The following is a 57,671-nucleotide window of genomic DNA, read 5'->3' as shown; positions in this document are numbered from 1 at the left end:
GCGCACAGGAACCCGAACTGCGCTGCGCCGCTGCCCTCCTCTCTCCGTCCACCGGCATCATCGACAGCCACGGACTGATGCTGGCGCTGCTCGGCGACGCAGAGCGCGCCGGCGCCGTGTTGGCGCTGCGCAGCCCGTTGTGCAGCGGATCGGTCGAGCAGTCCGGCCTGCTGCTCGCCAGCGGCGGCGCTGACCCTCTACGCTTGCGCGCGGCGATGATGATCAACGCTACCGGACTGTGGGCGCCGCAGGTCGCTGCCTCGCTGGCCGGATTCCCGACCGCGTTGATCCCGCAGAACTTCCACGCCAAAGGCAACTACTACGCACTCGCGGGACGTTCGCCGTTCGCACGGCTGATCTATCCGCTGCCCGAGGTCGGCGGCCTCGGCGTCCACCTGACGCTGGACCTCGGCGGCCAGGCGCGCTTCGGCCCGGATGTCGAGTGGTTGCCCGACCCAACGCCAGGGCGGCCGATCGGCGATCTCGACTATCGTGTCGACCCGGCGCGCGCCGACGCTTTCTACGCCGAGATTCGCCGCTACTGGCCGGGCTTGCCGGATGACGCGCTGGCGCCGGCCTACGCCGGTATCCGGCCAAAGATCAGCGGCCGCAGCGATCCGGCCGCCGATTTCGTCATCCAGGGGCCAAGGCAACACGGCATCGCCGGCCTGATCAACCTGTTCGGCATCGAATCGCCGGGGCTGACTTCGTGCCTGGCCATCGCCGATCACGTGGTCGCTGAACTCGAGCTCGGCTAACGCATGCGCGCGGTCCTCGACACCAACGTCGTCATCGACTTGCTGCACTTCGCCGACCCGCCGGCACAAGCGCTGCACAGGGCGATCCACTGCGGTGCTGTGCAGTGCTTTGCCGATCAGCCCTGCCTTGCCGAACTCGAGCGCGTTGCCGGCTACCCGCGCTTCGCTCTCGACACCAGTGCACAACAGTCGCTGCTCGCCGACTACCGCGGCTTCGTCACCTTGTGCGAGGCCGCCGGCGCAGAGAATTTCGCCTTGCCGCGCTGCCGCGACGCCGACGACCAGAAATTCCTGATTCTTGCGCGACGCTGCCGCGCCGACCTGCTGATCACGCGTGACCGATTGCTGCTGACCGTCACCCGACAGCGCAGCCTGCCGCTGCCCTTCGCGATCGTCACTGCGGCAGAGGCCGCGCCGCTGATCGCGGTCGCCAGAGATTGCCACCAGCGCCCGACTGCCCGCGCAGGCGAAAGACCCTTGGGCGGCGGCAGCGAAATGGATTAAGCTGACGATGGAGGTACCAGGTGAGCACCAAGGACAAATCCCCCGCCGAGCAGGCGCTGCGCTCGCAGGCTGAAGCCATCGTCCGGGAAACCGGTTTGGCGGGTCAGCGCGAGGCCATGTCGCTGGAAGCCATGCAGAAGGCGCTGCATGAACTGCGCGTGCACCAGATCGAGCTGCAGATGCAGAACGAGGAACTGCGCCGGATTGATGCCGCCAGGGAGCGCTATTGCGAACTTTACGACATGGCGCCGGTAGGCTATTGCACGCTCTCCGAGAAAGAAGTCATCCTGGAGGCCAACCTCACTGCCGCCACACTGCTGGGTGTGGTCCGAGAAGCTCTGCTCATGCAGCCCTTGTCCCGCTTCGTCTTCGGGGACGACCAGGTCATCTACTACTTTCACCGCAAGCGGCTCATCGAGGTCGCCGAAGCACAGGCCTGCGAATTGCGGATGGTGAAACGGGATGGCGCGATCTTTTGGGCGCGTATGGAAGCCACCATCGCGAGCAACGAAAGTGGCCATCCAGTCTTTCGTGTCATGCTCAGCGACATCAGCGATCGTAAGCAGGCCGAGGGCCGTCTGCAACTGGCCGCCTGCGTTTTCTCGCACGCCCGCGAAGGGATCATGATCACCACCGCCGACGGCACGATTGTCGACGTCAATCGTGCCTTCACCCGAATCACTGGCTACAGCCGCGACGAAGCCTTGGGCCGCAACTCGCGATTTCTCGCTTCCGACCGTCAGGATCAGGCCTTCTACGCGGCCATGCGGCACGATCTGATCGACGATGGTTACTGGTCCGGCGAAGTCTGGAACCGGCGCAAGGACGGCGAAGTGTACGTCGAGATGCAGACCATCAGCGCGGTGCCCGATGTGCAAGGCAATATCCGGCAGGTGGTGACCTTGTTCTCCGATATCACCGCGATCAAGCGGGCGGAAGAGTCTCTGGCCGCGAGCGAAGAATTGCGCCGACTCTTCATCGAGTACGCTCCCGCTGGTCTGGCGATGTTCGACCGCGACATGCGGTATTTGTACACCAGTAACCACTGGTTTGCCGACCACGGTCTCGACAAGCGTGATCTGCATGGCTTATCCCACTACGACGTTTTCCCGGAGATTCCGGAACAATGGAAGGAGTTTCATCGCCGAGGGCTGGCGGGCGAGGTATTGCGATCGGAAGGCGACCGTTTCGAAAGGCTTGACGGTTCCGTGAAGTGGGTGCGTTGGGAGATACGACCCTGGTACAACGCTCAGCGATCCATCGGCGGGATCATCATCTTCACCGAAGACATCACCGCGAACAAGAAAGCAGAGGAGGTTCTACGTGAACAGGAAGAGTCGTTCCGCCTGATCGCCGAGAACCTCAATGGCTTCGTCGCGATTCTCGACGCCGACGGGCGACGCCTGTACAACAGTCCGTCCTACGCGCGCCTGCTCGGTGAGCGGGAAATTGTCGGCAGCTCGTCTTTCGACGACATCCATCCGGCCGACCGTGAACGCGTCATCCGGGCCTTCCGCGAGGCCGTCGCGACGGGAATCGGCCAGCATCTCGAATATCGGTTTCTGATGGCCAACGGTAGCACCTGTCTGCTGGAATCGCGCAGCGGCATCGTCATGGACGACGAAGGCCGCACCAAACGCGTCGTCGTCGTCTCGCATGACATCACCGAGCGCCGGCGAGCCGACGAGAAAGTACAGCATCTGGCTTTCCATGACACCCTGACGCAACTGCCGAACCGCCTGACACTCCACGAGCGCCTGAACCACAGCATGGCGGCCAGCAAACGCAGTGGCTGCTATGGCGCGCTGATGTTCCTCGATCTGGATCACTTCAAGCCGCTGAATGATAGGCATGGGCATGAAGCGGGAGACTTGCTGTTGATTGATGTCGCAGCGCGACTGAAACGCTGTGTGCGTGAGACGGATACCGTCGCGCGCTTTGGTGGCGATGAGTTTGTGGTGCTGCTCAGCGAGTTGCACACCGATAAGGACGAGTCGACTTTACAGGTCAGGCGCATTGCCGAAAAAATCCGTCTCAGCTTGTCAGAACCTTATTCGATGATCGTCAAGCGCGATGGAATGGCAGACCACACCATCGACCATCATTGCACGGTCAGCATCGGTGTGAGCTTGTTTATCAGTGATGAAGTCAGCCCCGACAAGCTCTTGAAGTGGGCTGACGCGGCGATGTACCAGGCCAAAGAGGACGGGCGCAATCGGATTCGGTTTTGCCTCGAACTCGGCTGAGACATGCGCGCAGGCAAAATACCCTTGGGCGGCGGCGCCGGAATGGGGGACAATGAGCCACCTGCAGCAGCGCGGCAAGCCGCCAGCCCTTCGCTGGCAGCCGACCACCGGACACCATGAAACGCTTCCCTACCCTCTTCTCGACCTTTTTCTCGACGCTGATCGTGTGCATGACCGTGCTGTTGTTCGGCTGTTCCGAGCCGCCGGCCTTCACGTCGACCGACATTTCCGGTGCCGACTGGGGCAAGGACTTCTCGCTGACCGACGCCCAGGGTCAGCCGCGTCACCTGGCCGATTTCAAGGGCAAGGCAGTCGTCGTTTTCTTCGGTTATACCCAGTGTCCGGATGTCTGCCCGACGACGCTGGCGACGATGCGCGAAGTCCTCACCCGTCTCGGCGATGACGCCAGCCGCGTGCAGGTGATTTTTGTCACCCTCGATCCGGCGCGCGACACTTCGCAAGTGCTGGCTGCCTATGTCACGGCTTTTCACCCCAGCTTCATCGGACTGCGCGGCGACGACGCCACGACGGCGGCAGTGGCCAGGGAATTCAAGGTTTTCTACGCTAGGCAGGCCGGCACGACTGCGGGCAGCTACAGCATCGACCACACGACCGGCAGCTACGCCTTTGACCCGCAGGGGCGCTTGCGGCTGCTCATCCGCCACGGCGAAACGCCGGACCGTATCGCCGCTGATCTGAAGCTGTTGCTAGCCGGCAAATGATCCTGCCCACAGACGATCGTGGCAGCAAATGACCCTTCTGGACACCTGACATGAAACGCTTTCTCCTGCTGCTCGCCCTGCTTTCGCTGCCGGCCGCCGCCGCGCCGGCAAGCGACCAGATCAATCTCGATATCGGCACGCCGCCGGTAGTGGTGGTCAAACACAGCCTGGCGCAGCGCGCCTCGCGACTCGTCCGCTTTTACGAAGTAGGCATCATCGGTCTGGGCTACGATGGCATGGTCAAGCTGCGCGATGGCAGCCGGCTGACGCTGCCGCAGCGACAGATCGCCGAAAAGCTGATTGACAACGAGAACCCTGACCGCAACTCGCTGATCTACGCCCTCGCCGAAGGCCAGGGCGGCAAGGCCCTCGAGCCCGCCGCTCGGGAGGCACAGGTCAAGCGCTGGAAGGAGCAGTTCCATTCCGGCTGGTGGATCGAGGATGCCAAGGGCAACTGGAGCCAGAAACCCTGAGCGCTGCGCCAGGCGCGGCCGATCGTACGTCGTGCCTGCGACACCTTGCCGCAGCAGGAAGCGCAGGCACGCGCTTATAATCGCTTTCCCTGAACGAACAAGGAGTACGCCTTGAAAGGAATACGAACCCCGCTGGCCCTGGCAGCCATCGTCGCCGGCGTGTGGACGACGGCAGCGCTGGCCGCCGATGTCGAGGTCAAGGACGCCTGGGTGCGCGGCACGGTGGCCGGCCAGCAGGCCACCGGTGCCTTCATGGAGATCAGCAGCAAGTCGGGAGCGACGATCGTCGGCGCGGCCAGCTCGGCTGCCGCACTCACCGAAATGCACGAAATGAGGATGGCTGGCGACGTCATGCAAATGCGCCCCATTCCGCGCCTTGAAATCCCTGCCGGCAAACCTGTGCGGCTCGGACCCGGCGGCTACCACTTGATGCTCATCGACCTGAAACAGCCGCTGAAGAAAGGTGACTCGGTCCCCTTGACGCTGCAGGTCGAAGGCGCGGACAAGAAGATCGAAGCGATCACGGTCAAGGCCGACGTCCGCGACCTGACCGCGACCGCCTCTCCCGGCGGCGAACACAAGCACTGAGCGGCGCGAACGCGAATCCGCCAGCAGTTCACCAGTGCCGTTGGGGTGAGGTACGAACCCCAACACTCTCCCAACACTCTCGCCTCAATGCGGCGGGGACGGGTGTGGACAAATCGTCGCAAGGTTTCGCGCAAGGCGTCGATAGCCTCGACGAGGACGCTCGACTGGCGGTCGGCGAGCTAGACCGCGGGGAAGTACAGTGCGCCGGTGAGCTTGACCCGACGAAAAGCGCATCGCGAAATGATAGCGGATTGGTTGGCTGTTGGGGTTCCTGCGTCACCCCAACGTCCTGATCATATGATATCCAAGAGGCGAAGCCCTGGCTGACGCGTGCCGAAAGTAACAGGCAATGCAATCACTTGAGGTTGAGTTGCACATAGCTAACGTCTCCGAGTCTGAACTCCTCCCTCCACGTGGCCTGATACTGTGACCCTTGACGTTCTGCCCCGAGAGTGCCAGCAATAAAATCGACCCACTCCAAGCTGGTACAGTTGCCTTTATGCACTCGGCCGTACTGGACATTTTCCAGGGAGTTGGCCATTCGCTTGATGCTTCGTGCAGGCGCCTCGCTTGGCTCCAACATGGCGAAGGCTTTGAGGACCTCCTCGTCTATCTGGTTAACGTCCTTAAAAGCGTTGTTGATCATTTGTGCGCCTAAATACACCTGCTCCAGTTTCGCCTCGTTAATTACGTCGACTTTATTCCTTTCCCCAATTCGGTTTTCATTAAGTGACCGATAGTCGATCTTCGTGTACAAGGTCATTCGCTTTTCGAAGTCTGCCCGTTTTTCCGTTTGTACCCTATTCTCATTCTCACCCTTATTATCTCTGGTTCCGGCAAACATCCAGATGCATGGCTTCAGTTTCGTGTGTTGTCCATTCCTCGTGTATGTTCCCGCTTCCAACGGCGACAGGAACGCGCCGTAGACGGGGCTGCCGCCGAGTGTTGCATTGATTTCGTCAACGAAGACGAACACTGGTCCACTTTTCTCCGCCTGGGCGCTGGCCACCATATCGAACAGGTCAAGGAGTTCAGTGCGCTCGACCATTTGAGTAATATCACACTTCACAAGCGTACAGTTCGGAATGTTATCCGACAGTTTTTCTGCCAAGTAGCTCTTGCCGACGCCAGGGTCGGCCTCAAGGAGTATGCTCACGGATTGCAAAGCGTCATCCTGCTGAACGAATGAATTGATCTTTTGCCAAATGCGCCGGATAGCAGCACGCTTTTCCTTGATGCAGACGATATAGCCAGGTAAATCAGTCGATGCCCGCCACACGTCAAGATGTTTTGTGGCCTTGGTCGTCGTTCCGGCCAGGACGCTTGACTTGGGAGCGCGGGTCTCCGGCCCGCTTGCGGGCGGGAGACCCGCGCTCCCAGGGGTGGCCGGAACGATGACCAAGGCCTGTTTTGTCTTTGCTTCTTTATCTTGGTCATCAATGATACCAAAGTGATCAACTAACTTCGCACTCACCCAGTCCCGGTGTGTGACGGCCCAGGTGTCGAGTCTTCTAACATTTGTGGTGATTTTTGCCTTGCCTGAGCCGGTCGAGGTTGTCCCTAAACTCTTGGGCAACCTAACGCCGCTATGTTCGTGGGCGTTATTGGCCGCGCGTTCAACCATCTTCTGGCATGCTTCCTCGTCGCTCTCCCATTCCTCCTTAGCGGTCAACACCTCATGGGCAAGTGCCGCAAAGAAGGCACTCGTCCAGTTGATCTTCTCCAGATCGATGTTCTTTATCTTGTCCGACGGCTTGGCGCTAAAGCACCACTCACCGAGCACGACCACAACCTCCAAGCTGTCGGATGTCAGCACCAGATGGGTTACCTGCCGCTTGTTGCGCCTTTCCTTGGACCTTAGCGCATCGATGAGTTCGTAGGCATGTTCGACCAAGCGATCGTTGTCCGTCAGCAGGCGGTTGTTGGGATAGGAGCGAGAGGATATCTCCGGCCCGACGGCCAGCAGTTCGATCCGATCGAGGTTTCTCAACCACGCTGGCCATTCCATATTGTCTTCGCGATTGGCTTTATTGGCAGTCTCGCGAATCCGCTTATCCTTGGTGCGCACAAACCACCTGGCCGTTTCATTTTGGTCTTTAAGTTTGTCTTGGATGCATTTAACAAGATTGTCGTCAATGACGCCTTTTAAATGGTCATCAATGATCACCGCAAGGTTCTTCGGTTTAAGGTCCAAGAACTTCTCTACCTCTTTTTTGTACTTATCGGAATAAAGGGTAGTATTCTCGTTTAGAGCTGGCGCCGGCTCCCAATCAATCCGGTGCAGTTGCTTGAAGGTAACGGATTCGTACGCTCTGATGCAGCGAACAGTGCCATGCTTCGAACCAGCTGGTTCCAGATTGAAGAGTTTAGCATCGACGGGTCGCTGACATTTTTGGGGTGTCAGAGAAAAGGACGCCGCCGCAATCGTCGCGTCGCCGGTATGGCAGCCGGCGTGGAGAAAGTGCGGCAAGACAAGTGTATCATTATCATGCCAGCGGCCCAAGCCAAAAATGCGATATTCCTTCGTCAATAAGTTTTGCATGGCATTTTCGTTCTCTTCTGGGTATCCAAATATTTTTATATGATCATTTTCCAAGCGTTCAGATTCACCTATTCTACCTATTAATTTATTAAGATGCTCCATGGTGTGGAGACTACAACAGTCCTCACCTGGTCGTTTTTCATTATGGGCAGCGATTTGATCCATGAAGTCAGCAATCGGCTTCCGCAGCGTCTTTCGCTTGCTCTCGGCAAGGCCTGGTAGACGCTCTTGAAGTTTTGTTATCTCAGCGGTTGCGTTCGTTAAACCATCAACCTGGTATTCTCGAAGCTCATAGAGAACCCGCGAGATGAATCCGCCACCACAAAGATCTTTTACGACATCATTCTCTTCACTGACTATACGATAATGAAGAGGCTTCGCGTGCGAACTGACTCCGGAATGGTGCCGGGCCACGAACCAGTATTCATCAACGAACCAGTCACCAACAACCAGAATATCTCCGCGGTTGTTACAAGTCATTGGCTGATGGGACACGATATTTCTCCTTACTTTGGGTTTTGGAATTACGGACGAAAACAGCGACCGCCAGGTAGTGCAAAGGCAACGATATCAGTATAGCTGGCACTTCGGCCGGGGGTGCAGTCTTTGTGAATCGGCTGCAAGGAGTCTGCGGAAAGAGCCATCTGGCGGCCGGAAGTGCGCTTCGGATACCGTCTCTGATGATCTGCGCGACCCGATGCGTGGGGCGGCCGTGGCCGCAGTCGACGCCGCGACAGCAACGCGCAGCGCTTTGGGGTAACGAAGGAACAACCCCAACGTAATCCCTTCCTCGACCCGTTGAGGTTGGGGTTCGTTCCTCACCCCAACGGCACCTACGGGTTCCCGGCAAGCGGCACACCGATCGACGGGTCAGCGTCGGAGCAGCGTCACCACGGCGGCCAGCAACAGTGCGGCGCAGACGACATGGCTGATCGCCAACCACAGGCTGAAACCACTGGTCACGGTCAGGCTCCCCACGGCGATTGCGCTGGCCAGCAGGACCAGCAGAGTAATCGCCGCTGGGCGCCGCGTCTCGTCAGTCAGCGCCTGCAGCCCGGCACTGCCCAACAGAAGAAGCGTGGCGAGCGCGGCGTAGCGATGCAGCGCATGCAGCGCTATGCCGCCAGGGTCGTCAGCGAGCGGCGTGCCGGAGAGTGTCGCGAAGGGCCGCAGGCCAGCCCAGCCCGCCGCTGGCGGCCACCCAGGAAACCAATCGCCGCCGTAGTCCGGGAACCAGGCGCCCGCCAGCGCCGCATGGCCGGCACCAATCAGCGCGCCGAGCACGACGGTCAGCAACAAGGCAGCGGCTCCCAGATGCAGCAGCACCGTCGGCGCCGTCACACGGTCGAGCAGGGTGCGCGGCCGACTGGCGAGCACGACTTGCCACGAGAGAGCCACCACGCTAAGGCCGCCGATGATGTTCAGGAAACCGACCAGCACCCGCCTCGGATCCGCACTCCAGATGCCGAGCATCGACAGGACGAGCATCAGCAGCAGAAGGAGCGTCGCCGGACGTGCCGCCGACTGAACCGCGGGCCGGCGCCGGCAATCCCAGACCAGAGCGCAGGCCAGCAGCAGTGAGAGCGACGCTGTCGCGCGGTGCAGCAGGCGCGCGACGCTGAGAGGCAGTGCCTGCGGTTCGCCGGCCAGCGACCTGGCGTAGCAGCCCGGCCAATCGGCACAACCGAGTCCGGCAGCGTCAAGGCGCAGGTAGGCGCTCAGCGCAACGACCAGCAGCGAGAGCACGGTCAGCAGCACTGCCGTCGCCCGAATTCTCCGCCAGCGCAGGCCCTGGCTGGCGATCAAGTGGCATGACCCGGCGTACGCTCGACCCGGAGTTCGTGATTCAACCACAACAGCACGCCGAGAACGACCATCGCGCCACCCTGATGCGCGGCGCCCAGCCCAACCGGAACTGCGAGCAGCAGCGTGGCAATGCCGAGCAGGATCTGGACGAAGAGCACCAACAGGAGCAGCGTGGCGGCCCGACGCGCCGGTACGGAAATCGCTGCCGACCGCGTCTGCCACCACAGCCAGGGAACCAGAAAAGCCAGCAGCCAGGCGCCCAGGCGGTGATCAAACTGGACCAGCGCCATGTTGTTGAAGAAATTGAGGTACCATGGATCAATGACAAAACTCTCCGGGGGCAGGAGGTGACCGTTCATCAAGGGAAAACTGTTGTAGGCCTTGCCGGCCCGGATGCCGGCGACCAAGCCGCCGCTGACGACCATGTAGGCGACCAGGATCGACAGCCAGAAACCCGTGCGCTGCACTCCCCGCAGCGGGTCGTCGCTCCTTGCCCGAGAGCGCTCGGCGAGCAGCCCCAGCGCCAGCCAGAACATCGAGACGAAGATCAGGAAAGCCAGCGACAGATGCGCGGTCAGGCGATAGTGACTGACGCGCGGATCATCGACCAGCCCGCTCTTGACCATGTACCAGCCCATCGCCCCCTGCAGACCGCCGAGGACGAAGATCGCCAGCAACCTGGGCAGCAAGGGCCGATCGATCTTGCCGCGCAGCCAGAAATAGACGAAGGGCAGCAGGAAAACGGCGCCGATCAGCCGCCCGAGGACGCGGTGCCAGTACTCCCAGAAGAAAATGCCCTTGAACTCATCGAGCGTCATCCGCTGGTTCACCTGCCGGTACTCGGGCGTTTCCTTGTACTTGGCGAAGGTTTCATCCCACTCACGCTGATCGAGCGGCGGAATGATGCCGACGATCGGTCGCCACTCGACGATCGACAGGCCGGAATGGGTCAGGCGGGTGACGCCACCGACGACCAGGATGGCCAGGACCATGGCGCTGCAGACGAGCAGCCAGACAGCGATTTGTCGACGAGCGATTTTATCCATATGGGGAACCGAGGAGAACGGAAGCGGCAGACGCGGATTATAGGCTCTTTGCCACGCCTGTCGGGCGCCGAATCGCCGGCGACCATGGGTCGCGGGGCCAACGCTGCAATGCCCGTTCCTGCTGGTTTTTCCGCCGATCACGGTGTTTCCGCGTTCTTGACGTGCATCAAATCAAGAACCCGCCAACTGCAGGTATTCTTCGCCCAATTGTGCCCCGACGGGCCAAGGAATTACGGAATTCGACGTTTTCTGCAACTTTGCAACCTGGCAACTTAGCCACTTACCATGCGCCACGAGCGCCAATCAGTGATGGGGGATACACAAATGGCCGACCAAAACGATGACGACATTCCGTTCATGCAGAAGCTGCTGGACAACCACTTCCTGCTCCTCTTTCTCGGCGTGGCGTCACCGGGGCTGCTCTACATCCTGTGGGGAATCATCGACATCATGAACACGCCGGTCGCCCGCTAACCCACGAAGTCACTTCAGGGAGAATCAAATATGAGTGCAATTCTGCCGCCGTCGGATCGGCTCTGGTGGAAGCAACCGATCGACAAGGTCGAGTGGGCGTGGATCGCGATCGCCTTCGTCTGGGGGATGATCATGTTCGCGATGATGATCTACTGGCACGTCTACGGGAAACAGAACCTGTCGAATGAGGCTTACAAAACGACCCCCGAGCTGTTCGGCGCCAAAGCCGAAAAGTTCATTGCCGAGAACACCATCCGTACCGAGACCGATCAGAACATCCCGGTGGTCAAGGTGCCGGCCGGCGGCGATGGCTACCTGATCGCCCGCCTGTGGGCCTGGTATCCGATTCTGGAACTGGAAAAGGGTCAGACCTACAAGATCCACCTCTCGTCGATGGATTACGCGCACGGCTTCTCGCTGCAGCCGGTGAACATCAACATCGAAGTGCTCCCCGGCTATGAGCATGTGGTCAAGATGACGCCGACCAAGGAAGGCACTTATGCCATCGTCTGCAACGAGTACTGCGGCATCGGCCACTCCTCGATGCTTGGCCGTATCTACGTGAAATAAGGGGGAATCAATAGATGGCAACGACCTACCGTACCTGTCCCGTCTCCGGACTGCAATTCGAGGACCAGGCCGAAAAGCTGATGCGCTGGAACGCTGTCGCCGGCGTCCTCTGGCTGCTCGTCGGCGGCATCACCGCGCTGCTGGTCATCCTCACGCGCTGGCCGGCGATCAAGCTGCTGCCGGCCGACCAGTTCTACCTGATTCTCACCGCCCACGGCGTCGACATGCTGATCCTGTGGATCCTGTTCTTCGAGATGGCCGTCCTCTACTTCGCCTCATCGACGCTGCTCCGCTGCCGATTGGCGACGCCAAAGATCGCCTGGCTTGGTTTCTGGCTGATGGTCGTCGGCGGCATCACGACCAATATCGCCATCTTCCAGGGCGAATCGAGCGTGATGTTCACTTCCTACGTGCCGATGCAGGCAGCGCCGCACTTCTACCTGGGGATCATCCTGGTCGCCGTCGGTGCGCTGCTCGGTACGGCCGTTTTCTTTGGCACGCTGGTCGTTGCCAAGAAGGACAAGACCTATCAGGGCTCGCTGCCGCTGGTCACTTTCGGCGCTTTGACGGCGGCGATCATCGCCACCTTCACCATCCTCGCCGGCGCAGGCATCCTGATCCCGACCTTTCTCTGGTCGATCGGCCTGATCAAGGAAATCGACGCGCAGTTGTACCGCATGGTGTGGTGGGGCCTGGGGCACTCGTCGCAGCAGATCAACGTGGCGGCACACGTCTCCATCTGGTATCTGACCGCGGCCGTGATTTTCGGCGCCAAGCCGCTGTCCGAGAAAGTGTCGCGCGGAGCTTTCCTGCTCTACATCCTGTTCCTGCAACTTGCCAGTGCGCACCACCTGCTCTCCGACCCCGGAATGAGTTCCGAGTGGAAGGTACTCAACACTTCCTACTTCATGTATTTTGCGGTCATGGCCTCGATGATCCACGGCTTTACGGTTCCCGGCGCGATCGAAGCGGCGCAGCGGCGCAAGGGCTACACCAACGGCCTCTTCGAATGGCTGCGCAAGGCGCCCTGGGGCAACCCGGTGTTCTCCGGAATGTTCATCTCGCTGGTCAGCTTCGGCTTCCTCGGCGGCATCTCGGGTGTCGTGCTCGGTACCGAGCAGATCAACATGCTGATGCACAACACCTTCTATGTCCCCGGCCACTTCCACACCACGGTGGTGACCGGAACGACTCTGGCCTTCATGTCGATCACCTACCTGCTGGTCCCGGTCCTCTTCCGGCGCGAAATGATCCTGCCGAAACTGTGCCAGATCCAGCCCTACCTGTTCGGCATCAGCATGTCGGTTCTCGGCCTGGTGATGATGGGTGCCGGCACGCTGGGCGTCTCCCGCCGGCACTGGGACATGGCCTTCTCCGGCGCACCGTTCCAGTATGAATGGCCGGGTGCCGCCTACCTGATGATGGGCCTGACCGGGATCTTTGGCGTCATTGCCGTGATTGGCGGCGGATTATGGATCCTGCTCGTCGTCGGTTCGCTGCTGTTCGGCAAGAAGCTTGACGGCGGCAAGGTCTCCAACCAGCCGACGCCGATCCCGGCCAACACCCAGGCCGCGTCGGCGGTCGCGCACGGCAGCGACCACGTCGGCGTTCCCGGCACCGTCGTCCTGGCGCTGTTGCTCTTCGTCTGCTTCGTTCTATACTACTTCGTCAACTGGAAGTACCTGTCCGAGGTCTGGCTGCTGAGCTGATCGGGCAATCTCCCCCACGCTATCGGCGTGGGGGCCTGCCTCAATCGGGCCTGGAGTACAGGCTCGATTCAAGCAGGTCTGAGGTCTGAGATCTGACTCAGCGACCCGATCCGTCCGTCCCATCGTCTTTCAACTGATCGCCAAGCTATCGACGCCAATGCAATCCACACTCCCATCGAACAGCACCCCCGGTTTCCCCTTCCGTGCCATTCTGGGCGTCTTCAAGCTGCGCATTGGCGTCGTCATCACCTTTACCGCGCTGGCCGGACTGGCGGTCAGCCCGGGGCCTGGCCTGAGCCTGCTGCAACTGCTGGTGCTGACCCTGTCGGTACTGGTCTCTTCGGCCAGCGCCGGCGCCTTCAACCAGTATTACGAGCACGACACCGACCACCTGATGGCGCGCACCAGCAAGCGCCCTTTCGTCACCGGCGAACTGCGGCACGGACCCATCTGGCTGCTGGTCATCTGCGCACTGATGGCGCTGTCAGTCGGCAGTGCGTGGCTGGCACTCAACGCGTGGTCGGCGCTGTTCGTCTTTCTCGGCGCTTTCTTCTATGCCATCGTCTACACCGTATGGCTGAAGCGGCGGACCTGGCTGAACATCGTTTTCGGCGGCCTGGCCGGCAGTTGGGCGGTGCTGGCCGGAGCCACCGCCGCCGACCCGCAACCTGGCGGCGTACCGCTGGCGCTGGCGCTGGTGCTCTTTCTGTGGACGCCACCGCACTTCTGGAGTCTGGCGATCGCTTTCCGCGCCGACTACGAAGCGGCCGGCGTGCCGATGCTGCCGGTCGTCGTCGGTGATCAGCGGGCAGCGGACACGATTTTTTTCAGCACCCTGGCACTGGTCGCCGCGTCGCTCCTGCCGCTGGCCTTCGGGCTTGGTGCGATCTACTTCGCCGGCGCTGCCCTCGGCGGCTTCCTCTTCATCCAGAAAGCCTGGCGACTGACGCGTGACCCCAACCGCAAATCGGCGATGGTCTGTTTTCATGCCTCGCTGATCCAGTTGACTCTGGTGCTGCTGGCCGCCATCGTGGACCGACAATTCGCGTTCTGATCTGCCACCGGCCAACGGCAGTGATCGGTCGATCTTTCCGCGCACTCTTCGCATCGCTAGCCTTTCTGGCGGTCAATCCGGTTCTGGCCGACGAGGTCCCTACTGACAAACCCAGGCTCACGGCCCGCCCGCAGGGAATCAACAGCGGCCTGGCACTCACTGCCCTCGACGAAAAAGCGGCTTTCACGTTGTCCCAAAGCGCGATCGGCAAGCCGGTGGGCGACTTCGTCCTGCTCGACCGCGAGGGACGGCCGGTCGACCTGGCGCGTTACCGCGGCAAGCCATTGCTGGTCAGCTTCATCTACACCGCCTGTTTTCAGGTCTGCCCGACGACCACGCGCAACTTGCAGAAAGCCGTCCAGAATACCGTCGGCATGATTGGCGCGGAGCGTTTCAACGTCATCAGCATCGGCTTCAACCAGCCTTTCGACTCGCCGGCAGCGCTCAGGGACTTCGCCAAACAGTACGGCATTCACCTGCCCAACTGGGAATTTCTGAGCCCGGCCCCGGCGATCGTCGGTGACCTGACGCGAAATTTCGGTTTCAGCTTTGTCGCCACCCCGGCTGGCTTCGACCACCTCAACCAGGTGACGATGGTCGACGCCGAAGGACGCATCGTGCGCCAGGTTTATGGCGAAAAGTTCACCGCCGAAGACCTCGCCGAGCCGCTCAAGGGGCTGATCACCGGCTCGGCGATCCCGGCCGAGGTCGGTACTCTCAAAGAGATCATGGAACGGGTCAGGATCATCTGCTCGATCTACGACCCCGTCACCGGCCGCTACCGGACCAACTACTCGCTGTATTTCCAGATTGCCGGCTTTCTCACCTTCGTCGGCTTCATGATCTACCTGTCGATCAATTTCTGGAAGAATCGCCGCCGGAGTGAGTCGAAGGCGCCTTGAGCGGCAGCGGTGCCGCACTCCGCAGGGCAGACCCGACCGACGATACCTGGTCATTCCCGCGCATCATGCCGCCCTGGGGGTCGACAGTCGGCTTCCCGGGCGACCTCCGCCCACCCAATCAGGCACTTGAAAGCGCTGCCGCGCCGCATCGCGCATCTCGACATGGATGCGTTCTACGCTTCCGTCGATCTCCTGCGCTACCCGGAACTGCGCGGGCAGCCGCTGGTGATCGGTGGCAGCAACGCGCAGCAGCCGGTCGTCCTGGTCGACGGCAGTCGGTGCTTCTCTCGCCTGCGCGACTACGTCGGCCGCGGCGTCATTACCACCGCCACCTATGAAGCGCGCGCCCTCGGCGTGGCTTCGGCGATGGGCATCATGAAGGTAGCCAGGCTGGCGCCGGAAGCGATTCTGCTGCCGGTAGACTTTGCCGCCTATCGCCATTACTCGCGGCTTTTCAAGGCCGCCGTCGCGCGTATCGTGCCAGCGATCGAAGACCGCGGAATCGACGAGATTTACCTCGATCTGAGCGCACTTGCGGAAGATTCCCGCTCGCTGGCCCAGCGCATCAAGGAAGCAGTACGCCAGGCCACCGGCCTGTCGTGTTCGATTGCCGTCGCCGCCAACAAGCTGCTGGCAAAAATCGGCTCCGACCTCGACAAGCCCGACGGCCTGACGCTGCTCGCGGCCGATGATCTGGCGCAGCGCATCTGGCCCTTGCCGGTACGCAAGATCAATGGCATCGGCCCGAAGGCGAGCGCACGCCTCGCCGAACTCGGAATCCATGCGATCAGGCAACTGGCGCATGCCGACACGGCACTTCTGCAACGCCACTTCGGTCGCGGCTATGGTGTTTGGCTGAGCGAAGCGGCACACGGCATCGACGACCGACCGCTGCTTACCTCTGCAGAACCGAAGTCGATCAGCCGCGAAACAACCTTCGAGCGCGACCTGCATGTGCGCGACGACCGTGAGACGCTGAGTGGCGTCCTCATCGCCTTGTGCCGACACGTCGCTGAAGACCTGCGGCGCAAGAGCTACCGAGGGCGAACGATCGGCGTGAAGCTGCGCTTTGCCGATTTTCAGACAGTCACGCGCGACCTGACGCTCGCCGCGGCCACTGCCGACGCCCACGACATTCTGCGCGCTGCCCGCGAATGCCTGCGCCGGGTGCCGCTCGAACGTAAGCTTCGGCTGCTCGGCGTGCGCGTCAGCACTCTGGCGACGCGTGCTGACGAGGACGATCCAAGCGAACCGCGGCAGGGCGAGCTGGATCTGACCAAGCGTTGAACTCGCGCAGCCAAGGCTGGCATGACGCTCTAGCTTCAGTGGTGCCTCGCTCCTGTGGCGACCGCGACAATCTCGCAACGGCCATGCTCAGACCCTATGCTATATTGCCGAGAGCAGACACATTCGCTCAGCGCTCGCCGTCCCCGGCGCGGTATTGGCCGGCCTACCGTGGCGGTGACACAATCGGGAGAATTCTTGTTTGACCTGAATTCACGCCGGGTTATTGTTCTATGGATTCTTGAGTCACTCTTTCCGACGGTTTGTTCCTATATGTACCACCCGGGAGTGACCTCAGGGAGATTTTCGGTTGGTGGCCCGATCAGGCGTTTACCTTGCTCATGAAACAATTGTTGTCAATTCAAGCAATCAGAGGCATTGCGGTCCTCGGCGTCGTAGCGTTTCACTCTTTGTCAGTCGAGAGAAAATACTCTGGTGGAGATCTCATTCTTCCCGACTTTTTCAGTTTTGGGCAATCAGGTGTCGATCTTTTTTTCGTGATCAGCGGCTTCGTTATGGTGACGGTAACGAAAGGCCGCTTCGGCCGTAGTGGCGAGATGATGCGCTTCCTTTGGGGGCGGTTTAGCCGCATCTATCCGACTTACTGGCTCTACTTTTTCTTGACGGCGGCTATATTTTTCATCAAGCCGAGTTGGGTCAATTCCTCGCAAGGGCAGCATGTCCAGCTGGTCTCCTCATTTTTCCTCCTGCCCGGCAACCAATTGCCGCTGGTCATGGTTGCCTGGTCGCTCATTCACGAACTATGGTTCTACCTCGTGTTTGCCGTTCTGCTCCTACTCCATGAGTGCTTGCTATTGCCTGCGCTGCTTTCATGGGGCACGATAATCATCGTGATCAATCTTGTTTTTTCGGTTGGCGATTTTCCACCAGCGGCGCGCATTGCCCTTCACCCGTATTCTCTTGAGTTCATCATTGGCGCACTGGTGGCAATCGCTATTTCGAAAGATTCGGTTCCGCATTTGCCAGCACGTCACGCCAGCATCTTGATCAGCCTTGTTCTGTTGGTCGGGATTCCCGCTGTTTACGCTCTCGATATTATTAAACAGGAAGGCCTCTTACGAGTCGTCACCCTTGGCTCCCTGTACGGGCTTCTGGTGCTCTCCGTAATGACGCTTGAGAAGCTGAATAGATTTACCCTGCCAAAATCGCTGCAATTCATCGGTGATATGTCGTACTCTGTATATTTGTCTCATGTTCTTGTACTGTCCGCAGTCGGCCGGTTATGGCTGCTGACATCCCCGCTACCGGATAGCTTGCTGGACAATATTATCGCCGTCCTGACCATGCTGGCAGCGGTTCTGGGCTACGGCTGGCTGGGTTATCGTGTGGTTGAGCAGCCCATATTGCAACTGTCACATCGTCTGCGTACCCGCTGGTTTGAAGAGGGTGGCCGGAATACTCTTGAGCCGGTAGTCAACACCGAGCTTAACCGATGAAGCTTTATGCAAACTGGTACCCGCAGACACGACGTCTACCGGGAAGAAGTCAAGGCCGTTGGCGCCGTCTCTGTCAGCCGTTAAACCGTCCCACCTTCACCGCCTCCGGCTGAGGATTGCGCCTCCGATCGCGCCAGCGGCACCGCAGGCAAGGGTGATCGCCAGCACCAGTTGCCCTGTCGCTTGCTCGGGTCCGACGAGCGAAGACCAAACGGCGCTGAACAGGCCACCGGCCAGCAAGCCGAAAACGCCGCCGATGAAAAAACCCCGCTTGGTCGCCCCGCGCCGACCATCCTCGCCGCAACAATACGGGCAGTAGAGCGCGCTGCGAGGCACGGCCTGCTCGCAACTCGGGCAGACGATCGTCTCCGGGTCGGCGCCGGTTGCTAAGGTTTCAGGCGCGTTCGCGGGGGCTTGTGGTGTGCGCATCAAATTCTCCGCGCCAGCGTGGCCGCCAGGCCCGTATAGTCCCCTGGCGTCAGCGCCAGCAGATCAGCCCTGGCCGCAGCCGGAATCTCCAGTGTGGCGACGAAACGCTGCATGTCGGCGCGCGAGATGCGCTTGCCGCGGGTCAACTCCTTGAGCTTCTCGTAGGGATTCTCCACGCCGTAGCGACGCATCACCGTCTGTATCGGTTCGGCCAGCAGTTCCCAGTTGGCGTCGAGATCGGCATGCAGGCGCTCGGCGTCGGCTTCCAGCTTGTTGAGGCCGCGCAACAGCGAATCGTAGGCGAGCAGCGTGTAGCCGAGAGCGACGCCCATATTGCGCAGTACCGTCGAATCCGTGAGGTCACGTTGCCAGCGCGAAACCGGCAGCTTCTCGGCGAGATGGCGCAGCAGGGCATTGGCCAGCCCGAGGTTGCCTTCGGAATTCTCGAAATCGATTGGATTGACCTTGTGCGGCATCGTCGAGGAACCGATTTCGCCGGCCTTGACTTTCTGCCTGAAGAAGCCCAGCGAGATGTAGCCCCAGATGTCGCGGTTCAGGTCGACGAGAATCAGGTTGGCCCGTGCAAAGGCATCGAACAGCTCCGCCATGGCGTCATGCGGCTCGATCTGTATCGTATAGGGATTGAATTCGAGACCCATGGATTCGACGAAACGTCTGGCCAGGCTTTCCCAGTCGTAGCCGGGGTAAGCCGCAAGATGGGCATTGTAATTGCCAACCGCGCCGTTCATCTTGCCAAGCAGCCTGACGCTGGCAATAGCCGAACGGGCCCGTGTAAGGCGATAGGCCACGTTGGCCATCTCTTTGCCGAGCGTCGTGGGTGTCGCCGGCTGGCCGTGCGTACGCGACATCATCGGCAGTTCGGCGAAGGCGTGCGCCAGTTCCCGAAGGCGGCAGAGAACGCGGTCGAGCATCGGCAGCATCGTTTCGTCGCGCGCAATCTGCAACATCAGCGCGTGCGCCAGGTTATTGATATCCTCGGAGGTGCACGCAAAGTGGATGAACTCGGCGACGCGCATCACTTCTGCGTTGTTCGCCAGACGCTCCCTGATCCAGTACTCAAGCGCCTTGACGTCGTGGTTGGTGACCGCCTCTATTTCTTTGACCTCGCCAGCCTCCAGCGGACCGAAATCAGCCACCAGCGCGTCCAGTTCAAGCAGCGTTTCCGAGGCGAACGGCGGAATTTCGCTGAAATGGGGCTCAGCCGCCAACAGCTTGAGCCATTCGATCTCGACCTGCAAGCGGCGACGGATCAGGCCATATTCGGAGAACACAGGCCGCAGCGCATCCAGCTTGCCGGCGTAACGACCATCCAGCGGTGAAAGGGCGGTAAGGGCAGAAAAAGACATCCGGGTGGTCCTTGATACGGGTAAGGAGCAAGCCCGCATTTTACCCGTCCGTGAGCTGCACCCGTAAACTGGATGTGGCGGCGATGCTATAATTGTTAACAGTCTTTTACCATCAGGAAGCAGATGAAGCTCATCGGATCACTGACCAGTCCCTTCGTTCGCAAAGCGCGTGTCGTTCTCGCAGAGAAGAAGATCGACTACGACCTTGACATCGACTCGCCGTGGACGCCGGAAACCCAGGTCGCCAACGTCAATCCGCTGGGCAAGATCCCGATCCTCGTCCTCGACGACAACACCGTCCTGTTCGACTCGCGCGTCATCGTCGAGTACCTCGACAACGTCGCGCCAAACAACAAGTTGATGCCCAGCCCCAATCGCGAGCGCTCCGAAGTCAAGCGTTGGGAGGCCTTGGCTGACGGCGTTTGCGACGCGGCAGCACTGGTCTTTCTGGAGAAGAAGCGGCCTGCCGCGCAACAGGGGGGCGACTGGATCGCCCGTCAGGAAGACAAGATCAGCCGCAGCCTGGAGTTCATGGCCGTCGAGCTTGGCGACAACACCTGGTGCATGGGAACGCATTTTTCACTCGCCGATGTCACTGTCGGTTGCGCGCTCGGCTACCTTGTTTTCCGCTTCCCGGAAATCAACTGGCAGGAAAAGCACCCCAATCTCGCTCGCCTTTACGACAAGCTGATGCGCCGCGCCGCCTTCCTGGAAACCATTCCCCAAGCCTGACGGACTGAGCTGCACAAGCTGCCGGGGCCGCGGACCCGGCCAGTTCATTCCTTGCGGCCTAGACCGTGCGGTGGAGAGAGCGTGCTGGCGTCTATCCCCTCGCCGCCGACCTCGACCGAATCCCCCTTGCCGTCTTCCTGCAACAACGCTTCCTCGGATCTCTTGTTCAGGACGATGATGCTGATCCGGCGATTGATCGAACTCAAGGGGTCGTTCTTGTCGAACAGGACAGTGGACGCCAGGCCAACGACGCGCAACACCTTGTTTTCGTCCATTCCACCGGCAATCAGTTCTCGCCGGGAAGCATTGGCACGATTGGCCGAAAGCTCCCAGTTCGAGAAACCTTTGTCGCCGCCGCCATACTGCGCGGCGTCGGTGTGACCTGACAGGCTCAACTTGTTCTGCACGGCATTGAGCGCCTTGCCAATCTCGCGCAGGATGACTCGCGTATGCGGCTTCAGGTCGGCACTACTGGTGTCAAACATTGGCCGATTCTGCTCGTCTACGATTTGAATGCGCAGACCCTCGCTGGTGATGTCGATCAACAGTTGGCTTTTGAATTGTTTGAGCGCCGGGTTGCTCTCGATCAATTTCTCGATGCTCTTCTTGAGATCTCCGAGCAGGGCCTTCTCGCGCTCTTCAAAATCCTTGCGCGCCTGCTCGGCATTGGCTTCTTTGAGATTCACGGCCTTGCTCTTGGCATCGATATCGCCCGCCTTGACCTGGCCGGCCCGGCGCGTCAAGTCCTTGCCGCCGGCCTTGAGAATGCTCGAACTGTCGCCGCTTCCGGACCCCCCTTGCGAAGCGATCTTCAGCGGATTCTGAAAATAATCGGCGATTCCCTTCAGGTCACCGCTGGCCGTCGAGCCGAGTAGCCACATCAGCAGAAAGAACGCCATCATCGCCGTCACGAAGTCGGCATAGGCGATTTTCCACGCCCCTCCGTGGTGACCAGCAGCGACCTTCTTGATGCGCTTGATGACGATCGGTCTTACGTCTTCAGTCATTCAACCTCTCCGATCAATTGCCGCACGATGGCTTACTTTCCCTTGCGAGCCTTGAGTTCGTCTTCGAGTTCGCGGAAAGTCGGGCGAACCCCGGAGACCAGCGTCTTGCGTCCAAACTCGACGGCAACCTGCGGCGCGTAGCCGGACATCGAGGCCAGCAAGACGACCTTGATCACCTGGTAAATTTTCGCGCCGTCCTGTGCCTTCTGCTCCAGCAGGCTGGCCACCGGTGAGACAAAACCGTAGGCAATCAGGATGCCGAGGAAGGTGCCGACCAGGGCCCCACCGATCATCTTGCCCAGCACAGCCGGCGGCTCACCGACAGATCCCATGACATTGACCACACCCATCACGGCCACGATGATGCCGAACGCCGGGACAGCGTCAGCGACTTTGGATACCACGTGACCGGGTGTCTCGGCCTCGTGGTGGTGCGTCTCGATTTCGATGTCCATCAGGTTCTCGATCTCGATGGCATTGAGATTGCCGCCGACCATCATGCGCAGATAATCGGTGATGAATTCCATGACATGATGGTCCTCGGCAAGCGACGGGTACTTGCCGAATATCGGGCTGTCGTGAGGGTTTTCGACGTCGTTCTCGATCGACATCAGGCCCTCCTTGCGCACCTTGGCCAGAACCTCGAAGAGCATCGCCAAAAGGTCGACATAAAGAACCTTGGTAAACTTCGATCCCTTGAAGATCCCCGGCAGCGCGCCAACAGTGGTTTTGATGATCTTGAGATCGTTGCTGGCCACAAAGCCGCCGATGGTCAAACCAACGATGGCGACGTATTCCAGGGGTACCCACAGCGCGGCCAGACTGCCGTGCACCGCATAGGTTCCGAGTGCTGCCACCAGAATGATCACGTACCCAACAATCAGAAACATCCAGTACCCCTTGTCATTGCGCGTTCTGCGAACGTCGCTGGCTGAAGATCGTCACTGTCGCGCATTGTAGCCAGATTGCGCCCCTGAGGCACCGGGAAAGGCGCAATGAAGGATAAACTAGGCACATTGATCAGACAACGGGCAAGGGAGTTTCAGCAATGAAGTTCTGCGGTCAATGCGGCGAAACAGTCAGGCTTCTGATTCCGGAAGGCGACAACCTGCCCCGTCACGTGTGCCAGGGCTGCGGCACGATTCACTATCTCAACCCCAAGCTGGTGGTCGGCTGTGTCGCCGAGTGGCAGGACCAGATTCTGCTCTGCCGGCGCTCGATCTCGCCGCGCTATGGCTTCTGGACACTGCCAGCCGGCTTCATGGAAAACGGCGAGTCGACGGCCGAGGCGGCCAGGCGCGAAACGCTCGAGGAAGCGTGCGCTCAGGTCGAGATTTGTCAGCCGTTTTCCCTCGTCAGTGTGCCACATATCAGCCAGGTGCACCTCTTTTACCGTGCCCGGATGATCAGCAAGTGCTTCTCTGCCGGCCTCGAAACCCTGGAGACGGCGCTCTTCGCCGAGGAAAACATCCCTTGGCAGCAGCTTGCCTTTCAGAGCGTTACAAGCTGCCTGCGCGCCTATTTTGCCGACCGCAAGGCTGGTCGCTTCACGTTCCACGAGGAAGAACTGCGGCCAGCGAACGGTTAGTGATCGGCAGTCAGCGAGAACTCAATCGGCAACAAGACCCGAAACGCCCTGCCCTTGAGACGCTCAGGCAGCGTCGTGGCCGCCGTTGCCTGTTCGATCATCGACATTGCCTGCTCATCCAGGGCAGCCCGTCCGCTTGATCGTACGAGCGAAATTGCGGGGGCAGGCTGCCAGGCAGTCACATCGAGTGCTACCTCGACAGTCCCCTCCCATCCCCGCTCCCGCGCCAGCGAGGGGTAGCGCTTGAAGCGACGTGCCGCTATCGCCAGGGCGACACGGTATTGGCGCAGGTCGTCGGGGCTGACGCGTTCTGGCGTCGCTTCCAGGCTGCCGCTGACCTGCGCCGGGAGCGCAGATGGCAAGACCTGCTCGGGCGCCAACGTCGCCGAGGCCACCGCAGGGGACTCCGTGGCGGTCGCAGGCAACACGGCCTGCATGGGGGGAACGCGCCGCCGCAGCGTCGCGGACGGGGCAGCCGGCGGGGACGGCAGAACGGGGACGCCGACTACAGGCTGTGGTCGCGGCACCGCGACCACAGCGGGGCGAACACTGATTACCGCCTGGATCGTCGGGGTCGCCACTTCCAGGCGGACGGGCGACACCGTGTGGACACGGATCAGGAGTGCAGCGTGAAGCAGCACCGATACCGTCAGCGCCAATAGCAAATGGCGTACTGGCGCATCAGGCATCAATGCTCTCTTGATCTCCCCAGCCACGCCTGCTCCGGGAACCCTGCAACGCCAGTGGCCAAAAGCGTCCTGGCTGCTGGGCTATTTACTGGCTTGCCCCTCGTCCTCACGCATTTTCTTGTTGTAGAAATACGGAAACCAGATCGCCATGCCAATGATGAAGACAATCACGAATACGCTGAACAGCCCGTAGTCACTCGAAAACAACAGATCCCAAGCCATGCTTACCTCCCGTCGGAACTTCCATTAGCTCTGGCCACGAACTTGGCAGACGCCATCCCGCGCAGGGTCGAATCCTTCTCCGTGACCCAATCGCCCACCAGGCGCCATTGCTGCTTGTCGTCCTCGAGGGTAGTGTGCCAGCGACCAGGCGGCAAAGGTACCAGCGAGCCGGTGTACACGCCCGCCGACTCCAAATGCAGCAGCACGTTCTGATCGAAGCCCGGGCGCGTCGGATGCGCAATGCGCAAGGCAAGCGCCTCGGGCAAGTGCACGCCCTGGTGCGAGCGGAGCAAAACCCTGATTCGCCCGCCGTCAGCGCCAAGGACAAACTCGGCCTCGATTCCCAGTTCAGCCGCTCGATGATCGCGCTCCGTGCGCTGATTTACGGTCAGGCCCTGCTTGTAGTAGTCGTCCTCGACCAAACCATCATTGGTGACCACTGCCAGGTAGGCGGTGAACAGACCCGCCACAATGGCCGTCGCCGGGCCAAGCATGAGCAACCATGGCCACGGCTGGCGGTACCACGGTTGGCTGGCGGAATATGACTTCAGAGTTCTCGGATTAACGGTATTCATGGCACTCATGGCAGGAAGAAGCTCGTTTTCTCGCGCACCGCGATCTGATCGTTATTCTCGGCCCTCACCTCGAAGAAGATCTGGTTCGCGCCCTTGTTGCCGGTCCCCGGCTGAACACGCGCGGAGAGGGCCACGGTGGTTGACGACGCTGCGGGAATCTCGACCTGGTGATCGCCGACAATATCAATCCCCTCGATACCGCTGACCGCAATCGAATAACGATGCGCCGAGTCGTCGGTATTCGAGATGTGAAGGCGGAACACGTTCTCGATGCGTCCATCGTCGGCCTCACGTGACAAGGTCGAGCGGTCGCGCAGCACATCGACCTTCAGTGGCACGCGGTGCGCCAGACTCCACACCGCCGCCAGGACAATGGCCAACAGAATACTGGTATACAGCAGGGTTCTGAAGCGCAGCAGGTGGCCGAACATCTCGCCCACGGAGTAGTGCTTTTCCAGGGCATTCTCGGTCGAGTAGCGAATCAGGCCGCGCGGCGAACCCACCTTGTCCATCACCTGGTCGCAGGCATCGATACAGGCCGCGCAGGCGATGCATTCGAGCTGCAAACCGTTGCGAATATCGATTCCCGTCGGGCAGACCTGAACACAGATGCTGCAGTCTACGCAATCCCCCAAAGGTTGCGCGCCGGCAGCGGCTCCCTTCCGGCGCAGACCCCGCGGCTCACCCCGCGCGGGGTCATAGCTGATGATCAGGGTGTCCGGGTCGAACATCACGCCCTGAAAGCGGGCGTAGGGACACATGTACTTGCACACCTGCTCGCGCATGAAACCGGCCATCATGTACAGGAAGGCGGCATAGAAAAAAATCCAGAAAGCCTCCCACGGTCCCAACTCGAACGAGGCCATCCCGCTGAGCAAGTCCTTGATCGGTGTGAAATAGCCGACAAAGGTGATCCCCGTCCAAAGGGCGATCAGCAGCCACAGCGAATGCTTGATCAGCTTCAGCCGGAACTTCCGTGCGTTCATCGGTTGCGCGTCGAGCTTCATGCGCGCCGGCCGCTCACCCTCGATCTTGCGCTCGATCCACATCAGGATCTCGGTGTAGACCGTCTGTGGGCACGCGTAGCCACAGAACAGGCGGCCACCAATGGCGGTGACCAGAAACAGTCCGTAAGCCGAAATCACCAGCAGTATCGCCAGATAGATGACGTCCTGCGGCCAGAAAACCATACCGAAAATGTAGAACTTGCGTTCAACCAGGTGAAAGAGGACCGCCTGCCGCCCGCCCCATTGGAGCCAGCACAAACCATAGAACAGCGCCTGGGTGACAAAAACCATCGCCCAACGCCAGTTGTTGAAGCGCCCCGTTACGCTGCGGGCATGGACGGTTCTGTGCTTCTCGTACAAGCCATCGACGTTGATGGGAATTGCCTTGGCCTTGCTGCCGGCCGTGTCAACCATGATCTTGGCTCCGATCCATTTCAGTATTACACCAAACTCTAATGCTACATTCCGGCGTGATTGTAGCCTTGATGTGAATCAGCCATGGAGTAAATACGGCATGCCCCCCGCGCGCAACGGGTTGGCAGCAAAAAAAACGGAGCGGCTACACTACGGCCGCTCCGCCAATCTGGCGTCGCTTACTGGCTGCCGGCGCCGGAGCCAAGACTCAGCACGTAAGCGGCCAAAACGTGCACTTTTTCTTCGCCGAGGAACTCTTTCCACGCCGGCATCTGATTGGTGCGGCCCTTGGTGATCGTCTCGATGATCGTCCCTTCCGAACTGCCGTAGAGCCAGATCTTGTCGGTCAGATTCGGCGCTCCGACGGCGTGCATACCCTTGGCATCAGGCCCATGACAGCCGGAGCAGCCGACCGAATTGAAGGCTTCCTGACCCTTGGTCACGCGCACCGAATCGGCCGGCAAACCGGAAAGCGAACGCACGTAGTTGGCCAGATCCTTGATCGTCTCGGCGCCGAGTTGAGCGTGCGGCGGCATCACACCCATACGGCCGTTGCTGATCGTCTCGACGATCGTCTCCGGCTCGCCGCCCCACTGCCAGTCATTGTCAGCCAGGTTGGGGAAGCCCTTCGAGCCCCGCGCATCGGCACCATGACACTGCATGCAATAGGTCAGATACAGCCGTTTGCCCGTCTCGACGCCTTCCTTGTCCGCGGCCAGCGCCTTGAGGTCCATCTTCATGTATTTGTCATAAAGAGGTTTGGTCTGCTCGTCGGCCTTGGCTTTTTCTTTCGCCCACTGCCCATCGGACGACCAGCCAAGGACGCCCTGGTAACTGCCCAGCGTGGGATAGAGCACGCAATAGACCAGCGAGAAGATGACCGTGATATAGAACAGCCACATCCACCACTTTGGCAGCGGGTTGTTGTACTCCTCAAGGTTCTCGTCCCACACGTGCCCGGTCGTGTCCCCTTTGCCAGGAGTCGTGACGCTTTGCGTCCACAGCAGGACGCCGCAGGCGATGATGCTGACCAGCACCAAAAGAATGACGTACCAGTTCCAAAACTGATTGACAAAATCGCTCATGATGCTTTCCTTTCCCGGTTGCGATCCAGGCCGAGTTCGGCCCGCTCCGCTTCTTCATCTGCGAAGGGCAGCATGGCCGCTTCTTCGAAGCGCTTCTTGTTGGCCTTCACGCCGTAAGCCCACCAGACGATCCCGAGGAAAGTCAGGAAGGAGACCACCGTGACGATGGCCCGCAGATCGTTGATGTCCATGCGCTTATTTCGCGTTCTTCAATTCGAGGCCCATCCCCTGCAGGTAGGCGATCAGGGCGTCGAGCTCGCTCTTGCCCTCAAGCTGCTTCCTGGCGCCGGCGATTTCTTCATCGGTATAGGGGACACCGACCTTGCGCAGCGCGCGCATCTTGGCCTCTATGCTGCTCGCATCAGCGGGCGCCTTCTCGAGAAAAGCGAACGCTGGCATGTTCGACTCGGGAACCAGATCACGCGGATTGATCAGGTGAGCACGGTGCCATTCGTCCGAGTAGCGCCCACCGACACGGTGCAGGTCCGGCCCGGTGCGCTTGGAACCCCATTGGAACGGATGGTCATAGACGAACTCGCCGGCGACCGAATAATGCCCATAGCGCTCGGTCTCGGCACGGAATGGACGGATCATCTGCGAGTGACACAGGTAGCAGCCTTCGCGAATGTACACGTCACGCCCCGTCAGGCGGACCGGGTCATAGGGCTTGAGTCCGGTCACCGGTTCGGTGGTCGATTTCTGGAAGTACAGCGGTACGATTTCGACCAGGCCGCCGACGCTGACCACCAGCAGAGTCAGGACAACCATCAAACCGACATTACGTTCAATTGCGTCATGCGTAAGTTTCATTTCATTCCCCTCCTCAGGCGTGGTTAGCCGCCGGTTGCAAGACCAGCGCGTCATCAACCGCCCGGCCACCGGCAATCGTCTTGACCATGTTGTAGGCCATGATCAGCATGCCGCTCAGGAAGAGGCAGCCACCCAGGAAACGGATCGCCCAGAAGGGATACGAGGCCTTGACCGATTCGACAAAGCTGTAGGTCAGCGTACCGTCAGCATTCACTGCCCGCCACATCAGGCCCTGCATGACCCCGGCAATCCACATCGACGCGATGTAGAGCACAACGCCGATCGTGGCCACCCAGAAATGCACGGTGATCAATTTGACGCTGAACATTTCGGGCTTGGCGAACAGACGCGGCAACAGGTAGTAGATCGAGCCGATGGAAATCATCGCCACCCAACCCAGCGCACCGGAGTGTACGTGTCCGATCGTCCAGTCGGTGTAATGCGACAGAGCATTGACCGTCTTGATGGCCATCATCGGGCCTTCGAAGGTCGACATGCCATAGAACGACAGCGAGGTGATCAGGAACTTGAGGATCGGGTCGTCACGCAGCTTGTGCCATGCGCCCGACAGCGTCATCACGCCGTTGATCATGCCGCCCCACGAAGGCGCCAGCAGGATCAGCGAGAACAGCATGCCCACCGACTGCGTCCAGTCGGGCAGCGCGGTATAGTGCAGGTGGTGCGGACCGGCCCACATGTAGGTAAAGATCAGCGCCCAGAAGTGCACCACGGACAGCCGGTACGAATAGACCGGGCGACCGGCCTGCTTCGGTACGAAGTAGTACATCATGCCGAGAAAGCCCGCGGTGAGGAAGAAGCCGACCGCGTTGTGGCCGTACCACCACTGCACCATCGCGTCCTGCACACCAGCATAGGCCGAGTAGGACTTGGTCAGCGAAACCGGGATGGCGGCGCTGTTGACCACGTGCAGCAGCGCAACGGCAAGAATGTAGCCGCCATAGAACCAGTTGGCCACGTAAATGTGCGTGACCTTGCGCTTGGCGATGGTGCCGAAGAAGACGATTGCGTAGGCCACCCAGACCACGGTGATCAGAATGTCGATCGGCCATTCGAGTTCGGCATATTCCTTGCCCTGAGTGATACCCAGCGGCAGGGTGATCGCCGCCAGAACGATCACCAGTTGCCAGCCCCAGAAGGTGAAGGCGGCCAGACCGTCGGAGAAGATTCGCGTATGGCAGGTACGTTGCACGACGTAATAGGAGGTGGCGAAGAGGGCGCAACCGCCGAAGGCGAAAATGACCGCATTGGTATGGAGCGGACGCAATCGGCCGAAATGCAGCCAGCCCATGTTCAGTTCCGGCCAGACCATCTGGGCGGCAATGATCACGCCGACCAGCATTCCGACAATCCCCCAGATGACGGTCATCACGGCAAACTGCCGCACCACCTTGTAGTTGTATGTTGACTGAGTTTCCGACATGGACTCACCTCTTTGTTGACCAAATAACCGGCTTTCACCGCCCTGAATGCCCTTATGCTGAGCACTGATTTTGCGGATGCTATTCTACCCCGATGGGCGCTCATTTGACACAGATCAAGCTCTCCGGCGGCAACAGACGCCTGCTCGCAGACAAAAAAAGGGTGCGTCGAAACGCACCCGAACCCCAACAGAGAAACCTCCCTGAACACCCCAGGCACGCACTGCCGAAGCGTCCACCCCATAGAGAGACATTATCCCGGCCCGCCGGATCGACGTCTTGACCTCGGTCAACAATGATCTTGAAAAGGCCTGACCGTTGGAGCGGGCGGAACCTCGCCCGCCACCGCTTTCGGTGGCGGGCTGTCGTCGTCCATGAGGATGCGGTAGGCCGGCCCTTCCAGATCGTCGAATTGACCGTTGCGCAGTGACCACCAGAAGGCGATGCCGATCAGGAAGACCAGCACCACGGAGATCGGAATCAGCAGATACAACGTTTCCATCATGGCTCAACTCCCGGCGATCTTCTGCAGTCGCAATGAATTCGCAACCACCAGCAAGGAACTGCCGGACATGCCGACACCGGCCATCCACGGGGTGATGAAGCCGGTCATCGCCAGTGGCAAGGCGACCAGATTGTAGGCAAACGACCATAGCAGGTTCTGCCTGAGCACGTACAGCGAACTGCGCGCCACGAGAAAACCGCGCCGCAGGTGATCCAGGTTTTCGGAGAGCAGGATCAGGTCCGCCTGTGTGCGCGCCAACTGCGAACCGCCGCCCATGGCCACCGAGACCTGTGCCTGCGCCAGAACCGGCGCGTCATTGACGCCGTCGCCGACCATCGCCACGACCGCGCCGCTGGCCTGCAAGCGGCGCACGTAGTCCTGCTTGGCCTGCGGCGATGCGTTCGCCTGCACCTCGTCGATCCCCAGCGCGCGCGCGACACGGCGAGCGGCCGGTTCGCCGTCGCCGGTCAGCAGCGCCACCTGCCGTCCGTGCGCGCGCAAGGCGGCGACCATCCCCGCCGCTTCCGGCCGCAGCGCGTCGCCCAGACGCATGAGCGCGATCCAGCCCGCCTCGTCAGCGAGCGCAACCACCGTATCACCGCTGGCCAGTAGCGCCTGCGCGGATTCCGGCAAGGGTTTGCCGTGCAGGGCGAGGGCATGGTCCGGCCGACCGAGGCGCACCTGCCGGCCGCCATGCACGGCGGCGACGCCACAGCCCGGCTCGTTGCTCGGCGAGTGCACGGTCGGCAGATGCTCACCGGCGGCGGCGGCCCGCAAGGCAGCTCCGATCGGATGCTCCGACGCCTGTTCGAGAGCGGCGGCCAGAGCCAGGCTCGCCGTCTGATCAAGTGTGCCGAGCGGCAGCAGTTCCAGCAACTGCATGCGGCCGCTGGTCAGCGTACCCGTCTTGTCAAAAACGAAATGGCTGGCCCGTGCCAGCGTCTCGACAGCATGGCTGCGCGTCACCAACAGGCCGACTCTGGCCATTGCCCCGCTGGCTACGGTGAGCGCCACCGGGGTCGCCAGCGACAGTGCGCAGGGGCAAGTCACGACCAGCACGGAAACCGTGATCCACAGCGCCCGGCCAGGATCGATGAACCACCAGGCAACGGCCACCGCCGCCGCCAGGAACAGCAGCGTGACGATGAAGCGACTGGCAATACGGTCTGCGAGTTCGACGATGCGCGGCTTCTCGGCTGCCGCACGCTCCATCAGACGGACAATCGCCGACAGGCGCGTGCCCTCGCCAACCGCGGTGACTTCGACCAGCAAGGGGCTTTCGATGTTGATCGCCCCACCGGTCACGGACGCTCCGGGGCGCTTGCTGACCGGCGCACTCTCGCCGGTCAGCAGCGACTCGTCAGCGCTGCTCTGGCCCTCGATCACCTGTCCATCGGCTGGAATCGTCTCGCCCGGCCTGACCAGCACGACATCCCCTGGGCGCAGATCGGCCGCCATGACTTGCACGGCGTCGCGGTTCGCCGGGTACGCCGGCACGCGCGCGGCGACCACCGGCATCAGCCGGGCCAGCGCCTCGGTGACACTGACTGCACGCTGACGGGCGGTCATTTCCAGGAAGCGCCCACTGAGCAGAAAGAAGACGAACATGGTTACCGAATCGAAATAGACCTCGCCGCCGGCCGTCAGCGTGGCCCACACGCTGGCTGCAAAGGCGGCGCCGATGCCCAGCGCTACCGGCACATCCATGCCGACGCGGCGCAGTCGCAGATCGCGCCAGGCATTGCCGAAGAAGGGTGCAGCCGAGTAGAAGATGACCGGCAGCGTCAGCGCGAGGCTCGCCCAGCGCATCAACTGCTCGACCTCGGGGGTCATCTCACCGGCGCCGGCCAGATAGACGGGCACCGCGTACATCATCACCTGCATCATGCCGAAGCCGGCGACAAATACCCGCCAGAGCGCGCTGCGCCGCTCCTTGCGCGCCAGTTCCTCGCTCTTGGCAGCATCGTAGGGATAAGCGCGATAGCCGATGGCGGCGATCGCCGCCAGAATCCCGGACAGCTTGATCCGCCGCTCATCCCAGCGAACCCGGGCACGTCGCGTCGCATAATTGATGTCGACCGAAGTGACACCGGCCAGTCGCGACAGGTGCTGTTCGTTCAGCCAGATGCACGCCGAACAGCTAATCCCTTCGAGGATCAGCGCCGCCTCACGCTCGCTGCACTCGCCACGATCACCGAGGACGCGCACGAAACTCTTCTGAAAGTTCGCGTGATCATAGAGTTGCAAGCCCTCGACGATCGCCGGCAGCGCCTCACGTGGCGAACTGGGCAGTGCGTCACGGTGGCGGTAGTAGTCAGCCAGCCCATTGCCGACAATCGCCTGCGCAACGGCCTGACAACCGCCACAGCACATCGCCTGTGGCTGCTCGTCGATGCTGACCACGAGATCGACGCCTGTCGGTACGGGTTGGCCGCAATGATAGCAATGGTCGCTGTCCATATCTCCACGCTGAGGTGTTGGGGTTCGTTCCTCACCCCAACGACTGCCGATGGCTGCCAATAGAGCACAATACCAGCTACCAGCCGCATCTTGGCCAGCGCGGTACAAAGCCGGTTATAATGGCATGTTTTGTTCGTTCCCTCTAGCGCCCGATGCTCGTCTACCGAGGTTTTTCACAGACAGCGCACAGTGCCACCGTCCTCACCATAGGCAACTTCGATGGCGTGCATCTTGGCCACCGCGCGCTGCTCGCACGCCTGACGGCGGCCGCGGCCGCGGCCGGACTGCCGGCGGCGGTGCTCACTTTCGAGCCGCATCCGCGCGAGTTCTTTGCCCCCGAATCGGCGCCGGCACGCCTGTCCACGCTGCGCGAGAAGCTCGAACTGATCGCTGACGACGGCGTCGATCTCACCTACGTCTGCCACTTCAACGCCCGCTTTGCTGCGCTGAGCGCCGCAGAGTTCATCTCCCGCGTGCTGGTCGGCGCGCTGCGCGTACGCCATCTGATCGTCGGTGACGACTTCCGCTTTGGCGCTGGACGCGGCGGTGACTTCGCGCTGCTGCGCGACGCGGGCGCCGACCTTGGTTTTCAGGTCGAGGCCATGGACAGCGTCACCCTCGAAGGCGAACGCGCCTCCAGCTCGGCGGTTCGCGACGCGCTCCAGGCGGGTCGCCTCGAACACGCCGCGCGTCTGCTCGGCCGCCCCTACTCGATCGACGGACGCGTCGTGCGGGGAGACCAACTCGGTCGGCAACTGGGCTTCGCCACGGCCAACATCCGCATCAAACACGAGCGGCCGCCGCTGCAGGGCGTCTTCGCGGTCGAGGTCAAGGGACTTCCCGGCGGCCCGCACCGGGGCGCCGCCAACCTGGGCTACCGACCGAGTGTGCACCAAGTGGTGCGCCCACTGCTCGAGGTCCACCTGTTCGACTTCTGCGCCGACATCTACGGTGCCCATCTCAACGTCCGCTTCCTGCACAAGCTGCGCGACGAAATGAAATTCCCCGATTTCAACGCCCTGAAGGCGCAAATCGCCAGCGACGTCGAAACCGCGAAAGCCTACTTCCAGTTGTGAGAACCGCTATGGCTGACTACAAGAAAACCCTCAATCTGACCGACACGCCATTTCCGATGCGCGGCGACCTCGCCAAGCGCGAACCACGGTGGGTCGCCGCCTGGCAAGAAACAGGACTCTACGAAAGGATCCGCGCGGCATCGGCGGGCCGCCCACGCTTCGTGCTGCACGACGGACCACCTTATGCCAACGGCGACATTCACATCGGCCACGCGGTCAACAAGATTCTCAAGGACATCATCGTCCGCTCGCGGACGCTGGCCGGTTTCGACGCCCCCTACGTTCCGGGCTGGGATTGCCACGGATTGCCGATCGAGCACCAGATCGAAAAGCTGCACGGCAAGCACTTGCCTGCCGATCGCGTCCGCGAGCTGTGTCGTGCCTTCGCCGGCGAGCAGATCGAGCGCCAGAAAAAGGACTTCATCCGCCTCGGCGTTCTCGGCGACTGGGAGCAACCTTACCTGACCATGAACTTCCAGACCGAAGCCGACGAAATCCGTACGCTTGGCAAGATGCTCGCCAAGGGTTACCTCTACCAGGGCCTCAAGCCGGTTAACTGGTGCCTCGACTGCCGTTCGGCGCTGGCTGAAGCCGAGGTCGAATACGAAGACAAGACCTCATCAGCAATCGACGTCGCCTTCGAGGTGCATGCCAATCACGCCGACAAGGTGGCCAGGGCCTTCGGCCTGACTCACTTGCGCGGCCCGGCCTTTGCCGTGATCTGGACGACCACCCCCTGGACCCTGCCGGCCAACGAGGCCGTCAGCGCCCACCCGGACTTCGACTATGAGCTGATCGACACCGAGAAAGGTGCGCTGATCCTCGTTCGCGAACTGGCCGACGCCTGCCTGCAGCGCTATGCGCTGACCGGCAGCGTGCTCGGTTCGGCGAAAGGCGCCGCGCTCGAGCACGTCCTGCTCAAGCACCCGTTCCAGACGCGCGACGTGGCGATCATCTGTGGCCGGCACGTCACTCTCGAGGCGGGCACAGGGCTGGTCCACACGGCGCCGGCGCATGGCACCGACGACTACCTGATCGGCAAGGTCTACGGTTTGCCGGTCAACAACCCGGTCGGTGACGACGGCAGCTTCGTCGCCGGCACGCCGGCGCTGACCGTCGGCGAACTGGCTGGCAAGAGCGTCTGGGCGGCCAACCCGCTGGTCCTGCAGGAACTTGAAGCGAACGGCCACCTGCTCAAGGCCGAGAAGATCCAGCACAGCTACCCGCACTGCTGGCGGCACAAGACGCCGATCATTTTGCGCGCCACGACGCAATGGTTCGTCGGCATGGAGCATCGTGCCAACTCACCCGCCGGCACTCCAACGGACGCCGGCGAGGAACAGCCCACCCTGCGCTGGTGCGCAGAGCGCGCAGTCGACGAAACTCAGTTCTTCCCGACCTGGGGCCGCGCGCGTCTCGAAGCGATGATCCGGACGCGGCCGGACTGGTGCGTCTCGCGCCAGCGCAACTGGGGTGTTCCGCTGCCTTTCTTCCTGCATCGCGAAACCGGAGCGCCGCATCCACGCACCGCCGAGCTGATCGAAGCTGTCGCGCAACGCGTCGAAAAGTCCGGCATCGAAGCCTGGTTCGCCCTTCCTCCCAGCGAACTGCTCGGCCCGGAGGCGGACGAGTATCGCAAGATGAGCGACACGCTCGACGTCTGGTTCGATTCGGGCGCCACGCACGCCAGCGTCCTGCGCGGCTCGCATCAGGCCGAACTGGCCTACCCGGCGGATCTCTACCTCGAAGGTTCGGATCAGCATCGCGGCTGGTTCCAGAGTTCGCTCCTGATCGGCTGCGCCATGGACGGCCGCGCGCCGTACAAGGCGCTGCTGACGCATGGCTTCGTCGTCGACGGCAAGGGTCTGAAAATGTCGAAGTCCAGAGGCAACGTCATCGCGCCGCAAAAGATCGCCGACACACTCGGCGCCGACATCCTCCGCCTGTGGGTCGCAGCCACCGACTACTCGGGCGAACTGACTATCTCCGACGAAATCCTCAAGCGCGTCGTCGAAGCTTACCGTCGTATCCGCAACACGCTGCGCTTCCTGCTTGCCAACACGGCCGACTTCGACGTCACGCGTGACCTGCTGCCGGTCGAGCAATGGCTGGAAATCGACCGCTACGCGCTAGCCATGACGCGGCAAATGCAAGCGCAGTGTGAAGCGGACTACGAGCGCTTCGAGTTCCACCGCGTCGTCCAGTCGCTGCAGACCTTCTGTTCCGAGGACCTCGGCGGCTTCTACCTCGACATCCTCAAGGACCGCTTGTACACCACTGCCGCCGGCTCGGCGGCACGGCGTTCGGCGCAAAGCGCACTGTGGCATATCCTGCAATCCTTCATCAAGCTGATGGCGCCGATTCTCTGCTTTACCGCCGAGGAGATCTGGCAACTGCAGAGCGGCGTTGGTGGCGCTGGCAAGGTGAGCGACGACTCGATCATGCTGCAGACCTGGCAGCCGCTACCGGCACCGGCCTCGGAACCCGAACTGCTCGACAAATGGCGCAAAATCCGTGGCTATCGCGCTGAAGTCATGCGCGCGCTCGAGGATCTGCGCATCGAGGGTCGCATCGGCTCGTCGCTGCAGGCGGCGGTACGTGTGCACTGCCACGGAGAAAAACATGAACTCCTCACTTCTCTGGGCGACGACCTGCGCTTCGTTCTCATCTGCTCGCAGACCGAGGTGATCGACGACGAGTCCGAAAAACTGCTCTGCACGCCGCTGGCGTACGCCAAATGCGAGCGCTGCTGGCACGTGCGCGAGGACGTCGGGGCGCATCCCGATCATCCCGGCCTGTGCGACCGCTGCGTCAGCAACCTCTACGCCGAGGGCGAAGCTCGTGCCTTCGCGTAAGGTCGACCGCTGGCTGTGGCTGGCCGGAATCATCGTCCTCCTCGACCAGATCAGCAAATGGCTGGTCCTCGCCTGGCTGCAGCCGGGCGACTCGATTCGTGTCGCGCCGTTCTTCAACTGGGTATTGACCTTCAATGCCGGGGCTGCGTTCAGCTTTCTCTCCGACGCCGGCGGCTGGCAGCGCTGGTTTTTCACCGCCCTGGCGCTCGGCGTCTCGGCGTGGATTGCCAGCGTGCTGCCTCGCCACAGCGGCGAATTCCGCCTCTCGCTGGCGCTGACGCTGATTCTCGGCGGCGCGCTCGGCAACGTCATCGACCGCCTTCGTTTCGGCGCCGTGATCGACTTCATTCAATGGCATGCCGCCGGTTTCTACTGGCCAGCGTTCAACATCGCCGACTCGGCGATCAGCGTCGGAGCCGTGCTGATGGCCTGGGAACAGTTTGCCGCCAAGCCTGCTGAACGCGATGTTAGAATCCCGTAGGTCTGGTCAGAGCAGCGTAATCAGACACTCGATAAATGCCAAGGACATCAATATTGCCTTGCGTCTCGCGCGTAGTCTTTCGGAGTAGCCACGATGGGCAAAACCGTTACCACCCGTTATGACGTCACCGAACACCATTGAGAGCTTCTTCGGGTGGCGCGATGGCAAATAATTTCAAGAGTGACGACAGTTTTCTGAGAAAACTTGCTGTTGGCGCCGCAGGCACGAATGCAACGATCAACCGACTGAAAGCGATGGGATTCAATCCGATAGAGCTTGAGCGTGGTTCCACAGGCTTCAAAATCTGGAAGAAGATAAAAATCAAGCGTGTGCGGGTTCCTGACATTCTGTGTTTGAACACAGGCATCCGGTTTGAATCCCGCGGCAAAACAAAACTTGAAATATCAATGTCCCATTCCCTCAATGACCCGAAGCGGGCTTGGGACGCTGGTATGCGGGACGACGACCTTGTTTCAATCGTCGTATTCGAGCAAAACAATGATTCTCCCATAGATTTGAAACAAATCTCGCCTGTCCACCTCATAAGCGTGAAGGACATGCGGAAGGCGTTTGCCGCCGGACAGGTATCCATCACGCAGCCAAAAGGGGTCGAGGAAGGCTCCGAAATACGGGTGATGTGGACATGCGCTGCTGCCAACCAGCGATCAGTTGTTTTCTCTGTGGAATACGGGAGGATCAGCCTGACTCCTATCCCGGAGGCACGGCGACAATCGATCCAGTTGAGCCGGAGCAAAGGCAAGATCACCTTGCTACCCCAGGTCAACGCTGGCGATATCGTCGAGGCCAATCAGATTGTTGCGTCAGTTGTTTCGGTCAACACAAAGCTCCAATGCCCCACGTCAGTTGGCGAAGGCTACTTCATAGACAAGCTCGCAAGCGTCAACTTGAGCGAGCGATATGCGGCCGCAAAGGCGTTGCGGTATCGAGGCTACACAACCGCCAAGCCAGTGCTCGAATCGAGAATGACCGATGCCGATGAGGATATTTATGTCCAGCTTGAGGCTGCGGCAGCGCTTGCGGCATATGACGAGCCGAACGGCTGGGAGTTCATGGAGAACAAGCTACGCAGTCCGGTTATGACGGTTCCCCTTGAAACGCAGCTTGAAACAGTCATTGTCGCATCCGAAATACCCAAGAGCCGGAGCGAACAGTTGCTGATCGAAGTCTTGAGGGACGCTCAACGTGACGACGAGTTGCGGGCTGGAGCAGCTTGGGCACTTGGCCAATTCGCTTCTGCTACATCAGCGACTGCACTTGTTGATACATTCAACTCAAGTCCCTTGGAGATCAAGGTTGAAGCAGCCCGCGCGCTGTTGCGGATTGCTGAGCCACAGATTCCTCACCTGATCAATCTCCTAAAAAGCGGTGACACCGCCAAGCGCGACGGTATATCCTGGGTACTTGCTCGAACTGGCAAATTCAATCCGTCAGACATGGTCGTGGGGGCCGATGAGAACCTGAGAAAGTGGATTAGCTACGTCGTCGGCTATGGCAAAGATAAGTTTGTTCACGGCGATGTTGAAGCCATCTGCAAGGCAGACCCGGAAGTCTATTTCGCCGCAAGCGTGTTGTGGCAAATTGTGGCAAGCTGGGTCAACGACCTGAGGGAATACTGACATGCAGAGCAAACCGCTTTACCATACCTCCAGTGGTCAGGCCTATGTTGGAGATTCTCTTGAGCTTCTCGCAGAACTACCCGACAACAGCATTGATCTGGTTATGACATCGCCGCCGTTCGCACTTCGGCGGCAAAAAACCTACGGCAATGTTGCGGAAACAGAGTACGTCCAGTGGATTAAGCCATTCGGGCAAGAGGTCTTCCGAGTTCTCAAGGAAAGCGGGAGTTTTGTTCTCGACTTAGGTGGGGCATACCGCTCTGGAATTCCATCCCGTTCGCTGTATAACTTCCGCGTACTCTTGGCTTTTTGCGACGAGATCGGGTTTCACCTTGCTGAAGATTTCTACTGGTTCAATCCGGCAAAGCTGCCGTCGCCAATTGAATGGGTAAACAAACGAAAAATTCGGGCAAAGGATTCCGTCAACACTGTGTGGTGGTTTAGCAAGACCGACTTTCCGAAGGCCGACGTTCGGAAAGTACTGACTCCGTATTCCGATCGGATGAAAAAGTTGATCGAGGACCCAGAGAGTTTCTATACGCCAAAAAGACGCCCGTCAGGGCATGACATAAGTGCTGGGTTTGGGACGGATAATGGGGGGGCGATTCCTTCCAACCTGCTTTCTATACCGAACACCGATAGCAACTCCAGCTATCTCCGGTTCTGCAAGGAACTCGGGCTTGAACGCCATCCGGCGCGGTTCCCCTCGGAACTCCCTGCGTTCTTTATAAAAATGCTGACTGACGAGGAAGATGTCGTGCTGGATATTTTTGGTGGATCAAACACCACCGGATTTACCTCCGAGGCGCTAAAGCGTAAGTGGCTAACTTTTGAAATGAATCGGGAATATCTTGCTTCATCCGCGTTTCGTTTCCTTGAGGGCCATAGTCCTGAGACCGTGAAGCGAGTATTAGAAAAGTTGAACAATAGCCAAGCCAATTACTTCATCAGTGAGACGGTCTGCGCATTAGACCCGGCGAAGAAAGCAAAAGCGAAGAATGAATCTCTGGGTCAAGGAGCGTTGTTTGTTTCCGGGGCGAGCGCACGGTAGTCACCCTATCGGATGAGCCCCCAACCCAATTTTGACGGAACAATCCAGGAAGCTTCATGAAACCCGCCAACGCACCTTCAGGCACCACCCCGACAGTCGCTCGCGACAGCTACCTGACGCTGCACTACAGCCTATCCGACGTCGACGGCACAGAGCACGTCAGCACCTTCGATCTGTCGCCGGCGACGCTGCAGATGGGCAGCGGCCAGCTTGCGGAAACGCTCGAACGTTGCCTGCTCGGAATGGCCGCCGGCCAACGCCAGGTCTTTCAACTGGCGGCCGACGACGCTTTCGGCGCCCACAATCCACGCCTCGTCGAGCGCATCGCGCGCAGCGCACTGCCACCGGAAATCGAACTCCGGGCCAACTCGCTGATCGAGTTCAGCGCGCCCGACGGCGGCGGCTTTGCCGGCTTCCTGCGCGAACTGAGCGAGACCAGCGCGCTCTTCGACTTCAATCATCCGCTCGCCGGCAAGCCGGTGCGCTTCGAAGTCGAAGTCATCGCCATCATGTAAGGGGCACAAGCATGCAGATCCTTCTGGCCAACCCGCGCGGCTTCTGCGCCGGTGTTGAACGTGCCATCGCCATCGTCGAGCGCGCCATTGAAAAATTCGGCGCGCCGATCTACGTGCGTCATGAAGTGGTGCATAACCAGTTCGTTTGCGACGATCTGCGCACCAAGGGAGCCATCTTCATCGACGAACTTGCCGACGTGCCCACCGGCAGCACGGTCATCTTCAGTGCCCACGGCGTTTCGAAAGCGGTGGTCGAAGAGGCATCAGCGCGTGGCCTCAAGGTTTTCGATGCCACCTGCCCGCTGGTCACCAAGGTGCACGTCGAAGTCGCCAGGATGCGCAAGGAGGGCCGCGAGATCGTCATGATCGGCCACAAGGGGCACCCCGAGGTCGAGGGAACCATGGGTCAGAGTGCCGACGGCATGTATCTGGTCGAAACCGTCGCCGACGCGCAGCGCCTCGAAGTCCGCTCGCCCACCCGACTGGCCTACGTCACGCAGACCACGCTCTCGGTCGACGACGCCGCGCAGGTCGTCGCCGCGCTGCAGGAGCGCTTTCCGGACATCATCGGCCCGAAGAAGGATGACATCTGCTACGCCACGCAAAACCGCCAGGATGCGGTCAAGAAACTGGCCAGGTCGAGCGAGGTCGTTCTCGTCGTCGGCAGCCGGTCGAGTTCCAACTCGAACCGGCTGCGCGAAGTCGCCGAACTGATCGGCGCGCGTGCCTACCTGGTCGATCAGGCCGAACAGATCGACCCGGCCTGGCTGGCCGGAGCCAGCCACGTCGGCGTCACCGCCGGCGCGTCGGCGCCCGAGATACTTGTCCAGAACGTCGCCGACCGACTATCGGCTGGCAACCGCCTGCAGGTCGTCCAACTCGACGGCACCGAGGAGAACGTCACCTTCGCTCTGCCGCGCGAATTGCAGCCCTGAGGATCAGCGGCTGGCGGATTTGACACGCGTCAATTCACCTCGCCGCCGCTGTCAATATAATCAATGGCTAATAATTACTGCCGGCAACGGCTCAGGACGCCTCCCCGTGAGTTTCCACAGCGCTTTGCGCAAGAGCGCGAAAAGCGTCTTTTTGCGCAGCGAAGAAGCTCTCGATTCTCCGTTCGGCGGCGAAGACAACCCGTTGCGCCATCTCGGCGCCGTTGGCATGTATCTGCTCTGGCTCGTCGTCGCCAGTGGACTTTATCTGTACACCGTACTCGATACCGGCATCGACGCCGTTTACAGCTCGATCGGCGATCTTTCGCTCGCGCAGTGGTACCTCGGCGGTGTCCTGCGCAGCGTGCATCGCTATGCTTCCGACGGTTTCATGCTGGTCATGATGCTGCACCTGATCCGCGAATGGTCGTATGGACGCTATCACGGCTTCCGCCTGTACTCCTGGATGACCGGCATCCCACTGATCTGGCTCGCCTACGCGGCTGGCATCGGCGGCTACTGGATCGTCTGGGACCAGTTGGCACAGTTGTCGGCTACGGCGACCAGCGAACTGCTCGACTGGCTGCCGATCTTCAGCCAACCTTCAGCGCGCAACTTCATGGCCCCGGAGTCGATCAGCGACCGCTTCTTCACGCTGCTGGTGTTCATCCATATCGGCCTGCCGCTGCTGCTCATCCTGGCGCTCTGGGCGCACGTCCAGCGCATTGCGCATGTCGATTATCTCCCTTCACGGCGCGTGATGCTGGGAACGCTGGCGGCACTGCTCGTCCTCGCCCTGATCAAACCGGCGCTCAGCAACCCACCGGCCAATCTGGCGATGGTTCCCGGCGCACTCCATTTCGACTGGTTCATCCTGTTCATCCATCCGCTGACCGACGCTACCTCGCCGGCTATCGTCTGGTCACTGCTGTTCGGCGTGACGGCGCTGCTCTTCGCCCTGCCGCTGCTGCCTCACCCTGGCCCGCAACCGGTGGCGGTGGTCGACGCCGCCAACTGTACCGGCTGCGACCGCTGCCTGGCCGACTGCCCCTACGCCGCAATTTCCATGGTGCCGCATCCACGCCGACCGGGTCTGAAGCTTGCCGTGGTCGATGCCGACCTCTGCGCGAGTTGTGGCATCTGCGCCGGCTCGTGCCCGTCGTCGACGCCCTTCCGCCGACGTGAGACACTGGTCACCGGCATAGACATGCCGCAGCAGCCGGTCAATGCGCTGCGCGACGAACTCGAAGCGGCCCTGGCCAGGCTCGATGGCCGCACGCGCATCGTCGTCTTCGGTTGCACGCGCGGAGCTGATGCCGCCAACCTTGCCGCCAGCGATACGGCGGTGATCCCGCTGATCTGCACGGGCATGTTGCCACCGGCCTTTGTCGAATACGCGCTGCGTAGCGGTGCCGACGGAGTTCTGGTGGCGACCTGCCGCAGCGGCGGCTGCGACTTCCGCCTCGGCGATCGCTGGACGAGCGAACGCCTGCTGGGCCAGCGCGAGCCGCATCTGCGCCGGACCGTGCCGGCATCGCGCCTGCACCTGGTCGCCGCTTCCCAGCACGACGGCAGAGCACTGGCCAGTGCTCTGGCCGAATTCAGAACCCGACTCGAATCCCAACCGGCGGCAAGTGACAGACTGCCACCCTATCTGCGGAGAGTTTCACATCATGCTTAAACCCGCCGCCCTCGTCGGCCAGGTAATCCTTTACGGCGCCTTCGCCGCTTTCATCGGCACCTTTGCCAGCTCGCCGAAGTACCAGCAGATTCCCGACGACGTCGCACTGATCAAGCTTTCGATCAGTCACCTCGGCGGCCGCGAGTGTCGCAAGCGAACGCCTGAAGAATTGGCGAAAATGCCGCCCAACATGCGCGCGCCGATGGATTGCCCGCGCGAGCGCTCGGACATCAGGCTTGAAGTCGATCTCGACGGCCAGCCGGTTTTCCGTGCCGTGATGCACCCCACCGGCCTCTACAAAGACGGTGTATCGACGGTCTACAAGCGCTTCGAGGTCAAGGCCGGCAGCCACCAACTGGCGGTCAGGATGGACGACGACCTCATGAAGCCCGGCTTCGACTACATCAAGGATGAGAAGATCACCCTCGCCCCCGGGCAGGTGATGGTGATCGACTTCAACCCGGATCGCGGCGGCCTGTTCTTCAAGTGATCGCTACCGCGACTTGCACATCAAGCACTGACGCCTCACCCATTTCCTGAGCTGACATCGACCATGGTCAAACTCCTGCAACAAATCCTGCGCTGGCTCTTCATGCGCGTCGAGAACGTTTTCAACGTCGCCTTCGGCGACAAGCTGAACCCCTTCTACCACCTGGGGACGATCAGTTTCTGGCAGTTCTGGTTGCTGGTCGGCTCGGGCCTCTACCTCTACATCTTCGCCGACACCGGAGTCCATGACGCCTTCAGCTCGGTCGAACGGATCACCCACAACCAGTGGTGGGCCGGCGGCATCCTGCGCAGCGTCCACCGTTACGCAACCGATGGCATGATCCTGACCATGCTCCTGCACATGGTTCGGCACTTTGCCTACGATCGTTACCGCGGTTTTCGCGCTTTCTCGTGGCTGACCGGCGTCGCTCTGCTGTGGCTGGTCTACGTCGCCGGCGTCAATGGCTTCATGCTCGTCTGGGACAAGCTGGCGCAATTCGTCGTCATCGCCACCGCCGAGTGGTTCGACATCCTGCCCATGTTCAACGGCACGCTGATCCGCAACTTCCTGACTCTCGAAGCGGTCAATAGCCGTCTCTTCACGCTGCTGGCGTTCATCCACATCGGCGTCCCGCTGATCGTGGTGATCATCATGTGGGTGCACGTGCAGCGCGTGCCGCGCGCGCACATCAACCCGCCGCGCCCGATCGCCATCATGGTTTCGCTGATGTTTCTGGTGCTGGCGCTGGTCAAGCCGATTTTCAGCCAGGGCGGTGAAGCCGACATGTCGGTCGTGCCGACCAACATTGCGTTCGACTGGTTCGAGTTGCCAGTCCTGGCGCTGGTCTATGTGCTCAACCCGATGCATGTCTGGTACTGGGTCATCGGTCTCACCGCACTGCTCTTCCTGTTACCCTGGCTGCCGCCAAAAAGACGCGGTTCAGCGAGTGCGCTGACCTCGATCACCTTCCACCCTGATCATCGTTCGGTCAGCGCCAGGTTTGACGAAACGCTGCTCGACGCCGGCCTGCGGCAGGAGATCAACCTGCCCTACGAGTGCCGTAACGGCGGCTGTGGCGTCTGCAAGTGCACGGTCCTGCAGGGCAAGGTCGATCCCGGTCTGTATCAGCCCAATGCGCTGTCGGCCGAAGAACTAGCCCAGGGCAAGGTGCTGATGTGCTGCGCCACGGCTCTTGAAGACGCCGTCGTCGAGTATGAAGCAAGCGCGCTGGCCAGGGTTTTCCAGGAGTACACGGCCCGCGTCGTGAGCATGGAGAAACTGAGCTACGACGTCATGCGCGTCCTGCTCAAGCTGCCGCCAGGGAAGCAGATAAGCTTCAAGGCCGGGCAGTACATCAACATCATCCTCGACGATGGACAGCGTCGCGCCTTCTCGTTCGCCAATCCGCCGCACGAAGCCGAGTTCGTCGAACTGCAGATCCGTCTGATGCCCAGTGGCCGGTTCACGACGCACGTTTTCGAGCAAATGAAGGAAGGCGACGAAATCCACTTCGAGGGCCCGATCGGCGACTTCTCGCTGCGCGAGTCGGAGCGACCGATCGTTTTCGTCGCCGGCGCGACCGGCTTCGCGCCGGTCAAGAGCATGGTCGAGGATGCCTTCAAGCGCGGGCTGAAGCGCGAGATCCATCTCTACTGGGGAGTAAAGGCGCTCAAGGACCTCTACCTGCCCGACTTGCCGGTACGCTGGGCGAGCGAGCACGAAAACTTCCACTTCATCCCCGTCCTCTCCGAGCCCTCGCCCGAAGACCAGTGGAGCGGACGCACCGGCCTGGTCCATGAGGCGATCATCGAGGACTTTCCCGAACTGAAGCAGCACGAGATCTACGCCTGCGGATCGGTACGCATGGTCGAGGCGATCTTCCCCTTCCTCAAGCAGCACGGTGCTGAGGACGGCGCCTGCTTCTCGGATGCCTTCACCGTCTCGGCGCGCTCGATGGCCTTTCAGCCGCGGCAATAGCTTGGCGTGACGCAGGAACCCCAACGTGTGGCGTTGGGGAAGCTGTTGGGCGGGCTGTTGGGGTTCGTTCCTCACCCCAACGGACTTCTGGCTGAAAAAGGCACAGCGCTTCTTGCCGTCAGGCCCGGCACACGTTAGAATCGCCGGCTCGCTTCGCCAAGCGAATTACAACATTCATCAATCTGGCGTGGGCTCTATCAAACCGGGGCTGCGCCGTTCTTCAGGAAAGAGAGTTTGACATGGCGATCAATGTTGCGCAAAAAGCGCAAATCATGACCGACTACCAGCGTGCTGCTGGTGATACCGGTTCTTCGGAAGTGCAGGTAGCTCTGCTCACTGCACGCATCAATGACCTGACCGGGCATTTCAAGGAACACAAGAAGGACAACCACTCGCGTCGCGGATTGTTGCGTATGGTCAGTCGCCGCCGCAAATTGCTCGACTATCTGAAGAGCACCGATGTCGATTCGTATCGTTCCCTGATTCAGCGTCTCGGCCTGCGCAAATAAGCCTGCCCGCCGATCCGCTCAGCGGTCGGAAGTGCAGGCTACTCGAAAAGCCGTCAGCGGCCAGCCCTTCGCGGGCTGCGCCGCCGTTTTTGTTATGGCGGCTTTTTTGAACCAATGGGCGCGTCGCTTGAATTGCCTGCCGGAGTCGTGGGCAGGCACGCGCCAGACTATTGAGAAAGGCAACAATGTTTAATATCGTCAAGAAAAGCTTCGCCTACGGCGCCCACCAGGTGACCCTCGAAACCGGGGAAATCGCACGCCAGGCCGGCGGAGCGGTCATCGTCTCGATCGACGACACGGTCGTTCTGGTCTCCGTGGTCGGCAACAAGATGGCCAAGCCCGGTCAGGACTTTTTCCCGCTGACCGTTGATTACATAGAAAAAACGTATGCCGCAGGGAGAATTCCGGGCGGCTTCTTCAAGCGTGAAGGTCGCCCCTCGGAGAAGGAGACGCTGACCTCCCGCCTGATCGACCGCCCCCTCCGCCCGCTGTTCCCGGAAGGCTTCTACCACGAAGTTCAGGTCGTGGCCATGGTGATGTCGCTCAATCCGGAAATCGATCCCGACATCCCGGCGATGATCGGCGCCTCGGCGGCGATGGCGATCTCCGGTATTCCCTTCGACGGACCGATCGGCGGCGCCCGCGTCGGCTATATCGATGGTCAATACGTCGTCAACCCGACGGCGACGCAACTCAAGTCCAGCCAGCTCGATCTGGTCGTTGCCGGGACGCAGGCAGCCGTCCTGATGGTTGAGTCGGAAGCCAGGGAACTGTCCGAGGAAATCATGCTCGGCGCGGTGGTCTACGGACACCAGCAGCTCCAGGTGGTGATCAACGCAATCAATGAACTGGCCGACGAGGCCGGCAAACCCGAATGGGACTGGACACCCGCAGCCAGAAACGAAGCCGTGCATGGCAAACTCAATCAGCTCGTCGAGGCTGAACTGCAAGAAGCCTACCGGATTACCAGCAAACAGTTGCGTACCCAGCGGATCAAGGAGATCACCGCCTACGCGGTGGAAGCGATGACCGCGACCGACGACGCCCCGGACGCGAGCGCCGTGCGCAACATGGTCTCGGACGTCGAAGCCCGTATTGTCCGCGGCCGCATCCTCGCCGGCGAACCGCGCATCGACGGCCGCGATACCCGTACCGTGCGACCGATCGTCATCCGCTCGGGAGTACTGCCGCGCGCGCATGGTTCGTCGCTGTTCACGCGTGGCGAGACGCAGGCCATCGTCGTGGCCACCCTGGGTACTGGTCGCGACGAGCAGATCATCGATGCGCTTTCCGGTGAGTACCGCGAGCGCTTCATGTTGCACTACAACTTCCCGCCCTACGCGACCGGCGAATGTGGACGCGTCGGCACGCCAAAGCGGCGGGAGATCGGTCACGGCCGTCTGGCCAAGCGGGCACTGCTCGCCGTCCTGCCGGCGCCGGAAGACTTCTCATACACCATTCGCGTCGTCTCCGAAATCACCGAGTCGAACGGATCGAGCTCGATGGCCAGCGTCTGCGGTGCATCGCTGGCGCTGATGGATGCCGGTGTGCCGCTCAAGGCGCACGTCGCGGGAATCGCCATGGGCCTGATCAAGGATGGCAACCGCTTTGCGGTGCTGACCGATATTCTGGGCGACGAGGATCATCTCGGCGATATGGACTTCAAGGTCGCGGGCACCGAATCAGGGGTCACCGCTCTGCAGATGGACATCAAGATCCAGGGAATCACCAAGGAAATCATGCAGGTCGCGCTGGCTCAGGCCGGCGAAGCCCGCCTGCACATTCTTCAGCAGATGCAGGGATCGATGTCCGGGCACCGCGACGAGGTATCGACGTACGCGCCGCGCCTGTACACCATGAAGATCAATCCCGAGAAGATCCGCGACGTGATCGGCAAGGGCGGTGCCGTCATCCGCGCCATCACCGAGGAGACCGGCACAACGATCGATATCAAGGACGACGGCACGATCACCATCGCTTCGGTCAGCGGCGAAGCGGCCGACGCCGCCCGGGCGCGCATCGAGTCGATTACTGCCGATGTCGAAGTCGGCAAGGTCTATGACGGCACGGTGCTCAAGCTGCTCGATTTCGGCGCCATCGTCAGCATTCTGCCCGGCCGTGACGGTCTGCTGCACATTTCGCAGATTGCCAACGAGCGCGTCAATGCCGTAGCCGACTACCTCAAGGATGGCCAGAAAGTGCGCGTCAAGGTCCTGGAAGCCGACGAGAAGGGTCGCGTGCGCCTGTCGATGAAGGCACTGACCGTCGAAGAGGGTGGGACGGCAGCCGCACCGGCGTCCTGACCAGAGCAACGCATCGACTGTGACAGCCGCAAAAAAAGGACGCTCAGGCGTCCTTTTTTTTCCTGCCGGCCGTCGATCGGAGCGGCTGCTTGCCTACTTGGCGATCTGCTTCTCGCGTACTTCTTCCAGTGTCTTGCAGTCGATGCACAGCGTTGCCGTCGGGCGCGCTTCCAGTCGCTTGATGCCGATCTCGACACCGCAGGCGGCGCAAAAACCGTAGTCGCCGCTATCGATACGGCTGATGGTCTCCTCGATCTTTTTGACCAGCTTGCGCTCGCGATCGCGGTTACGCAACTCGATCGCGATATCGGTTTCCTGACTCGCGCGGTCATTGGGATCAGCGAAGACGGTCGCCTCATCCTTCATCGTATTCACCGTACGCTCGATGTCCTCCATCAACTGCTGCTTGAGCGCCTCGAGGATGCCGCGAAAATGATCCAACTGATCGTTGTTCATGAATTCCTCGCCGGCTTTCAGTACGTAGGGAGTGAAATGCTTGTAGAGCAAGTCTTGAGCCATGTTTGAAGACCCTGTTTTTCTGTTTGCAAAAAAACGATTAAATACCAGAAATGACGCCGCCTTGCAAGCCGCTGGCCGTTATCGCCACCGGCGCTGGATCAGCGACTCGCCTTTGTCACTCCTCGCTGGCACTTGAAACCTGGTCGTCTGCGGCCGCGTAACGCGTGCGCAAGGCCATGGCCATCTCGAAGGCCGCTTGCGTGAAGCTCAGAATCTCGACGAATTCCTCGTCGTTGAGGCCACGCGCATCGTCGTTGCTGCGATAGACATTGACGAACTGGTGCTCGCGTACCGACTGAAGCACCAGCTTGCCGACACCGAGTGCTTCAAGGCTCTTCCACAGATCGGGATTCGAACTGCGAGTAAAGGTCATGATAAAACCGATCGGATCACTGCGACCGAAGACCGCCGCCAGACGCAGGATCAGTTCGAACGACAGCGCGATGCGACCGTTTTCCAGGGCCTCGATCAACGACGGGTCCTTGAGGTCGATCGCGGCGCCGACTTCAGCGATCGTCAGCCCCGCCGCCTCGCGCATCGCACGGATCGCCGCGCCGGTCTTGCCCCAGGCAGCGGGCTCGGCCATGCTCGGCAATACGGCCCGCACGACTTCGCTCGCCGCAGCCAGCGCTTGCCCATCGCGCAGCGCCCTAGATACCTTGCCGGCGGTCTCCAGCGCTCGCCCGGCGACACCGGTCGCCGCACTGATGTCCAGCAACCTGCCCGCCATGGCGCGTACCTGATCGACCAGACCTGGTTCGGCTGGTGCAGCCGTTGCGGCCTTCTTCGTGGCTGGAGATGGTTTTCTGGCTGATCGCTTGGCCGCTGGGGCCTTGCGCTTTACCGACGGCGGGGGCGGACTGGTCATGACAACTCCTTGCCAAAAAAGGACACCGTCACTATACATCGGCCAGCGACGCCTGCAGCACTACCGACATCCTCAGCGCCAACTGGCGGTGCAATGCGCTGCGCTTATTGCACCCTACGTCTCTGGTCTGTCTCAGGCCTTTCGTGACCGTCTAGTGAGCCGCCCAAAAACGCACTCTGGTACAATCACGCGTTTGTTCGATGCGGGCGACCGGACCTTCGGGAAGGCGGTGCCCGCTCGTTTCTTCTTCCCCAGACAGAGGCAATCATGCAACCCACCGCAAAACCCAAGAATCCCAACTTCTCGTCGGGTCCCTGCAGCAAGCGCCCCGGCTATGACGTCGACGCCCTGCAACTCGACACCCTGGGGCGCTCGCATCGCTCCGCGCTCGGCAAAAAAACGCTCGGGCTGGTGTGTTCGGAGACGGCTCGTATCCTCGGCCTGCCCGAAGGCTACCGGGTCGGGGTGGTGCCGGGATCGGATACCGGGGCGGTGGAAATGGCGCTTTGGTCGCTGCTCGGCCAGCGCGGCGTCGATGTTCTGGCCTGGGAGTCTTTTGGCTCGGGCTGGGTCACCGACGTGGTCAAGCAACTGAAGCTCGCCAACGCCAACGTGCTGAAAGCCGACTACGGCGACATCGTCGACTTGGCGTCAGTGAACTTCAATAACGACGTCGTCTTCACCTGGAACGGGACGACCTCCGGCGTCAAGGTGCCCAACGGTGACTGGATCCCCGATGATCGCGCCGGACTGACCATCTGCGACGCCACTTCGGCCGTTTTCGCCATGGATTTGCCCTGGGACAAGCTCGACGTGGTGACTTTCTCCTGGCAGAAGGTACTCGGTGGTGAAGGAGCGCACGGGATGCTGATCCTGGGTCCGCGCGCCGTGGCGCGCCTGGAGAGCTACAACCCACCCTGGCCGATGCCGAAGGTTTTCCGACTGACTGCGGGCGGCAAGCTCAGCGAAGGCATCTTCCGTGGCGAAACGATCAACACTCCTTCGATGCTCTGCGTGGCCGACTATCTCGACGCTCTGCAGTGGATCGAGGCAATTGGCGGCGTCAAGGCGGCCATCGCGCGCAGCGAAGCCAATCTGGCCGTGATCGCAGATTTTGTCGCCGCCAACGACTGGATTTCGTTCCTCGCCAAGGATGCGGCGACGCGCTCGAACACGAGCGTCTGCCTGAGCGTGCAACTCGACGCGGAACGCGTCAAGAAACTCGTCAAGCTGCTCGACAGCGAGGAGGTCGCCTTCGACATCGGCTCGTACAAGGACGCCCCGGCGGGTATCCGCATCTGGTGCGGAGCCACCGTCGAGGCCTCCGACCTGCAGGCGCTGATGCCCTGGCTGGCCTGGGGCTACGCGCAGGTCGCCGCCTGATCGGACTGATTGCGCCTGCTTTCGCCTCAGGGCGTCCTCTTCACAACTCTCACTTAGAGCGACATTCTCATGTACAAGGTCAGAACCTACAACAAGATCTCGGTCAAGGGCCTCGATCGGTTTCCCCGTCAGACGTATGAAGTGGGCAGCGATATCGCCCACCCCGACGCTTTTCTCCTGCGCAGTCAGAAGCTCCAGGGCGTTGACGTGCCGGCTTCGCTGCTGGCCGTCGCGCGCGCCGGTGCCGGCGTCAACAACGTCCCGGTAGCCGAATACGGCAAGCAGGGAATCGTCGTCTTCAATACTCCCGGCGCGAATGCCAACGCGGTCAAGGAACTGGTCATGGCCGGCATGCTGCTGAGCGCGCGGGGCATTGTCGATAGCATGAATTTTGTGCAGACGCTCGGCGACCTCACCGATCCGGCAGAGATGTCGCCACGGCTGGAAAAGGAGAAATCCCGCTTTGCCGGCAACGAGATCAGCGGCAAGACGCTCGGCATCGTCGGCCTGGGAGCGATCGGCTCACTGGTCGCCGACATGGCGCTGGCGATGGGCATGAAGGTGGTCGGTTTTGATCCGGTGTTGTCAATCGATGCCGCCTGGCGACTGTCGAACGAAGTCAGCCGCATGGAGAACCTGCCATCGCTGCTCGCCCGCTCGGACTACGTGTCGCTGCATGTGCCGGCGGTCGACGCGACGCGCCACATGATCAACGACGATACGCTGGCGGCGATCAGGGAAGGGGCCGTGTTGCTCAACTTCGCGCGAGACGCGATCGTCGACTCGGCCGCTGTGCTGCGCAGTCTGGGCACCGGCAGACTCGGCAAGTACGTTTGCGATTTTCCGGAACCGGCGCTGATCGGCCACCCGAAAATCATCGCCATGCCGCACATCGGTGCGAGCACCGAAGAGTCGGAGGAAAACTGTGCCGTGATGGCGGCCAACCAACTGGTCGATTACCTCGAAAACGGCCACATCGTCAATTCGGTCAACTTCCCGAAAATCAGCATGGAGCGCAGCCCAGGCACTTCGCGGATCACCTTCTCCAACCAGAACGTGTCCGGAGTCCTCGGCCATGTCCTCTCGGTTCTGGCCAATAACCAGGTCAACGTCGTCGACATGATGAACAAGAGCCGCGGCGAGCTGGCGTTCAACATCGTCGACGTCGAGACCGCGCCAGGCGACGCGGTGATCGATGCCATCAAGGCGGTTGCCGACGTGATCCGGGTGCGGGTAATCTAGCCGGCTGCCCCTCCCGGTGTGGTCGGGAGGGGCAGCCGTGAGTGGCTCCGCGGATTGGAGCGATGGAACCAAGTCACCGGGGAACGGGTCCCACGACCTTGCGCCAGGTCAAGGCCTGACGCTTGACCAAGCCATCGACGGGAAAGCCATGAACCTTCAACTTCTTGCAAGTCTGGGCTGGCATGAGTTGCCGATCCTGATCATCGCCGCACTGCTGGGACTCGTGTTCTTCCTGGTCATCCGCCAGAACCGGAAGGACTACCTGGATCTGGTCGGCATTCTGGCAAGTGAGAAGACAGAGTTCCCGTCGTAGGTTGGGTTAGCCCGCAGGGCGTAACCCAACAGCCCTGGCCGCGAACATGTCGGATGAGCCCTGTCTTGAGCAACGCCGAAATCCCGCGCTGCCCCGACCTGCGCTGCTGGCCTGTGTTCTGCCTGTCCGGCTTGCCCGGCCCGCTCAGCGTGCGACCAGCCGCTTGGCCAGCTTCCCGACGAGTTTTTGCAATGCCGGCTCGTCGAGCAGGCGCCTGGCTTCCTTCGCCTTGACCCAGCGCCGTTCGCGGTGGTTTTCTTCCCACTGGTCTTCGGGAACGCATTCGGTCACCGCCATCGGGAAGACCACGACATTGCAGACGCCACCCCACTTCTCGTAATCGTAATCGCCGATCGGCTCCTCGTCGAGTTGGCCGCGCACTCCCGCCTCCTCGAAGGCCTCCTTGCTGGCTGAGTCACGCAGCGAGAGTTCGGGCTCCTTGACCCCTTTTGGAATGACCCAGCGCGTCCCCTTGCGCGAGGCAATGATCATGATTTCCGGCTTGCCGCCGGCCAAGCGATAGGGAATTACGGCCGACTGCGTGAAGAAGTAGTCCGGGACAGGGCCTCGTTCCTCGTCGGCATCTGCATCGGCCGCATCGGCCGCATCGGCGGCACTCGTCACCTTCGCCACCTTCGCCACCTTCGCCGGCTTGGCCCCCACAGCGTCCGGCACTTCGCCGGGTCGGGTCAGCGAAATCAGGCTGGCGCAGCCACGCCCGAGTTTCTGCCAGTCCTCGAGCATGGTCAGTTGGGCCAGCGCCGACGTTGGCAGGACCTTGCCGTCGGCAGGAATCTCGAGTTGGCCTGCGGCCAGATATTCGACCAGTTCTTCCAGCCCCGGATTATGCCCGACGAGCATCACCCGACGCGCGCTCTTCGGGCACTCGGCCAGCGCTGCGAGCAGGTCTTCGACCGGCGCCCCATAGATCCGCTCATCCCAGCGCACCTTGTCCAACCGTATGCCCATCGCTTCGCAGGCGGCCACGGTGGTGGCGCGTGCGCGCTCGGCGGGGGAACTGAGCACGGCGTCGGGAAGCAGTTTCCGCGCCTTTATCCACGCCCCCATCTTCTGGCTACCCAGATGGCCCCGACTGACCAGTGGGCGGTGAAAGTCCTCGTGACCGGTCGTCCAGTCCGACTTCCCGTGTCGCAATACCAGCAATGTGTTGCCCTTCATGTCGAAACTCCTTTTTGCTATGAAAGTCGCGCGAGCGACTCACGAATCTCCCCTCTCCCGCGCACGCGGGAGAGGGGTCGGGGGTGAGGGGAAACGGTCATGACCGTTTGGTCAAGAATGGCCACGGGGACGGCATCGGACCAGCGGTCGACGATCGCTCCTGGCGCGAACGCTATGATAACGGATACGGCGCCCTCAGCGGCAGGGCTGGCTAGGCGCTGCCCCCACGCAGCGCTTCGATGGGTGCTGCGTGCAGCAAGCGGGCGGCGGCGAACCATCCCGCGCCGGTGACCAGCACGGCGCCAGAGAAGACGGCGAGCGGCGGCAGCCACGGATTGATCGCCACGTCGAAGTGGAAAACCTGGCGCGCCAGAAACTGGCCGACGCCGATAGCCCCCAGCGCGGCAATCAGCCCCGAAAGGCCACCGATCGCCGCAAATTCGGCCAGCAAGGCGCGCCGCAACTGCTCCTGGCGAGCGCCCAGGGCGCGCATCACCGCCAGTTCGTAGCGGCGCTCGTCGGCCGCAGAAGCCAATGCCGCATAGAGAACGATGACGCCGGCGACCAGCGTGAAGAGAAAGATGAACTGCACGGCCTGCGCCACCTGATCGATGATCGACTGCAACTGCCGCAGGATGGCGGCGACGTCGATGACCGTCAGGTTGGGAAACTCGCCGATCAGGCGATTGACGAAATCCGCCTTCTCCGGGGCTAGGTAGAAGCTCGTGATCCAGCTTGCCGGGTAGCCCTCGAGCACCCGCGGCGGCGTCAGGACAAAGAAATTCGCCCGCATGGTATCCCAGTTGACCTTGCGTAGCCCCACCACGCGCATCCTGATCGACTCGCCGGCGACGACGAACTCGATGCGGTCACCGACAGCCAGACCCAGCGTCTTGGCCAGACCGTCCTCGACCGAAGCCGCCGCTTCATCGCCACTCCCTGCCAGATCGGTGGCCGAGAACCAGCGTCCGGCGCTCAGCCGGTTACCCTCCGGCAGGTCAGCGCGCATCGACAGGTTGAACTCGCGGTCGATCAGCCGCTGTGCCCGGTCATCGGTGTAGCTCGCGGCGCTGACGGCAAGGTCGTTGATTCGCGTCAGGCGGCCACGGACCATCGGAGCGAGGTCGGGAGACAATCCCTCAGCGATCATCCGGGCACGAACCGGCGCCACCTGTTCCGGCTGAATGTTGATCACGAAGCGGTTGGGTGCCTCGACGGGAACGGCACCTCGCCAGGCGTCGAGCAGATCGCCCCGGATCGCGGTCAACAGCAGCAAGGCCATGAAGCCAAGCGACAGCGCAACGATCTGGACGACGCTGGCGCTCGCTCGCCGTTCGAGGCTGGCCAGACCATAGCGCCAGCCGATGCCGGCCTGCCCGCCCCGCCCACCCCATTCACCTCTTCCACCGCCGCGTGCGGCTGCGGCCAGCCTGACCGCCAGGCGGGCGATGAGGGCAAACGCGATCAGGGCGATGGTGAAACCGGCGACCACCCAGGCGCCCAGTTCGACCTCACCGGCCACCCAGAACATCAGGCCGGCCAGCGCCAGGAAGCCAACCAGATAAGCGCCGAGCAAACCGCTCTGCGGACTGCCGAGTTCGCGGCGCAGGACGCGCAGCGTCGATACCTTCCTGAGCTGCAACAGAGGCGGCACGGCAAAGCCGAAGAGGAGCACCATACCGACCACCACGCCCTGCACTGCCGGCAGCGGACCGGGCGGCGGCAGCGGTGTCGCCAGCAACTGGGCGAGCCAGGCGTACAAGGCGAAGTGCGCCAGGTAACCGAGGACACAGCCCAGCGCCGAGGCGAGCAGACCGAGGACGGCGAACTGGCCGAGAAAGAGGCGCAGGAGCAAGGCTTGCGTCGCCCCGAGACAACGCATCACGGCACAGGGATCGAGATGGCGTGCGACATAGCGCCGCGCCGCGAGCGCCACCGCCACCGCCGCCAGAACGACGGTCAGCAGCGCCGAAAGGCCGAGGAATTTCTGCGCCCGCTCGAGTGCGCTGCGGATCTCCGGGCGGCCGTTCTGCGCGTCTTCGATCCGTTCGCCACGCGCCAGTCGTGGCTCGATCTCGCGCTGAAAGCGTTGTACGAGCGACGGTTCACCGGCGACCAGCAGTCGATAGCCGACGCGGCTGCCAACCTGCAGTAAAGCCGTTGCCGGCAAGTCGTCGAGGTTCATCAACAGGCGTGGCGCGACGCTGAAGAAATTGATTCCGCGATCGGGCTCCAGCGTCAGCAGCGCATCGACGACGAGCGAAATCTGCCCGACGACGACGCGGTCGCCGACGCGCGCCGCCAGCGCCGAGGCCAGGCGTTCGTCGATCCAGATTGTCCCGGCGGCCGGAACGCCGCGTGCCGGCGCGTCGGCGACGTTCAGCGCCGGGGCGATACGCAACGAACCGCGCAGCGGATAACCGGCAGCGACGGCCTTGATCTCGGCCAGTTGCGCGCGCAGTTCGTTGCCGGCACCATGGGTCACCATGCTCGGAAAGGTTTTCGTCTCGACCACCTGCAGGCCACGCGCACGCGCGGCAATGGCCAGTTCGGCCGGCCACGGATGGTCCGCGGTCAGCAACAAGTCGGCGCCGAGCAGTTGGTGCGACTCGCGGTCCAGTGCCTGGCGGACGCGATCGGCAAAAAAACCGACCGCCGTCAGCGCCGCCACCGCCACGGCCAGCGCCGCGGCCAGCAAGCGCAATTCACCGCCCCGAGCATCGCGGCGCAGCATCCGCCACGCGAAAGAAAGGAGTTGCATGGCGTCTTTGAAATCCCTTATTCCAGGCTAGTCAGGGTCTTGCGAAGCGGCCGTTCAATGTGAAAGCGCAGGCGACGGGCGCGGCTCTATCCGGCCGGTCGCCTGCAGCGCAGGGTCAGGCCTGGATGGAGACTGCAAGACCTGGCGCCGTGTGTGTGACGATAGGCGTACAAGTGGATAGCCTGCTCGTACATGTCGAGCTTCGGCGCAAGGTGATCATGGGAGGCGATGATAGATTCAGCTGCGTCCATGATTCTTCTTGTGCAAGCTAACGTTGGAGTTCAGCCGCCGCCGAGGCGGTCGGCTGGAACGACGGGTTCCAGTCGGTAGCGCGCGGGTAACCATTTCGACGAGTTCGTCAGCGATATTGGTTGTCCCTTGAGCGCCGCGGAGCGCTGCCTCACGTTGGTGCTGCGCGGCACGCGAACCTGCGTAGATGAAGAAGGGCGTAGCTTGGTCAACTGCGCGAACCGCTTCCAGTAGTGCGTAGCCCTCCCGTGGTCCTTCCTTTCGCCCCATGTCCGAGATGATGGCGGCGAACTTCCGTGTGGCAAGAACATGCAGCGCCTCGTGAGTGGACAGGGCAAGAGTGAACTCTAGCCCCATGGCCTCGAACGCCTGACGTTCGAACGCATTGTTCTCAGGTCGATCATCGACCCACAGTATTTTGTTGTGCCACAAGTCGACCAACTCGCGCGACGCAGCCTCCGAAGCCTGGAAGCCCGCTAAGACCTTTCGCGCCGCCCCTCGGACAGCAGTTCCCACCTCGTCGAAGTTCGACGGCGCCGCTTTGTCTTTAGAAGTTGCCGCAGCCAGCGATACGGCGCCAACGATCATCTTTTCCAACTGCTCCACGGTCAATTGTGCAACGGAGGAGTTCCTGTTCCTGTCTATCGAGGCGCCGACAGTGCTACCTTGGGCAATGATCTCCTTAGCGCGATCTGCAATCTTGGCAATTCGGCGTTCCCACACATCGCCCTGAACAATCTGGGGTAATTCCCCGTCGGAAAGGGAAGGTTCAGCCACGTAAACGACGATTGGTTTGCCCGCACCCCAAAACGCCCCGAGTTCGGCGCCACACCAACTGGAGTCGATCGACTTGCGAGTCGCAATAAATATGCACAAGTCGCACCGCTCAACTGCAGCCCGAAGTTGTTCGCGGAGCGATCCTCCTGGCCGAATCGCAGCGGGGTTCCAATACGGCACGGCCCGTAGATCGAGCGCATCTGTGACGTTCTCGAACTCAGGCTTGTTTTCAAACGAGTGGCTGATGAAAGCGGTCATCGTGGCTTCCAATATTCGTGTGCACGTTCTGGAACCTAACGTTTGAGCTAAGCGGCAGGCGCCGGCTTGCCGGTGCCTGTTGAGCGAAGGGTTGGACGAAGCCGCTACGCGGAGGAAACGGCGGCGCTGTCGTGGTGTTGAAGTCAAGATG

At 61.3% G+C, this 57,671-nt stretch carries 52 protein-coding genes (1 of these 52 running past the window's edge); 30 read left to right on the top strand and 22 right to left on the bottom strand.

From position 1 onward, the window contains the following. From ACCAA_RS09890 to ACCAA_RS09865, 6 genes are all read left to right on the top strand, one after another. Nucleotides 1–758, top strand: partial view of an NAD(P)/FAD-dependent oxidoreductase gene (locus tag ACCAA_RS09890; RefSeq protein WP_186407128.1) — the 3' portion only. It extends 376 nt beyond the left edge of the window; the window shows 758 of its 1,134 coding nt (coding positions 377–1,134); its start codon lies off the left edge, out of view; it ends in the stop codon at nt 756–758. Between the two features lie 3 nt (nt 759–761). Beyond that, complete coding sequence (locus ACCAA_RS09885) at nt 762–1,262, top strand: putative toxin-antitoxin system toxin component, PIN family (RefSeq protein ID WP_186407082.1); 501 nt, start codon at nt 762–764, stop codon at nt 1,260–1,262. Nucleotides 1,263–1,282: 20 nt separating this feature from the next. Further along, entirely contained in the window at nt 1,283–3,508 is a 2,226-nt protein-coding gene (locus ACCAA_RS09880; protein WP_186407081.1) for a PAS domain S-box protein, read from the top strand. 116 nt (nt 3,509–3,624) lie between these two features. Continuing rightward, nucleotides 3,625–4,230: an SCO family protein gene (locus ACCAA_RS09875; protein WP_186407080.1), complete on the top strand. Its 606-nt coding sequence runs from the start codon at nt 3,625–3,627 to the stop codon at nt 4,228–4,230. Between the two features lie 50 nt (nt 4,231–4,280). Next, nucleotides 4,281–4,703: a DUF1318 domain-containing protein gene (locus ACCAA_RS09870; RefSeq protein WP_186407079.1), complete on the top strand. Its 423-nt coding sequence runs from the start codon at nt 4,281–4,283 to the stop codon at nt 4,701–4,703. Between the two features lie 111 nt (nt 4,704–4,814). Further along, nucleotides 4,815–5,291 carry a copper chaperone PCu(A)C gene (locus tag ACCAA_RS09865; RefSeq protein ID WP_186407078.1) on the top strand — a complete coding sequence of 159 codons (477 nt, stop codon included), beginning with the start codon at nt 4,815–4,817 and terminating at the stop codon, nt 5,289–5,291. Nucleotides 5,292–5,646: 355 nt separating this feature from the next. Here the strand turns inward: ACCAA_RS09865 and ACCAA_RS09860 are convergent, their stop codons facing one another. The 3 genes from ACCAA_RS09860 to ACCAA_RS09850 all read right to left on the bottom strand — a co-directional run bounded on the left by ACCAA_RS09860 (nt 5,647) and on the right by ACCAA_RS09850 (nt 10,685). Beyond that, nucleotides 5,647–8,328, bottom strand: coding sequence for a P-loop NTPase family protein (locus tag ACCAA_RS09860; RefSeq protein ID WP_186407077.1), 2,682 nt, complete (start codon nt 8,326–8,328; stop codon nt 5,647–5,649). Nucleotides 8,329–8,703: 375 nt separating this feature from the next. Then, on the bottom strand, nt 8,704–9,639 hold the full coding sequence (locus tag ACCAA_RS09855; protein WP_186407076.1) for a COX15/CtaA family protein: 936 nt from the start codon (nt 9,637–9,639) through the stop codon (nt 8,704–8,706). Beyond that, entirely contained in the window at nt 9,636–10,685 is a 1,050-nt protein-coding gene (locus tag ACCAA_RS09850) for a COX15/CtaA family protein (protein ID WP_186407075.1), read from the bottom strand. The genes ACCAA_RS09855 and ACCAA_RS09850 overlap by 4 nt, the downstream gene beginning before the upstream one ends. Nucleotides 10,686–11,009: 324 nt before the next feature. Between ACCAA_RS09850 and ACCAA_RS09845 the strand changes: the two genes are divergently transcribed. The 7 genes from ACCAA_RS09845 (at nt 11,010) to ACCAA_RS09815 (ending at nt 18,135) form a co-directional block, all read left to right on the top strand. Continuing rightward, nucleotides 11,010–11,159: a hypothetical protein gene (locus tag ACCAA_RS09845; RefSeq protein ID WP_015766301.1), complete on the top strand. Its 150-nt coding sequence runs from the start codon at nt 11,010–11,012 to the stop codon at nt 11,157–11,159. Between the two features lie 30 nt (nt 11,160–11,189). Next, nucleotides 11,190–11,729, top strand: a complete 540-nt coding sequence (locus ACCAA_RS09840) for a cupredoxin domain-containing protein (protein ID WP_186407074.1) — start codon at nt 11,190–11,192, stop codon at nt 11,727–11,729. Between the two features lie 14 nt (nt 11,730–11,743). Continuing rightward, nucleotides 11,744–13,438 (top strand): cbb3-type cytochrome c oxidase subunit I, encoded by a 1,695-nt coding sequence (locus ACCAA_RS09835; protein WP_186407073.1) that lies wholly within the window; start codon nt 11,744–11,746, stop codon nt 13,436–13,438. Nucleotides 13,439–13,595: 157 nt separating this feature from the next. Beyond that, nucleotides 13,596–14,492, top strand: coding sequence for a heme o synthase (gene cyoE / locus ACCAA_RS09830; RefSeq protein WP_186407072.1), 897 nt, complete (start codon nt 13,596–13,598; stop codon nt 14,490–14,492). A gap of 20 nt (nt 14,493–14,512) precedes the next feature. After that, on the top strand, nt 14,513–15,394 hold the full coding sequence (locus tag ACCAA_RS09825) for an SCO family protein (RefSeq protein WP_245754525.1): 882 nt from the start codon (nt 14,513–14,515) through the stop codon (nt 15,392–15,394). Nucleotides 15,395–15,520: 126 nt separating this feature from the next. After that, on the top strand, nt 15,521–16,681 hold the full coding sequence (dinB, locus tag ACCAA_RS09820) for a DNA polymerase IV (RefSeq protein ID WP_186407071.1): 1,161 nt from the start codon (nt 15,521–15,523) through the stop codon (nt 16,679–16,681). A gap of 338 nt (nt 16,682–17,019) precedes the next feature. Beyond that, nucleotides 17,020–18,135: an acyltransferase family protein gene (locus tag ACCAA_RS09815; protein ID WP_186407070.1), complete on the top strand. Its 1,116-nt coding sequence runs from the start codon at nt 17,020–17,022 to the stop codon at nt 18,133–18,135. A 96-nt stretch (nt 18,136–18,231) separates the two neighbouring features. On the opposite strand, the gene ACCAA_RS09810 is transcribed toward ACCAA_RS09815, so the two are convergent. Together ACCAA_RS09810 and purB are read right to left on the bottom strand one after the other, a co-directional pair. Then, nucleotides 18,232–18,564: a zinc ribbon domain-containing protein gene (locus ACCAA_RS09810; RefSeq protein WP_186407069.1), complete on the bottom strand. Its 333-nt coding sequence runs from the start codon at nt 18,562–18,564 to the stop codon at nt 18,232–18,234. After that, nucleotides 18,564–19,931, bottom strand: a complete 1,368-nt coding sequence (gene purB, locus ACCAA_RS09805; protein WP_186407068.1) for an adenylosuccinate lyase — start codon at nt 19,929–19,931, stop codon at nt 18,564–18,566. The genes ACCAA_RS09810 and purB overlap by 1 nt, the downstream gene beginning before the upstream one ends. Before the next feature lie 123 nt (nt 19,932–20,054). On the opposite strand from purB, the gene ACCAA_RS09800 reads away from it, so the two are divergent. Then, complete coding sequence (locus ACCAA_RS09800) at nt 20,055–20,663, top strand: glutathione S-transferase (protein WP_186407067.1); 609 nt, start codon at nt 20,055–20,057, stop codon at nt 20,661–20,663. A gap of 44 nt (nt 20,664–20,707) precedes the next feature. Here ACCAA_RS09800 and motB read toward each other — a convergent pair whose 3' ends face one another. Together motB and motA are read right to left on the bottom strand one after the other, a co-directional pair. Continuing rightward, entirely contained in the window at nt 20,708–21,670 is a 963-nt protein-coding gene (gene motB, locus ACCAA_RS09795; RefSeq protein ID WP_186407066.1) for a flagellar motor protein MotB, read from the bottom strand. Between the two features lie 32 nt (nt 21,671–21,702). Continuing rightward, complete coding sequence (gene motA / locus ACCAA_RS09790; protein ID WP_186407065.1) at nt 21,703–22,560, bottom strand: flagellar motor stator protein MotA; 858 nt, start codon at nt 22,558–22,560, stop codon at nt 21,703–21,705. Nucleotides 22,561–22,718: 158 nt separating this feature from the next. Between motA and ACCAA_RS09785 the strand changes: the two genes are divergently transcribed. Next, on the top strand, nt 22,719–23,258 hold the full coding sequence (locus ACCAA_RS09785; RefSeq protein WP_186407064.1) for an NUDIX hydrolase: 540 nt from the start codon (nt 22,719–22,721) through the stop codon (nt 23,256–23,258). Here ACCAA_RS09785 and ACCAA_RS09780 read toward each other — a convergent pair. From ACCAA_RS09780 to ACCAA_RS09735, 10 genes are all read right to left on the bottom strand, one after another. Next, complete coding sequence (locus ACCAA_RS09780; RefSeq protein ID WP_186407063.1) at nt 23,255–23,947, bottom strand: TonB family protein; 693 nt, start codon at nt 23,945–23,947, stop codon at nt 23,255–23,257. The genes ACCAA_RS09785 and ACCAA_RS09780 overlap by 4 nt on opposite strands. An 81-nt stretch (nt 23,948–24,028) precedes the next feature. After that, nucleotides 24,029–24,169, bottom strand: a complete 141-nt coding sequence (locus ACCAA_RS09775; RefSeq protein ID WP_186407062.1) for a DUF3149 domain-containing protein — start codon at nt 24,167–24,169, stop codon at nt 24,029–24,031. Nucleotides 24,170–24,171: 2 nt separating this feature from the next. Further along, complete coding sequence (locus ACCAA_RS09770) at nt 24,172–24,744, bottom strand: FixH family protein (RefSeq protein ID WP_186407061.1); 573 nt, start codon at nt 24,742–24,744, stop codon at nt 24,172–24,174. Nucleotides 24,745–24,749: 5 nt separating this feature from the next. Then, nucleotides 24,750–26,165: a cytochrome c oxidase accessory protein CcoG gene (gene ccoG / locus ACCAA_RS09765; protein WP_186407060.1), complete on the bottom strand. Its 1,416-nt coding sequence runs from the start codon at nt 26,163–26,165 to the stop codon at nt 24,750–24,752. Between the two features lie 179 nt (nt 26,166–26,344). Beyond that, on the bottom strand, nt 26,345–27,250 hold the full coding sequence (gene ccoP, locus ACCAA_RS09760; RefSeq protein ID WP_186407059.1) for a cytochrome-c oxidase, cbb3-type subunit III: 906 nt from the start codon (nt 27,248–27,250) through the stop codon (nt 26,345–26,347). Continuing rightward, on the bottom strand, nt 27,247–27,441 hold the full coding sequence (locus ACCAA_RS09755) for a cbb3-type cytochrome oxidase subunit 3 (protein WP_186407058.1): 195 nt from the start codon (nt 27,439–27,441) through the stop codon (nt 27,247–27,249). The genes ccoP and ACCAA_RS09755 overlap by 4 nt, the downstream gene beginning before the upstream one ends. 4 nt (nt 27,442–27,445) lie before the next feature. Further along, nucleotides 27,446–28,060 (bottom strand): cytochrome-c oxidase, cbb3-type subunit II, encoded by a 615-nt coding sequence (gene ccoO / locus ACCAA_RS09750; RefSeq protein ID WP_186407057.1) that lies wholly within the window; start codon nt 28,058–28,060, stop codon nt 27,446–27,448. A gap of 13 nt (nt 28,061–28,073) precedes the next feature. Next, nucleotides 28,074–29,501 (bottom strand): cytochrome-c oxidase, cbb3-type subunit I, encoded by a 1,428-nt coding sequence (ccoN, locus tag ACCAA_RS09745; RefSeq protein ID WP_186407056.1) that lies wholly within the window; start codon nt 29,499–29,501, stop codon nt 28,074–28,076. 287 nt (nt 29,502–29,788) lie between these two features. Further along, nucleotides 29,789–30,001 carry a cbb3-type cytochrome oxidase assembly protein CcoS gene (gene ccoS / locus ACCAA_RS09740; protein WP_186407126.1) on the bottom strand — a complete coding sequence of 71 codons (213 nt, stop codon included), beginning with the start codon at nt 29,999–30,001 and terminating at the stop codon, nt 29,789–29,791. Nucleotides 30,002–30,007: 6 nt separating this feature from the next. Then, the gene (locus tag ACCAA_RS09735) at nt 30,008–32,464 is read right to left on the bottom strand and encodes a heavy metal translocating P-type ATPase (protein ID WP_186407055.1); all 2,457 of its coding nucleotides are present in this window, start codon (nt 32,462–32,464) and stop codon (nt 30,008–30,010) included. 152 nt (nt 32,465–32,616) lie between these two features. On the opposite strand from ACCAA_RS09735, the gene ACCAA_RS09730 reads away from it, so the two are divergent. From ACCAA_RS09730 to pnp, 12 genes are all read left to right on the top strand, one after another. Further along, nucleotides 32,617–33,540, top strand: a complete 924-nt coding sequence (locus ACCAA_RS09730; protein WP_186407054.1) for a bifunctional riboflavin kinase/FAD synthetase — start codon at nt 32,617–32,619, stop codon at nt 33,538–33,540. An 8-nt stretch (nt 33,541–33,548) separates the two neighbouring features. Beyond that, complete coding sequence (gene ileS, locus ACCAA_RS09725; protein WP_186407053.1) at nt 33,549–36,395, top strand: isoleucine--tRNA ligase; 2,847 nt, start codon at nt 33,549–33,551, stop codon at nt 36,393–36,395. Beyond that, nucleotides 36,382–36,876: a signal peptidase II gene (gene lspA, locus ACCAA_RS09720; RefSeq protein WP_186407052.1), complete on the top strand. Its 495-nt coding sequence runs from the start codon at nt 36,382–36,384 to the stop codon at nt 36,874–36,876. The genes ileS and lspA overlap by 14 nt, the downstream gene beginning before the upstream one ends. A 161-nt stretch (nt 36,877–37,037) precedes the next feature. Further along, nucleotides 37,038–38,513, top strand: coding sequence for a HEAT repeat domain-containing protein (locus ACCAA_RS09715; RefSeq protein WP_186407051.1), 1,476 nt, complete (start codon nt 37,038–37,040; stop codon nt 38,511–38,513). Nucleotide 38,514: 1 nt separating this feature from the next. Continuing rightward, nucleotides 38,515–39,564, top strand: coding sequence for a DNA-methyltransferase (locus tag ACCAA_RS09710; RefSeq protein WP_186407050.1), 1,050 nt, complete (start codon nt 38,515–38,517; stop codon nt 39,562–39,564). Nucleotides 39,565–39,620: 56 nt separating this feature from the next. Next, on the top strand, nt 39,621–40,079 hold the full coding sequence (locus ACCAA_RS09705; protein WP_186407049.1) for an FKBP-type peptidyl-prolyl cis-trans isomerase: 459 nt from the start codon (nt 39,621–39,623) through the stop codon (nt 40,077–40,079). 11 nt (nt 40,080–40,090) lie between these two features. Next, the gene (gene ispH, locus ACCAA_RS09700; RefSeq protein ID WP_186407048.1) at nt 40,091–41,014 is read left to right on the top strand and encodes a 4-hydroxy-3-methylbut-2-enyl diphosphate reductase; all 924 of its coding nucleotides are present in this window, start codon (nt 40,091–40,093) and stop codon (nt 41,012–41,014) included. A 106-nt stretch (nt 41,015–41,120) separates the two neighbouring features. Then, nucleotides 41,121–42,692: a hydrogenase iron-sulfur subunit gene (locus ACCAA_RS09695; RefSeq protein ID WP_186407047.1), complete on the top strand. Its 1,572-nt coding sequence runs from the start codon at nt 41,121–41,123 to the stop codon at nt 42,690–42,692. Next, entirely contained in the window at nt 42,685–43,182 is a 498-nt protein-coding gene (locus ACCAA_RS09690) for a hypothetical protein (RefSeq protein ID WP_186407046.1), read from the top strand. Before ACCAA_RS09695 ends, ACCAA_RS09690 begins: the two co-directional genes overlap by 8 nt. A 63-nt stretch (nt 43,183–43,245) precedes the next feature. After that, the gene (locus ACCAA_RS09685) at nt 43,246–45,159 is read left to right on the top strand and encodes a 2Fe-2S iron-sulfur cluster-binding protein (protein ID WP_186407045.1); all 1,914 of its coding nucleotides are present in this window, start codon (nt 43,246–43,248) and stop codon (nt 45,157–45,159) included. Between the two features lie 239 nt (nt 45,160–45,398). After that, complete coding sequence (gene rpsO, locus ACCAA_RS09680) at nt 45,399–45,668, top strand: 30S ribosomal protein S15 (RefSeq protein WP_186407044.1); 270 nt, start codon at nt 45,399–45,401, stop codon at nt 45,666–45,668. Nucleotides 45,669–45,853: 185 nt separating this feature from the next. Continuing rightward, on the top strand, nt 45,854–47,971 hold the full coding sequence (gene pnp, locus ACCAA_RS09675; RefSeq protein ID WP_186407043.1) for a polyribonucleotide nucleotidyltransferase: 2,118 nt from the start codon (nt 45,854–45,856) through the stop codon (nt 47,969–47,971). Nucleotides 47,972–48,064: 93 nt separating this feature from the next. On the opposite strand, the gene dksA is transcribed toward pnp, so the two are convergent. Together dksA and ACCAA_RS09665 are read right to left on the bottom strand one after the other, a co-directional pair. After that, a complete protein-coding gene (dksA, locus tag ACCAA_RS09670; RefSeq protein ID WP_186407042.1) occupies nt 48,065–48,490 on the bottom strand; it encodes an RNA polymerase-binding protein DksA in 426 nt (141 codons plus the stop codon). 115 nt (nt 48,491–48,605) lie between these two features. Then, nucleotides 48,606–49,358 carry a helix-turn-helix domain-containing protein gene (locus ACCAA_RS09665; RefSeq protein ID WP_186407041.1) on the bottom strand — a complete coding sequence of 251 codons (753 nt, stop codon included), beginning with the start codon at nt 49,356–49,358 and terminating at the stop codon, nt 48,606–48,608. Nucleotides 49,359–49,625: 267 nt separating this feature from the next. On the opposite strand from ACCAA_RS09665, the gene ACCAA_RS09660 reads away from it, so the two are divergent. From ACCAA_RS09660 to ACCAA_RS09650, 3 genes are all read left to right on the top strand, one after another. Continuing rightward, nucleotides 49,626–50,741 carry a phosphoserine transaminase gene (locus ACCAA_RS09660; protein ID WP_186407040.1) on the top strand — a complete coding sequence of 372 codons (1,116 nt, stop codon included), beginning with the start codon at nt 49,626–49,628 and terminating at the stop codon, nt 50,739–50,741. A gap of 69 nt (nt 50,742–50,810) precedes the next feature. Next, a complete protein-coding gene (locus ACCAA_RS09655) occupies nt 50,811–51,983 on the top strand; it encodes a phosphoglycerate dehydrogenase (RefSeq protein ID WP_186407039.1) in 1,173 nt (390 codons plus the stop codon). A 148-nt stretch (nt 51,984–52,131) separates the two neighbouring features. Continuing rightward, on the top strand, nt 52,132–52,296 hold the full coding sequence (locus ACCAA_RS09650; protein ID WP_186407038.1) for a hypothetical protein: 165 nt from the start codon (nt 52,132–52,134) through the stop codon (nt 52,294–52,296). A 144-nt stretch (nt 52,297–52,440) separates the two neighbouring features. Here ACCAA_RS09650 and ACCAA_RS09645 read toward each other — a convergent pair whose 3' ends face one another. The 3 genes from ACCAA_RS09645 to ACCAA_RS09635 all read right to left on the bottom strand — a co-directional run bounded on the left by ACCAA_RS09645 (nt 52,441) and on the right by ACCAA_RS09635 (nt 57,520). Next, on the bottom strand, nt 52,441–53,475 hold the full coding sequence (locus ACCAA_RS09645) for a histidine phosphatase family protein (protein WP_186407037.1): 1,035 nt from the start codon (nt 53,473–53,475) through the stop codon (nt 52,441–52,443). A gap of 211 nt (nt 53,476–53,686) precedes the next feature. Next, on the bottom strand, nt 53,687–56,236 hold the full coding sequence (locus ACCAA_RS09640) for an ABC transporter permease (RefSeq protein ID WP_186407036.1): 2,550 nt from the start codon (nt 56,234–56,236) through the stop codon (nt 53,687–53,689). A 237-nt stretch (nt 56,237–56,473) separates the two neighbouring features. Next, nucleotides 56,474–57,520, bottom strand: a complete 1,047-nt coding sequence (locus ACCAA_RS09635; protein ID WP_186407035.1) for a TIR domain-containing protein — start codon at nt 57,518–57,520, stop codon at nt 56,474–56,476. Nucleotides 57,521–57,671 lie beyond the last annotated feature (151 nt).

It is taken from the genome of Candidatus Accumulibacter aalborgensis (genome assembly GCF_900089955.1).
In the GTDB taxonomy this organism is placed as follows: domain Bacteria; phylum Pseudomonadota; class Gammaproteobacteria; order Burkholderiales; family Rhodocyclaceae; genus Accumulibacter; species Accumulibacter aalborgensis.
This window is presented reverse-complemented; position numbering and strand designations above follow the sequence as displayed.

Excerpts from the sequence above, each read along its gene's own strand:
- ACCAA_RS09885 (WP_186407082.1), top strand. The coding sequence starts at position 762 with ATGCGCGCGGTCCTCGACACCAACGTCGTCATCGACTTGCTGCACTTC.
- ACCAA_RS09875 (WP_186407080.1), top strand. The coding sequence starts at position 3,625 with ATGAAACGCTTCCCTACCCTCTTCTCGACCTTTTTCTCGACGCTGATC.
- ACCAA_RS09870 (WP_186407079.1), top strand. The coding sequence starts at position 4,281 with ATGAAACGCTTTCTCCTGCTGCTCGCCCTGCTTTCGCTGCCGGCCGCC.
- ACCAA_RS09850 (WP_186407075.1), bottom strand. The coding sequence starts at position 10,685 with ATGGATAAAATCGCTCGTCGACAAATCGCTGTCTGGCTGCTCGTCTGC.
- ACCAA_RS09845 (WP_015766301.1), top strand. The coding sequence starts at position 11,010 with ATGGCCGACCAAAACGATGACGACATTCCGTTCATGCAGAAGCTGCTG.
- ACCAA_RS09840 (WP_186407074.1), top strand. The coding sequence starts at position 11,190 with ATGAGTGCAATTCTGCCGCCGTCGGATCGGCTCTGGTGGAAGCAACCG.
- ACCAA_RS09835 (WP_186407073.1), top strand. The coding sequence starts at position 11,744 with ATGGCAACGACCTACCGTACCTGTCCCGTCTCCGGACTGCAATTCGAG.
- cyoE (WP_186407072.1), top strand. The coding sequence starts at position 13,596 with ATGCAATCCACACTCCCATCGAACAGCACCCCCGGTTTCCCCTTCCGT.
- ACCAA_RS09815 (WP_186407070.1), top strand. The coding sequence starts at position 17,020 with ATGAAACAATTGTTGTCAATTCAAGCAATCAGAGGCATTGCGGTCCTC.
- ACCAA_RS09810 (WP_186407069.1), bottom strand. The coding sequence starts at position 18,564 with ATGCGCACACCACAAGCCCCCGCGAACGCGCCTGAAACCTTAGCAACC.
- purB (WP_186407068.1), bottom strand. The coding sequence starts at position 19,931 with ATGTCTTTTTCTGCCCTTACCGCCCTTTCACCGCTGGATGGTCGTTAC.
- ACCAA_RS09800 (WP_186407067.1), top strand. The coding sequence starts at position 20,055 with ATGAAGCTCATCGGATCACTGACCAGTCCCTTCGTTCGCAAAGCGCGT.
- motB (WP_186407066.1), bottom strand. The coding sequence starts at position 21,670 with ATGACTGAAGACGTAAGACCGATCGTCATCAAGCGCATCAAGAAGGTC.
- motA (WP_186407065.1), bottom strand. The coding sequence starts at position 22,560 with ATGTTTCTGATTGTTGGGTACGTGATCATTCTGGTGGCAGCACTCGGA.
- ACCAA_RS09785 (WP_186407064.1), top strand. The coding sequence starts at position 22,719 with ATGAAGTTCTGCGGTCAATGCGGCGAAACAGTCAGGCTTCTGATTCCG.
- ACCAA_RS09780 (WP_186407063.1), bottom strand. The coding sequence starts at position 23,947 with ATGCCTGATGCGCCAGTACGCCATTTGCTATTGGCGCTGACGGTATCG.
- ACCAA_RS09775 (WP_186407062.1), bottom strand. The coding sequence starts at position 24,169 with ATGGCTTGGGATCTGTTGTTTTCGAGTGACTACGGGCTGTTCAGCGTA.
- ACCAA_RS09770 (WP_186407061.1), bottom strand. The coding sequence starts at position 24,744 with ATGAATACCGTTAATCCGAGAACTCTGAAGTCATATTCCGCCAGCCAA.
- ccoG (WP_186407060.1), bottom strand. The coding sequence starts at position 26,165 with ATGGTTGACACGGCCGGCAGCAAGGCCAAGGCAATTCCCATCAACGTC.
- ccoP (WP_186407059.1), bottom strand. The coding sequence starts at position 27,250 with ATGAGCGATTTTGTCAATCAGTTTTGGAACTGGTACGTCATTCTTTTG.
- ACCAA_RS09755 (WP_186407058.1), bottom strand. The coding sequence starts at position 27,441 with ATGGACATCAACGATCTGCGGGCCATCGTCACGGTGGTCTCCTTCCTG.
- ccoO (WP_186407057.1), bottom strand. The coding sequence starts at position 28,060 with ATGAAACTTACGCATGACGCAATTGAACGTAATGTCGGTTTGATGGTT.
- ccoN (WP_186407056.1), bottom strand. The coding sequence starts at position 29,501 with ATGTCGGAAACTCAGTCAACATACAACTACAAGGTGGTGCGGCAGTTT.
- ccoS (WP_186407126.1), bottom strand. The coding sequence starts at position 30,001 with ATGGAAACGTTGTATCTGCTGATTCCGATCTCCGTGGTGCTGGTCTTC.
- ACCAA_RS09735 (WP_186407055.1), bottom strand. The coding sequence starts at position 32,464 with ATGGACAGCGACCATTGCTATCATTGCGGCCAACCCGTACCGACAGGC.
- ACCAA_RS09730 (WP_186407054.1), top strand. The coding sequence starts at position 32,617 with ATGCTCGTCTACCGAGGTTTTTCACAGACAGCGCACAGTGCCACCGTC.
- ileS (WP_186407053.1), top strand. The coding sequence starts at position 33,549 with ATGGCTGACTACAAGAAAACCCTCAATCTGACCGACACGCCATTTCCG.
- ACCAA_RS09715 (WP_186407051.1), top strand. The coding sequence starts at position 37,038 with ATGGCAAATAATTTCAAGAGTGACGACAGTTTTCTGAGAAAACTTGCT.
- ACCAA_RS09710 (WP_186407050.1), top strand. The coding sequence starts at position 38,515 with ATGCAGAGCAAACCGCTTTACCATACCTCCAGTGGTCAGGCCTATGTT.
- ACCAA_RS09705 (WP_186407049.1), top strand. The coding sequence starts at position 39,621 with ATGAAACCCGCCAACGCACCTTCAGGCACCACCCCGACAGTCGCTCGC.
- ispH (WP_186407048.1), top strand. The coding sequence starts at position 40,091 with ATGCAGATCCTTCTGGCCAACCCGCGCGGCTTCTGCGCCGGTGTTGAA.
- ACCAA_RS09690 (WP_186407046.1), top strand. The coding sequence starts at position 42,685 with ATGCTTAAACCCGCCGCCCTCGTCGGCCAGGTAATCCTTTACGGCGCC.
- ACCAA_RS09685 (WP_186407045.1), top strand. The coding sequence starts at position 43,246 with ATGGTCAAACTCCTGCAACAAATCCTGCGCTGGCTCTTCATGCGCGTC.
- rpsO (WP_186407044.1), top strand. The coding sequence starts at position 45,399 with ATGGCGATCAATGTTGCGCAAAAAGCGCAAATCATGACCGACTACCAG.
- pnp (WP_186407043.1), top strand. The coding sequence starts at position 45,854 with ATGTTTAATATCGTCAAGAAAAGCTTCGCCTACGGCGCCCACCAGGTG.
- dksA (WP_186407042.1), bottom strand. The coding sequence starts at position 48,490 with ATGGCTCAAGACTTGCTCTACAAGCATTTCACTCCCTACGTACTGAAA.
- ACCAA_RS09665 (WP_186407041.1), bottom strand. The coding sequence starts at position 49,358 with ATGACCAGTCCGCCCCCGCCGTCGGTAAAGCGCAAGGCCCCAGCGGCC.
- ACCAA_RS09660 (WP_186407040.1), top strand. The coding sequence starts at position 49,626 with ATGCAACCCACCGCAAAACCCAAGAATCCCAACTTCTCGTCGGGTCCC.
- ACCAA_RS09655 (WP_186407039.1), top strand. The coding sequence starts at position 50,811 with ATGTACAAGGTCAGAACCTACAACAAGATCTCGGTCAAGGGCCTCGAT.
- ACCAA_RS09650 (WP_186407038.1), top strand. The coding sequence starts at position 52,132 with ATGAACCTTCAACTTCTTGCAAGTCTGGGCTGGCATGAGTTGCCGATC.
- ACCAA_RS09645 (WP_186407037.1), bottom strand. The coding sequence starts at position 53,475 with ATGAAGGGCAACACATTGCTGGTATTGCGACACGGGAAGTCGGACTGG.
- ACCAA_RS09640 (WP_186407036.1), bottom strand. The coding sequence starts at position 56,236 with ATGCAACTCCTTTCTTTCGCGTGGCGGATGCTGCGCCGCGATGCTCGG.
- ACCAA_RS09635 (WP_186407035.1), bottom strand. The coding sequence starts at position 57,520 with ATGACCGCTTTCATCAGCCACTCGTTTGAAAACAAGCCTGAGTTCGAG.